General features: G+C 36.4%; 52 protein-coding genes and 1 tRNA gene (1 of these 53 running past the window's edge). 32 read left to right on the plus strand and 21 right to left on the minus strand.

What is annotated here, in order from left to right; all coding sequences use genetic code 11:
- The first annotated feature begins 329 nt into the window (after window positions 1–329).
- The 4 genes from GQ596_RS07730 (at window position 330) to csdE (ending at window position 3932) form a co-directional block, all read left to right on the plus strand.
- Window positions 330–1325, plus strand: coding sequence for a peptidase U32 family protein (locus tag GQ596_RS07730; RefSeq protein ID WP_160401102.1), 996 nt, complete (start codon window positions 330–332; stop codon window positions 1323–1325).
- A gap of 83 nt (window positions 1326–1408) precedes the next feature.
- Entirely contained in the window at window positions 1409–2287 is an 879-nt protein-coding gene (locus tag GQ596_RS07735) for a U32 family peptidase (RefSeq protein ID WP_160401103.1), read from the plus strand.
- Window positions 2244–3467 (plus strand): cysteine desulfurase CsdA, encoded by a 1224-nt coding sequence (csdA, locus tag GQ596_RS07740; protein WP_237398386.1) that lies wholly within the window; start codon window positions 2244–2246, stop codon window positions 3465–3467. Before GQ596_RS07735 ends, csdA begins: the two co-directional genes overlap by 44 nt.
- Window positions 3468–3536: 69 nt before the next feature.
- Window positions 3537–3932 (plus strand): cysteine desulfurase sulfur acceptor subunit CsdE, encoded by a 396-nt coding sequence (csdE, locus tag GQ596_RS07745; protein ID WP_160401104.1) that lies wholly within the window; start codon window positions 3537–3539, stop codon window positions 3930–3932.
- Between the two features lie 48 nt (window positions 3933–3980).
- Here csdE and dolP read toward each other — a convergent pair whose 3' ends face one another.
- A complete protein-coding gene (gene dolP, locus GQ596_RS07750; RefSeq protein WP_160401105.1) occupies window positions 3981–4559 on the minus strand; it encodes a division/outer membrane stress-associated lipid-binding lipoprotein in 579 nt (192 codons plus the stop codon).
- A 242-nt stretch (window positions 4560–4801) separates the two neighbouring features.
- On the opposite strand from dolP, the gene GQ596_RS07755 reads away from it, so the two are divergent.
- Complete coding sequence (locus GQ596_RS07755) at window positions 4802–5500, plus strand: DUF1266 domain-containing protein (protein WP_160401106.1); 699 nt, start codon at window positions 4802–4804, stop codon at window positions 5498–5500.
- The gene (locus GQ596_RS07760; RefSeq protein ID WP_160401107.1) at window positions 5497–8196 is read left to right on the plus strand and encodes a hypothetical protein; all 2700 of its coding nucleotides are present in this window, start codon (window positions 5497–5499) and stop codon (window positions 8194–8196) included. The genes GQ596_RS07755 and GQ596_RS07760 overlap by 4 nt, the downstream gene beginning before the upstream one ends.
- Window positions 8197–8261: 65 nt before the next feature.
- Here the strand turns inward: GQ596_RS07760 and GQ596_RS07765 are convergent, their stop codons facing one another.
- The 3 genes from GQ596_RS07765 to xthA all read right to left on the minus strand — a co-directional run bounded on the left by GQ596_RS07765 (window position 8262) and on the right by xthA (window position 12239).
- Window positions 8262–9932, minus strand: coding sequence for a molecular chaperone HscC (locus tag GQ596_RS07765; RefSeq protein WP_160401108.1), 1671 nt, complete (start codon window positions 9930–9932; stop codon window positions 8262–8264).
- Window positions 9933–10067: 135 nt separating this feature from the next.
- A complete protein-coding gene (gene xseA, locus GQ596_RS07770) occupies window positions 10068–11402 on the minus strand; it encodes an exodeoxyribonuclease VII large subunit (RefSeq protein WP_160401109.1) in 1335 nt (444 codons plus the stop codon).
- 30 nt (window positions 11403–11432) lie between these two features.
- Window positions 11433–12239, minus strand: a complete 807-nt coding sequence (gene xthA / locus GQ596_RS07775) for an exodeoxyribonuclease III (protein WP_160401110.1) — start codon at window positions 12237–12239, stop codon at window positions 11433–11435.
- Window positions 12240–12354: 115 nt separating this feature from the next.
- Between xthA and tyrA the strand changes: the two genes are divergently transcribed.
- The 22 genes from tyrA (at window position 12355) to lysS (ending at window position 34746) form a co-directional block, all read left to right on the plus strand.
- Complete coding sequence (gene tyrA / locus GQ596_RS07780) at window positions 12355–13476, plus strand: bifunctional chorismate mutase/prephenate dehydrogenase (protein ID WP_160401111.1); 1122 nt, start codon at window positions 12355–12357, stop codon at window positions 13474–13476.
- Between the two features lie 162 nt (window positions 13477–13638).
- Window positions 13639–14970 (plus strand): phosphoglucosamine mutase, encoded by a 1332-nt coding sequence (gene glmM / locus GQ596_RS07785; RefSeq protein ID WP_160401112.1) that lies wholly within the window; start codon window positions 13639–13641, stop codon window positions 14968–14970.
- A gap of 252 nt (window positions 14971–15222) precedes the next feature.
- On the plus strand, window positions 15223–16005 hold the full coding sequence (gene atpB, locus GQ596_RS07790) for a F0F1 ATP synthase subunit A (protein WP_160401113.1): 783 nt from the start codon (window positions 15223–15225) through the stop codon (window positions 16003–16005).
- Window positions 16006–16041: 36 nt separating this feature from the next.
- Window positions 16042–16272, plus strand: coding sequence for a F0F1 ATP synthase subunit C (atpE, locus tag GQ596_RS07795; RefSeq protein WP_034901511.1), 231 nt, complete (start codon window positions 16042–16044; stop codon window positions 16270–16272).
- Window positions 16273–16296: 24 nt separating this feature from the next.
- The gene (gene atpF, locus GQ596_RS07800) at window positions 16297–16767 is read left to right on the plus strand and encodes a F0F1 ATP synthase subunit B (protein ID WP_160401114.1); all 471 of its coding nucleotides are present in this window, start codon (window positions 16297–16299) and stop codon (window positions 16765–16767) included.
- Window positions 16768–16780: 13 nt separating this feature from the next.
- Window positions 16781–17314, plus strand: a complete 534-nt coding sequence (atpH, locus tag GQ596_RS07805) for a F0F1 ATP synthase subunit delta (protein ID WP_160401115.1) — start codon at window positions 16781–16783, stop codon at window positions 17312–17314.
- An 11-nt stretch (window positions 17315–17325) separates the two neighbouring features.
- A complete protein-coding gene (atpA, locus tag GQ596_RS07810; RefSeq protein WP_160401116.1) occupies window positions 17326–18867 on the plus strand; it encodes a F0F1 ATP synthase subunit alpha in 1542 nt (513 codons plus the stop codon).
- Window positions 18868–18881: 14 nt separating this feature from the next.
- Window positions 18882–19751, plus strand: coding sequence for a F0F1 ATP synthase subunit gamma (gene atpG / locus GQ596_RS07815; RefSeq protein ID WP_160401117.1), 870 nt, complete (start codon window positions 18882–18884; stop codon window positions 19749–19751).
- A 47-nt stretch (window positions 19752–19798) separates the two neighbouring features.
- Window positions 19799–21181, plus strand: coding sequence for a F0F1 ATP synthase subunit beta (gene atpD / locus GQ596_RS07820; protein ID WP_160401118.1), 1383 nt, complete (start codon window positions 19799–19801; stop codon window positions 21179–21181).
- Between the two features lie 41 nt (window positions 21182–21222).
- A complete protein-coding gene (locus GQ596_RS07825) occupies window positions 21223–21648 on the plus strand; it encodes a F0F1 ATP synthase subunit epsilon (RefSeq protein ID WP_160401119.1) in 426 nt (141 codons plus the stop codon).
- A gap of 162 nt (window positions 21649–21810) precedes the next feature.
- Window positions 21811–25020, plus strand: coding sequence for an exodeoxyribonuclease V subunit gamma (gene recC / locus GQ596_RS07830; protein ID WP_160401120.1), 3210 nt, complete (start codon window positions 21811–21813; stop codon window positions 25018–25020).
- Window positions 25021–25028: 8 nt separating this feature from the next.
- Window positions 25029–25811, plus strand: a complete 783-nt coding sequence (locus tag GQ596_RS07835) for a TatD family hydrolase (RefSeq protein WP_160401121.1) — start codon at window positions 25029–25031, stop codon at window positions 25809–25811.
- 71 nt (window positions 25812–25882) lie between these two features.
- On the plus strand, window positions 25883–27286 hold the full coding sequence (locus GQ596_RS07840) for a DHA2 family efflux MFS transporter permease subunit (RefSeq protein ID WP_160401122.1): 1404 nt from the start codon (window positions 25883–25885) through the stop codon (window positions 27284–27286).
- A 4-nt stretch (window positions 27287–27290) separates the two neighbouring features.
- Window positions 27291–27923, plus strand: a complete 633-nt coding sequence (locus tag GQ596_RS07845) for an MBL fold metallo-hydrolase (RefSeq protein WP_160401123.1) — start codon at window positions 27291–27293, stop codon at window positions 27921–27923.
- Window positions 27924–28075: 152 nt separating this feature from the next.
- Window positions 28076–28663 (plus strand): biotin transporter BioY, encoded by a 588-nt coding sequence (locus tag GQ596_RS07850; protein ID WP_160401124.1) that lies wholly within the window; start codon window positions 28076–28078, stop codon window positions 28661–28663.
- Entirely contained in the window at window positions 28647–29222 is a 576-nt protein-coding gene (locus tag GQ596_RS07855) for a YiiX/YebB-like N1pC/P60 family cysteine hydrolase (RefSeq protein ID WP_160401125.1), read from the plus strand. Before GQ596_RS07850 ends, GQ596_RS07855 begins: the two co-directional genes overlap by 17 nt.
- 97 nt (window positions 29223–29319) lie before the next feature.
- Window positions 29320–29395: transfer RNA gene (locus GQ596_RS07860), tRNA-Asn, on the plus strand.
- A 203-nt stretch (window positions 29396–29598) separates the two neighbouring features.
- On the plus strand, window positions 29599–30327 hold the full coding sequence (locus GQ596_RS07865; RefSeq protein WP_160401126.1) for a type 1 glutamine amidotransferase: 729 nt from the start codon (window positions 29599–29601) through the stop codon (window positions 30325–30327).
- Window positions 30328–30363: 36 nt separating this feature from the next.
- The gene (locus tag GQ596_RS07870; RefSeq protein WP_160401127.1) at window positions 30364–31191 is read left to right on the plus strand and encodes a VanW family protein; all 828 of its coding nucleotides are present in this window, start codon (window positions 30364–30366) and stop codon (window positions 31189–31191) included.
- 106 nt (window positions 31192–31297) lie between these two features.
- Entirely contained in the window at window positions 31298–31921 is a 624-nt protein-coding gene (locus GQ596_RS07875) for a Fe-Mn family superoxide dismutase (protein WP_160401128.1), read from the plus strand.
- A 178-nt stretch (window positions 31922–32099) separates the two neighbouring features.
- Window positions 32100–33198, plus strand: a protein-coding gene (gene prfB / locus GQ596_RS07880) for a peptide chain release factor 2 (protein WP_160401129.1) whose coding sequence is annotated in 2 segments (ribosomal slippage) — window positions 32100–32174 and window positions 32176–33198 — 1098 coding nt in all. Because the reading frame shifts where the segments join, the coding sequence is not laid out codon by codon here.
- 30 nt (window positions 33199–33228) lie between these two features.
- Window positions 33229–34746: a lysine--tRNA ligase gene (gene lysS, locus GQ596_RS07885; protein WP_160401130.1), complete on the plus strand. Its 1518-nt coding sequence runs from the start codon at window positions 33229–33231 to the stop codon at window positions 34744–34746.
- 324 nt (window positions 34747–35070) lie between these two features.
- On the opposite strand, the gene GQ596_RS07890 is transcribed toward lysS, so the two are convergent.
- The 4 genes from GQ596_RS07890 to ung all read right to left on the minus strand — a co-directional run bounded on the left by GQ596_RS07890 (window position 35071) and on the right by ung (window position 38928).
- Complete coding sequence (locus GQ596_RS07890) at window positions 35071–36339, minus strand: uracil-xanthine permease family protein (RefSeq protein WP_202113769.1); 1269 nt, start codon at window positions 36337–36339, stop codon at window positions 35071–35073.
- Window positions 36340–36432: 93 nt separating this feature from the next.
- Window positions 36433–37059 carry a uracil phosphoribosyltransferase gene (gene upp / locus GQ596_RS07895; protein WP_160401131.1) on the minus strand — a complete coding sequence of 209 codons (627 nt, stop codon included), beginning with the start codon at window positions 37057–37059 and terminating at the stop codon, window positions 36433–36435.
- Between the two features lie 178 nt (window positions 37060–37237).
- Window positions 37238–38242 carry a gluconate operon transcriptional repressor GntR gene (gntR, locus tag GQ596_RS07900; RefSeq protein ID WP_160401132.1) on the minus strand — a complete coding sequence of 335 codons (1005 nt, stop codon included), beginning with the start codon at window positions 38240–38242 and terminating at the stop codon, window positions 37238–37240.
- Window positions 38239–38928, minus strand: coding sequence for a uracil-DNA glycosylase (gene ung / locus GQ596_RS07905; protein WP_160401133.1), 690 nt, complete (start codon window positions 38926–38928; stop codon window positions 38239–38241). The genes gntR and ung overlap by 4 nt, the downstream gene beginning before the upstream one ends.
- A 204-nt stretch (window positions 38929–39132) precedes the next feature.
- On the opposite strand from ung, the gene grcA reads away from it, so the two are divergent.
- Complete coding sequence (grcA, locus tag GQ596_RS07910) at window positions 39133–39516, plus strand: autonomous glycyl radical cofactor GrcA (RefSeq protein WP_160401134.1); 384 nt, start codon at window positions 39133–39135, stop codon at window positions 39514–39516.
- 452 nt (window positions 39517–39968) lie between these two features.
- Here the strand turns inward: grcA and GQ596_RS07915 are convergent, their stop codons facing one another.
- The 8 genes from GQ596_RS07915 to nikA (GQ596_RS07950) form a co-directional block, all read right to left on the minus strand.
- Window positions 39969–41615, minus strand: coding sequence for a hypothetical protein (locus GQ596_RS07915; RefSeq protein ID WP_160401135.1), 1647 nt, complete (start codon window positions 41613–41615; stop codon window positions 39969–39971).
- Between the two features lie 402 nt (window positions 41616–42017).
- Window positions 42018–43343, minus strand: a complete 1326-nt coding sequence (locus GQ596_RS07920) for an MATE family efflux transporter (protein WP_160401136.1) — start codon at window positions 43341–43343, stop codon at window positions 42018–42020.
- Between the two features lie 3 nt (window positions 43344–43346).
- Complete coding sequence (locus tag GQ596_RS07925) at window positions 43347–44126, minus strand: ABC transporter ATP-binding protein (protein ID WP_160401137.1); 780 nt, start codon at window positions 44124–44126, stop codon at window positions 43347–43349.
- The gene (locus GQ596_RS07930) at window positions 44127–44993 is read right to left on the minus strand and encodes an ABC transporter ATP-binding protein (RefSeq protein WP_160401138.1); all 867 of its coding nucleotides are present in this window, start codon (window positions 44991–44993) and stop codon (window positions 44127–44129) included.
- Window positions 44990–45820 carry a nickel/cobalt ABC transporter permease gene (gene opp1C / locus GQ596_RS07935; protein WP_160401139.1) on the minus strand — a complete coding sequence of 277 codons (831 nt, stop codon included), beginning with the start codon at window positions 45818–45820 and terminating at the stop codon, window positions 44990–44992. Before opp1C ends, GQ596_RS07930 begins: the two co-directional genes overlap by 4 nt.
- A complete protein-coding gene (gene opp1B / locus GQ596_RS07940; RefSeq protein WP_160401140.1) occupies window positions 45817–46761 on the minus strand; it encodes a nickel/cobalt ABC transporter permease in 945 nt (314 codons plus the stop codon). Before opp1B ends, opp1C begins: the two co-directional genes overlap by 4 nt.
- A gap of 26 nt (window positions 46762–46787) precedes the next feature.
- Window positions 46788–48353: a nickel ABC transporter substrate-binding protein gene (nikA, locus tag GQ596_RS07945; protein WP_202112562.1), complete on the minus strand. Its 1566-nt coding sequence runs from the start codon at window positions 48351–48353 to the stop codon at window positions 46788–46790.
- A gap of 214 nt (window positions 48354–48567) precedes the next feature.
- Window positions 48568–50133 (minus strand): nickel ABC transporter substrate-binding protein, encoded by a 1566-nt coding sequence (gene nikA / locus GQ596_RS07950; protein ID WP_160401141.1) that lies wholly within the window; start codon window positions 50131–50133, stop codon window positions 48568–48570.
- 325 nt (window positions 50134–50458) lie between these two features.
- On the opposite strand from nikA (GQ596_RS07950), the gene GQ596_RS07955 reads away from it, so the two are divergent.
- Both GQ596_RS07955 and GQ596_RS07960 read left to right on the plus strand, forming a co-directional pair.
- The gene (locus GQ596_RS07955) at window positions 50459–51010 is read left to right on the plus strand and encodes a hypothetical protein (RefSeq protein ID WP_160401142.1); all 552 of its coding nucleotides are present in this window, start codon (window positions 50459–50461) and stop codon (window positions 51008–51010) included.
- A 19-nt stretch (window positions 51011–51029) separates the two neighbouring features.
- Window positions 51030–51599, plus strand: coding sequence for a hypothetical protein (locus GQ596_RS07960; protein WP_160401143.1), 570 nt, complete (start codon window positions 51030–51032; stop codon window positions 51597–51599).
- Window positions 51600–51799: 200 nt separating this feature from the next.
- On the opposite strand, the gene dnaJ is transcribed toward GQ596_RS07960, so the two are convergent.
- Together dnaJ and dnaK are read right to left on the minus strand one after the other, a co-directional pair.
- Window positions 51800–52924 carry a molecular chaperone DnaJ gene (gene dnaJ, locus GQ596_RS07965; RefSeq protein WP_160401144.1) on the minus strand — a complete coding sequence of 375 codons (1125 nt, stop codon included), beginning with the start codon at window positions 52922–52924 and terminating at the stop codon, window positions 51800–51802.
- A gap of 128 nt (window positions 52925–53052) precedes the next feature.
- Complete coding sequence (gene dnaK / locus GQ596_RS07970) at window positions 53053–54972, minus strand: molecular chaperone DnaK (protein WP_160401145.1); 1920 nt, start codon at window positions 54970–54972, stop codon at window positions 53053–53055.
- A gap of 230 nt (window positions 54973–55202) precedes the next feature.
- On the opposite strand from dnaK, the gene satP reads away from it, so the two are divergent.
- Window positions 55203–55781 carry an acetate uptake transporter gene (gene satP / locus GQ596_RS07975; RefSeq protein WP_160401146.1) on the plus strand — a complete coding sequence of 193 codons (579 nt, stop codon included), beginning with the start codon at window positions 55203–55205 and terminating at the stop codon, window positions 55779–55781.
- Between the two features lie 52 nt (window positions 55782–55833).
- Here the strand turns inward: satP and GQ596_RS07980 are convergent, their stop codons facing one another.
- From GQ596_RS07980 to GQ596_RS07990, 3 genes are all read right to left on the minus strand, one after another.
- On the minus strand, window positions 55834–56787 hold the full coding sequence (locus GQ596_RS07980) for a hypothetical protein (protein ID WP_160401147.1): 954 nt from the start codon (window positions 56785–56787) through the stop codon (window positions 55834–55836).
- Between the two features lie 152 nt (window positions 56788–56939).
- Window positions 56940–57383, minus strand: coding sequence for a PTS sugar transporter subunit IIA (locus GQ596_RS07985; RefSeq protein ID WP_160401148.1), 444 nt, complete (start codon window positions 57381–57383; stop codon window positions 56940–56942).
- 21 nt (window positions 57384–57404) lie between these two features.
- A protein-coding gene (locus GQ596_RS07990) for a PTS sugar transporter subunit IIB (RefSeq protein ID WP_160401149.1) crosses the window boundary here: on the minus strand, window positions 57405–57671 show its 3' portion. 231 nt of this gene lie beyond the right edge of the window; the window shows 267 of its 498 coding nt (coding positions 232–498); the start codon falls outside the window, past its right edge; it ends in the stop codon at window positions 57405–57407.

A 57671-nucleotide genomic window follows, 5' to 3' on the forward strand; every position in this document is an offset into this window, starting at 1 on the left:
TGGTGCGAAGGTGCTAGTATAAATCACCTTTCACTTTCTTCACTCCACCGTGTTTAAAATTGCACTTCATGTTTGAATCCAGGAGATGCACTAGAAAAATTTCAATAAAATCAATACCTTTTCTGACTGATTTTTGAGCATTTTATATCCTTTATTTTTTGTTTTTGATTATTATTTAAGCGGAAAATTTGTTTGTTGCTATTTTTAACGATGATAGCAATACTCTACTCTACTTTTTAAGCACAATTACCGCTTTCCATTCGCATTAAACTCAGAATTATTGCATAATACACAGCGTATAAAAGACCAAATTTAAGTTAGGAATAATTATGGAACTTCTTTGCCCAGCAGGATCTTTACCATCACTAAAAGTCGCCATTGATAATGGTGCTGATGCTGTTTATATTGGTTTGAAAGACGATACCAATGCCCGTCATTTTGCTGGTTTGAATTTTAATGAGAAGCGTTTGATTGAGGCATCGGATTATGTGCATAAACGTGGCAAAAAGCTACATATTGCCATTAATACCTTTGCCCACCCCGATAATTTTGAACGTTGGCAATATGCAGTTGATACTGCAGCCAATATTGGTGCTGATGCGTTAATTATTGCTGATCTTGCTATGCTTGATTATGCGGCTGAAAAGTACCCCCATCTTGAGCGTCATGTTTCTGTGCAGGCGTCATCGACCAATGAGGAGTCGATTAAGTTTTATCATAATAACTTTCAAGTCCATCGTATTGTTTTGCCGCGTGTGCTTTCAATGCATCAAGTTAAACAGTTGTCACAAGTGTCACCGGTTCCGCTCGAGGTGTTTGCTTTTGGTAGCTTGTGTATTATGGCCGAGGGGCGATGCTATTTGTCATCCTATTTGACTGGCGAATCCCCTAATACCGTTGGCGCATGTTCGCCTGCCAAATTTGTTCGTTGGGAAGAGACCGAAAAAGGACTGGAATCAAGACTGAATAATGTGTTAATTGATTGCCATAAAAAAGGCGAAAATGCAGGTTACCCAACGCTATGTAAAGGACGCTATTTTGTTGGTCAGGAGCTTTATCACCCTATTGAAGAACCAACAAGTTTAAATACCATTGAGCTATTGCCTGAACTGTTTGCCGCAAATATTGCATCGGTCAAAATAGAAGGCCGTCAGCGTAGTCCTGCTTATGTTGAGCAAGTCACTAAAGTGTGGCGACAAGCCATCGATCGCTATAAAGCCAATCCGCAATCGTTCCAAGCTGAACAACGTTGGATGGATACGCTAGGTTCGGTGTCAGAAGGCACACAAACAACATTAGGCGCTTATCACCGTAAATGGCAATAAGGTGAGTTAGCAATAGGTAATGTGCTAACAGCATCAACGTAAATCATTGAAAAAGATCTAACATAAATATAGTGAGCAAAACTATGAAATACGCATTAGGACCAGTGCTTTATTATTGGCCTAAAACTGAAACAGAAGCTTTTTATTATGCCGCTAAAGAGAGTCAAGCGGATATTATTTATATGGGCGAGACGGTTTGTACTAAGCGCCGTGAAATGAAAGTCGCCAATTGGCTTGAGCTGGCAAAAGAGATTGCTAAATCTGGCAAGCAAGTCGTGCTGTCAACACTGGCTTTACTTGAGGCGCCCTCAGAACTTAATGAGTTGCGACAATTAGTAAATAATGGCGATTTTTTAGTCGAGGCCAATGATTTGGCGGCAATTAATATTGCGCAAGAACATAAGTTGCCGTTTGTTGCAGGTCCTGCCATTAACTGTTATAACGCTTTAACATTAAAGTTATTACAAAAACAAGGTATGGTGCGTTGGTGTATGCCGGTTGAGCTGTCGCGCGATTGGTTGAGTAATGTGCTTAAACAGTTTGAGAGTTTGAATATTGCACGAAATTTTGAAGTCGAAGTGTTCAGTTATGGTTATTTACCTTTGGCTTATTCAGCTCGCTGTTTTACGGCAAGATCGGAAGATAAACCTAAAGATAAGTGTGAAACTTGTTGTATTAAGTATCCTGTTGGGCGTGAGGTGTTTTCGCAAGAACAGCAAAAGGTGTTTGTGTTAAACGGTATTCAGACTCAAAGCGGTTATTGTTACAATTTAGGCAATAATCTTAAAGAGATGAAAGGATTAGTCGATATTGTTCGTATTTCGCCTCTTGGTGTTGAAACGCTTGATGTTGTAAAGCAGTTCAAAGCTAACGAAGATGGGTTAAATCCACTGACAATTGAACATAAACGAGACTGTAATGGTTACTGGAATGGGATTGCCGGACTTGAACTTACCCAATAAGCATTTTCTGCCTGAACAGTTTCGAGAAAATTTTCCTGCGCTCAATCATGATAGCGTATATCTTGATTCGGCAGCAACAGCACTTAAACCGCAAGCCTTGGTCGATGCAACACGGGTGTATTATGCTCAAAATACGGCTACAGCAAAACGCAGTTTGCACCAAGATGCGTTGCAAGTCACTTCCACAATTGATAAGGCAAGGCAAAATGTTGCCGATTTTATCAATGCTAAAAGCAGCGCTGAAATTATTTGGACTCGGGGGGCAACCGAGTCAATTAACTTAATTGCCCAGAGCTATGCTCGCCCATTATTGCAACCAGATGATGAAATTATTGTGAGTGAATTAGAGCATCATAGCAATTTGTTACCTTGGTTGATTGTGGCTGAGCAAACCGGCGCTAAAGTCGTTAAATGGTCATCGGATGTTAATGCGTTGTCGTCGTTAATGTCAGCGAAGACTAAAATTGTTGCAATTACCCAAATGTCAAACGTGACGGGTTTTTGTCCTGATTTGGCTGCAATTAGTTATATTGTTCACCAATATAATGCCGTTTTGGTGGTGGATGGTGCGCAAGGTGTTGTTCATCATGCAATTCATGTTAACCAGTTAGATATCGATTTTTATGCCTTTTCTACCCATAAGTTGTACGGTCCAACGGGGCTTGGGGTTTTATATGGTAAAAAGGCATTACTTGATCAGATGTCAGTTTGGCATGGCGGCGGTAAAATGCTAAAAAGCGCTTCGTTTGATGATTTTATTCAAGAAGATCTTCCTTATAAATTTGAAGCCGGCACACCTAATATTGCCGGTATTGTTGGTTTTAAGGCGGTACTTGAGTGGTTAAAAAGTTGGGATAATAAACAAGCAGAAAACTATACAAAACAGCTAGCTTATTATGCAAAATCGCAACTAAGCCAATTTGCCGATATTCAATTTTATAGTGTGGATGATAGCCCGATAATCACTTTTAATATTAATAATATTCATCATAATGATATTGCTATTTTGTTAAGTGAACAAAATATTGCTATTCGTACTGGCGAACTTTGTGCTCAGCCTTTGATGAATAAATTAGGTTGCCACGGTGCAGTGCGTGTTTCATTGATGCCATATAATAATCAGCAAGATGTGGATAAATTTATTTCAGTGCTACAAAGTACGATTGAAATATTGGTGTAATATTATACTAATCGGTATCTGATTTTGAATATTTGTTACACAATAATCAACCATAAATAGGTCAATATTATGCTATCACAGCAAGCTTTAATCGAATTATTTTCACAGCAACATTCTTGGCAAGATCGTTACCGGCAGCTTGTGATGTTGGCAAAGCAATTGCCTGATTTTCCTCAATCCCAAAAAACAATAGAAAACCAAGTGAATGGCTGTGAAAATCGCGTTTGGCTGACTTATCAAAAACAGGCTGATAATACCTATGTTTTTAGCGGCGATAGCGAAGGGCGAATTGTGAAAGGGTTATTGGCTGTGTTAATCAGTATTGCTAATCACAAAACAGCACAGCAAATAGCTGCCATTGATTTTCAATCGGTTTTGCATGAATTAAAAATTACTGACGAACTGAGCCAATCTCGTTTGCAAGGGCTGGAAAAATTGATTGAGCGCATTGAGTCGGTCCTATAAATAGGAGGCTAATTAGCCCCCTATTTTTAGTCTATTTTTTGTTATTGGTTAATTGTTAATATCAGTAAATAGGGTGACAACTTTCTTCACTCCTCGAACTTTACTTGCCAGCTCTGCCGCTGTTTTACCTTCTTGTGATGAGACAATACCAATTAAAAATACTTCGCTATTTTCAGTAACAACTTTAATGTTGCGTGCTTTGGTTTGCGAATTCAAAATCAGTTGAGATTTAACTTGAGTAGTTATCCAAGCATCATTGGTAATAGTTCCTGCTCCAACCGGTTCACCAATACGAATTTGGTTATAGACTTTTTTTACCCCTTCAACTTGATAAGCTAGACTTTCGGCTTTTTCGATTTGTTCATTATTTGCTTGCCCAGTTAAAAGAATATTGCCATTATAAGTGCTCGTGATAATGCGCGATCCAATAAAGAACGGCCCATTGTTTTTAATTTTCATACTCATGCGTGAACTAAGTGTTGTATCATCAACTTGGGTACCCGCAGTACGAGGATCCGTAGCAACTTTTGCCGTAGCCCCTGCACCAATCCCTATAACGGCAGCAACGCAGCCTTGCAACATTAATGTACAAGAGATTAACATTGCCATTATGGCGATCTTTTTCATTATAGCTCCTTATGATTTATTATCCTGTAATAATCAAATCCCAATATATTTGGCTTTATTATGCCTTGTAGAGGTTGATTTGCAAAATAATTTTATAATTTATGCCAGTATGTAGCATGGGGTTAGCATTTCATTAGACTTAACATCATCATAATTTTTACTCGAATTTCGATTTTTATTTTAATAAAAATCTGCTATCTTTTGTCAAGAAGTAAAATAAATCAGATGATTGGAATTGAAATATGAATCAAGATTGTATCGATTGGCTATATGGTTTATCCGCGCCAATGGTCGCTTTTAATAAGAGATATGGTGCAAGTTATACGTCACCATTTTTTTTCCCCGACAGAACATTTGTTGATATGGAGAGTGACTGGGGAATAGATTCTCGACAAAAATTACTAAACTGTGTGTTTGATATGGTTGATGATGGGCATGCACCACCATTATCTCGATATTATGCAATGTATTCTAGAGTGTCTGAATCACAATGGCGTGATTATTACCAAGCACAAGATGATTATCAAAAAATATTAATGACGTTCGTTGAACAAACTTTTTGTGTATGCGGCTACGGTGGCATTCGTAGTTGGGATTATGCCCGTATGGGATATTTGCTACGCAATGGCACAACCAATAAATATATTACTGAAGAAGAAGCTCTGTGGATTTTTTCAAAAATTGCCGAGCGTTCTCAATATTTTTATAGTTCTTGGCATCACTATTTTGCTGGTTGGTCGATTGGGTTTCAATATTGGGAAAATCTCAACAATAAAGAAGATCTTGAAGCATTACGCTGCGAATTAACCCGATCATCACAAACATATACCATGAAAATATTAACTAACGACAAGGATTCACCTTGTAATCGCCTACCTTGGTATACAGAAATCGTCGAACTAGAAAAACCAGAATCACTAGCGGAGTATGATTGGTCATGAGTACAAATTTTTGGCAATTATTAGGCATCGAAAAAACAACAGACACCGCGGTTATTCGTCAAGCATATCGTGTAAAATTACCGTTATATCATCCTGAAACGGATCCCGATGGCTTTAAAGCACTGCGTGAAGCTTATGAATCGGCAATGAATTATGCTAAATCGCCCGAAACAGCTGTTGATGAAATGACACAGAATTCAGAACAAGCAGCGCCACAACTAACAGAAGAACAAATCAAAGCAAATGAAATTTGCGAGGCTTATCAAGCCCTGTTAACCGATCCAATGCGATGCTATAACATTGATGAATGGCAAAAATTTATCGGTTCATTCTATGACTATCCCATGACAGTTATCGATTCGGTAAAATGGCGACTATTAGAACTAAGTTACAAAACAACAGATATATCTGAGTCATGTGTCAAAATTTTAGCTGATAATTTACGCTGGCGTCAGCAACTCATGACACAATTCACTGATGAATATGAAAAATATGATAATTATTTAAATAACATTGATCGCGGTGATTTATTTGATTACACATGCTTGCCAACAACCAATAAAACACTACAAAATGTAACTATCGATTATATATTTTATGCCAAATGGTTATTTTGGGAACGTAGTTCGGAAAATGTTTGTGCATTTTTAGCTCAAGATACAGTTATTTATCTTCCTGATGATAAGAAATTTATGCTCGAGTTTTCTCATTGGTATAGTAGTGCGAACCTAAAAAATCAATCTATTTTGGATTATGCTTTAAAATGTATTGCCGAAGGCGATGAAGACGAAAGTACTATTATTGAATGGAAATATATTGCCGCTATCCAATATACTTTGCTCGAAGACAAACAAAATGCCTTACAAGCTTGGTTAGAGTTGTATTATTCAGGCCATTATCAACAAAAAGCAGAAAGCTGTATAGCGGGGTGGTGTGTTTATTTTGAAAAAAATTACTTCCCATTATTAGTTATGGCGTTGAATAATAGTTATTGTGTCGCTGTCGATAAAACAGAAAATTATTTACATACTATCCCGCAAATAACGGCAACCACAACAGCACGATTAGCCGCATTAGAGAATATTGACGAGTATCCAAAAGAAATTATCGATTTTGTTAACTGGGCTTTGAATACAAGCTGGAATTACAAACAAGTCTTATCAATATTGTTACTTGATGACGGCAATAATCGATTATATCGTTTATACCGACATGCCATTATGTTGCGCCACGGTAATGAAATATTATTACAAGAAATTTTAGACGATCACTGCGATGATCCATTTGAACAATTTATTTTGCAACATTTGCAACGCCAAGCACGACAACATCTTGTATGGCTTACAGAACTTTCACCCGTGCAAGAATTTAAAACATGGTTATTTGATAATAATGAAAATGCTCAACTGCCACCTCAATTCGATTCCGAAGGAAATGGTAACCTCGCTTTATATGCCCGTTTATGGCTAGATAGATTCAGCGATATTCCTGATATTGCTAAATCACATTTATATCAAAGTTTTTCTTATTCAAATATGGAAATGTTTGATTGGGTTACGTTTTTACAATTCAATGATTATTATCAACTACAAAAATCTCCAGATCCTTCGGTTATTGCTAATAATAAAGAAGCCTATTGGCAATGGTATCGTTGTTATTTATTAGTAGTTGCAATTGCTTGTGAACCAATAGAAACCGCAAAATTTCTTCGACAAGAAAATAACACTTTTATTATTGATAAGAATAACTCATTTAAACCATTAATAGAGATATTTAAGCATGGTAATTGGCAAAATGAAACTGAGCTGTATAACCTAATTAATAATGATAGTGGGTTAATTAATAATGTTTTAATTAATTATCCAAATTCGATTGAATGGTTTATTGATACTCCTCACCTTATTGATTTTGACGATATTGAGCAAAAAATAGAGCAAATATGGACACAAAAACTGGCGAATAGAGATCCAATTTATTTAATGCTGTTGTACATAATTGTACTAAATAAACCTGAGCAAAAAAATAAATTAGATACAATGTTACAAAATATTACTGGTGATAATAAAGAGTTAATTAAAATAGCCAAAGCTCTACAAAAGAATTGGATTACACCATCTTTTGATCGCCAAAAAAACAGTTATCCTAAACAATTAAAAAAAATAACAAACCTTGCTGAACGTTGTTTGTCTAGCTATTACGGTATATGTGATGACGATGAACTTGAAACATTAGACAAGTTTAAAAACAGTAGTGACAATGATTTAGTCTTACGGCTTTGTGCGTCATTACTTATAGCAAAAAATAATGAAAATCTACAAGAACTGGAATCACAGTCATTACCTAAAAATAAGTGGTGGCAGTTTTGGCGTTGGAAAGGGCGAACCAATATAAAAGGATTTATTATACAATTATGTTGTAGCTTCATCGTGTTAGGCTTGATGAACGTACTTAACAACAATTTTGAATTGAATAGTCCTACTTTTTCTATGATTTGTTATTCCATTGCTGTAACCAATATGGTTTTTGCTTTAAAACGACGTTTTAATGATATCAATAGAGGAGAACCACCCATCGGGTTTGTGGCCGAAATATTGGCTTATCTCTTATTTTTTGCGCCATTTTGGATTTCTGGCATCAAATACACTAACCGTTTTGGACCGCCAGTAGAAAAAGCAACCAAAGAAAAGGAAAAGTAAACAAAATAAAGTCCTCTTTTTATTTCTAAAAAAGAGGACTTTTTATATTTTTAAAATTTTATTGGTTATCGATTCAGATCTTGTAAATTAGCTTCAATTTCACAACGAATTTCGTTAATTTCTTCAGGATTTTGTCTATTTAATGCTTCCATAAAAACTTCGATATATGACCCAATTAATAGTCGTTCATCACCCAATGATTGTGCCCATGCACGTTCTAACCTTGCCAATAAAGTACGATTTGGCATTTCATCACGAGGATGAATTTTAAGTGCTTTCAAGCGCTCATGACTGTCTTGTTTTTGTTTGTCTGTTAAGCCTATTGGGCTATGATCAATCACTTTGCCATGTTGCTTACCGGTTTCAACCAAAACCACATCGACTTCTAATAAGCCATTTAGATCATAACTAAAGCGAACATCAATTCCTTGCGTTCTTTCCATCGGCGTTAGGGGCACTTCAAACTCATCAATTAAAACATTGTTTTCAACGCGAGGGTTTTCGCCTTGGTAAACCGAAATACATATCACTTTTTGCTGAGGGTGTGTTGTGTAAAATGTTTTTACTTTTGATGTCGGTACAATGGTATTACGTTCAATAATGGGTGAAAATAACCCACTGACATTATTTGAACAACTTTCAATCCCGAGCGTATAAGGGCACACATCAGTTAAAATAACTTCTTCAACATCGGCATTTCGCAATCGACACGCCGCTTGAACTGCAGCACCTTGTGCCACGATCGTTGTCGGATTGATATGGCGATACGGTAATTTGCCAAATAATTTGGTCACCAGCTCACGTACCACACCCAATTGTGATGAGCCACCCACTAAGACAATATGTTCAAGCTGATTAGGTTTTAAGCGTGCATCATTTAATGCTTGTTCAATTGGTGCTCGTAGTCGATTAAGAAGTGGTAACCATAACGTTTTTGCTCGATTTTCGTTTAAAGAAAATTGCCACTGCTTATCCTGCCAAACCCAAGTTAAGGTGTGTGACTGTTCACCGTTTAATTTACATTTTAGTTGTTCGGCTAAATCTAATAAGCGAGCATAATCATCGGTCGGAATATCTTGCTTTTTAAGGTTCCATTCACTCAAACAAGCTTTAACAAGGTCATGCGTAAAATCTTCACCACCTAAATAGTTATCACCAGCAGAAGCGTGCACTTCAATAATCGGCATGGCATATTCAAGTACAGTCACATCAAATGTGCCACCACCTAAATCAAATACTAATGTATTGCCAGATTGTTCTTCGTGTAATCCATATGCCATGGCTGCGGCGGTTGGTTCATTAATTAAACGTACCGCATTTAATCCTGCTAACTCAGCAGCAAACCGTGTTTGTTTGCGTTGTTCATCATTAAAATAAGCAGGAACCGAAATAACCACATCATTAATTTCTTGTTTTAAAAACGCTTCGGCATCAGCTTTAAGTGATTTTAAAACCATGGCTGAAAGTTCAGTTGGTGTAAATTTTTTGTCACCTAATTCAAACACTTTATTTGAACCTAAAAAACGTTTAAAAGCCGCTGCGCTACGATTAGGATGTGTAGTTAAACGAGACAACGCCGCGTGTCCAACTAAAATAGAATCGTCTTCATCAATACTTACTGCAGATGGTGTAATAACTTCACCAATTGAGTTAGGGATAAGGACTGGTTTGCCATCTTGCCAAACACAAATTAAGCTGTTTGTCGTACCTAAATCAATACCGATTGGATAATGCATAAACTCTCTGAATAATATCGCAATTTTTTATTGCTTGGATTATATACTAATGCTCACCTAAATTGCAAAAATCAGACAAACACTTAGTAATAAACGATTTATAAACGACTCATAAATCATTTTTAAATAATATTTTTACTTATCAATTTGGGTAACTTGACTAACAATACTGCCTTTTTTTAGCTTTGTAATAATTAATTCACCAACAGCAACTTGTTCAGGAAGGCGAACCACTGTGTTATTTTGATTTGTCGTAACAGAGTAACCTCTTTCAAGTGTCGCAAGTGGGCTGACGCTATTAAGTTGGGAGGTTTGTAAAACAAATTGGTGTTGAGATTGAGTCAGTTTTTGCTGTACTAAATGAATAATTTGTTGCTGCTTTTGACTAACAAGCTGCTGAAAATGGTAAATTTTATTTTGTGGCGAAACACGTGATAACCGTTTATCTAATTGATTATAGTAGTTTGATTGTCTGAGCAAATATTGCTGAATATTATCGTATAATGTGTGGCGATAAGTGAGCAGCGTGTTTAGCTGTTTTGCTAACTTTGTTTGTGGGTGCTGAGTTTGCAACCGATGATACCATTTATTTAGTTTTTCTCGACTCTGTATTAAGTAGTAATCCATCGCCATAGATAAATGCTGCTGTTGAACTTGTAAGCGCTTGACCTGCTCTAGGCTATCTTGGCTAACTAATTCGGCAGCGGCCGATGGTGTTGCAGCTCTAATATCGGCAACAAAATCAGCAATGGTGAAATCAATTTCATGCCCCACCGCACTGACAATCGGTAGTTGACTTGCAAATATAGCCCTTGCAACGATTTCTTCGTTAAATGACCATAAATCTTCAATCGATCCTCCACCTCGCCCAACAATTAAGACATCACATTCTTGACGAATGTTGGCAATTTGAATCATTTTAGCAATTTGTTCAGCCGCTTCAATGCCTTGTACTTGCGTTGGGTAGATGATCAAATGCAAACTTGGATCACGACGTTTTAATATCTGGCAAATATCATGCAACGCAGCCCCCGTTGATGATGTAATAATACCAACGGTGCGGATATTTTCAGGGAGTGGTTTTTTATAAATGGCATCAAATACTCCTTCATCTGAAAGTCGTTTCTTTAACTGTTCAAATTTTTGTTGTAATAACCCCGCACCTGCGGGCTGAATTTTATCAATAATCAGTTGATATTCACCACGAGCTTCGTATAAGGTTACTGTTGCTCTAACTAAAACTTGTTGCCCATTTTGTGGCGTAAAACTAGCCCGAAAATTACTGTTGCGAAACATCGCACAACGTACTTGTGCACTATCGTCTTTTAACGAAAAATACCAATGACCTGATGATGGGCGTGAAAAGTTAGAAACTTCGCCCACTAACCAGACCTGCCCAATTGCATCAGACAGTAAATCTTTAACAATTTGATTAAGATCTTTGACCGATAAAACCGAGCTGTTTTGCATGTGATGATCCTTTGTTGCGATGATACAGATTTATACTAAATCAAATTTAGCCCAAATAGGTGCATGGTCTGAGGGTTTTTCCATTGCTCGAATAGTATAATCAATCCCTGTTTGTTGGCAATGTGATAGTAATTTTTGGCTAGCTAAAATTAGATCAATCCTAAGTCCTGTATCTGTTTCAAACCCTTTTGAGCGGTAATCGAACCATGAATATTCCTGCTTTGTTGGATGTTCGTTACGATAAGTATCTATAAAGCCAAGTGACATTAAATTGCTCATCCATTCACGCTCTTGCGGTAAAAATGAACATTTACCCATACGAAGCCAGCGTTTACGGTTTTCTTCTGAAATACCAACATCCAAATCCGTTGGGCTAATGTTCATATCGCCCATAATTAAAGTTAATTGATTATTTAATTGGTGCTTTTGTAAATGGCAAACCAGATCTTGATAAAACTTACGTTTAGCTGGATATTTAGTTTCATGATGTAAACTTTCGCCTTGCGGGAAATAACCATTAATTACGGTTAAATTTCCTTTACTAGTAGGTAATTCAACCATAATTAAACGGCACTGAGCTTCATCATCATCGGTTGGAAAACCACATTGCACTGACAATGGTTTTTGCTTTGTTAGTAAAGCAACTCCGTAATGTCCTTTTTGTCCATGATAGTTTAGGTAATAACCAAATGGTTCAAGCTCAGCAATAGGAAACTGATCATTATGAACTTTCGTTTCTTGTAAACCAATTACATCAGGCTGATATTTATCAATTATAGCTGCTAATTGGTGAATTCGAGCACGAAGGCTGTTAATATTAAATGAGATAACATTCATGTTGATTTATTGTCTTGGATTTGATGTTCTAAATACGCATCGTACCAAAAATACGTTATACTGTTAAGCTATTACAGAAAAAGCAACTCTTTGTGATAATAAGGAACTACCCAATATGTCTACGGAACTACTTGCCTTACGCGATAAAATCGATGAAGTTGATCAATCTATTTTATCTTTAATTGCAAAGCGATTAGCGTTAGTTGCCGAAGTTGGCGAAGTAAAAAGCAAGCATGGTATTCCCATTTATGATCCTAAACGTGAAGCCGATATGCTCACTAAAAGACGGCAAGAGGCTGAAAAGCAAGGTGTTTCTCCTGCTTTAATTGAAGATATTTTACGCCGTTTGATGCGTGAATCTTATATTAGCGAAAACGACAAGGGATTTAAAAAAGTCTATACAGGTCAAGGGTCTGTCGTGATTGTTGGCGGTAATGGGCAAATGGGTCGGTTATTTGCTCGGTTATTTACTTTATCGGGCTATCAGGTTAAAACATTGGGTTCAAAAACAATGCATCAAGCAGCCGAAGTTGTTGCCGATGCAATTGCTGTTATTGTGACCGTGCCAATCAATAAAACTTGCGAAATCATTAAACAATTACCACCATTACCCAAAGATTGTATTTTGACCGATTTTACATCCATAAAAACTAAACCACTCAAAGCAATGCTTGATAAGCATCAAGGCCCTGTGGTTGGTTTGCACCCAATGTTTGGTCCTGATGTGCCAAACTTAGCTAAACAAATCATTGTTTATTGTGATGGACGCGAACAGGCGAAGTATCAATGGTTAATTGAGCAAATGCGGATCTGGGGCGCTAATCTATGTGCAATTACGGCCAAAGAGCATGATAAATGTATGTCATTCATTCAGGCATTACGCCATTTTACCTCTTTTTCATATGGTGTAAATTTACAACGTGAACAAGCAGATTTGGAGCAACTTATTGCATTATCATCACCGATCTATCGGCTTGAACTGATGATGGTTGGACGCCTATTTGCGCAAGATCCTGAACTTTATGCTGATATTATCATGGCATCTGATGATAACATTGAATTAATCAAACGTTATTATGAATGTTTTGGGGAAATGGTTAATTTAATTGAACAACGTGACAAAACTAAGTTTATAAAGAACTTTAATGAAGTTACTCAGTGGTTTGGTAGTTATGCCAATCGCTTTATCAAAGAGAGTCAAGGATTATTAAAATTTGCCAATGATAATCGAGAATAATTTCATATTAACCGGGGTATTTTTCTGAAGTTTTTTACAAATTAAAATATACTGTTTATCAAAAAGTCGTTTTTTAAAAAATAGTGCTATATAGCTTTAAAACAAAGCATTATTGTTTAACAACGTGGTTAAAAATAACAAATGTTAGTGTGAGGGAATAGAATGTCTAATCGAAAATATTTTGGTACAGATGGGATTAGGGGTAAAGTTGGACAGTATCCTATCACACCAGATTTTGCACTCAAATTAGGTTGGGCAGCAGGTCGTGTGCTAGCTAAAGATGGTGTTAAAAAAGTATTAATCGGTAAAGATACCCGTATTTCAGGTTATATGCTTGAATCAGCACTAGAAGCTGGTTTTGCCTCGGCAGGAGTTGCAGCAGCCTTTACTGGGCCAATGCCAACACCTGCTATTGCGTATTTAACACGCACCTTTCGTGCTGATGCCGGCGTTGTTATTTCTGCTTCACATAATCCTTTTTATGATAATGGTATTAAGTTTTTTTCAACCGAAGGAAAAAAACTTGATGATGCCATTGAATTAGAAATTGAAGCTGAACTTGAAAAGGAGATCGACTGCGTCGAATCCAAACAACTTGGACGAGCAAGCCGTATCACCGATGCCGCAGGCCGTTATATCGAATTTTGTAAAAGCACGTTTGATCATGATTTAAGTTTAGCTGGACTTAAAATTGTTGTCGATTGTGCTAATGGCGCCACCTATCACATCGCGCCTAAAGTATTACGAGAACTTGGTGCACAAGTAATTAAAATTGGCTGTGAGCCAGACGGTGTTAATATCAACGAAAACTGTGGCGCAACAGATGTTAAAGCACTTGCTAAACGTGTTATTGACGAAAAAGCAAATTTAGGTTTTGCCTTAGACGGTGATGGTGACCGTATTATTATGGTTGATCATAAAGGTCAAAAAATTGATGGTGATTTAATTATTTATATCATTGCCCGTGAGGCATTAAGGCAAGGTCAATTAAAAGGTGGTGTTGTCGGTACATTAATGAGCAATATGGGGCTTGAGATAGCACTTAAAAATCTTGGTATTCCTTTTGTTCGGGCCAAAGTTGGGGATCGTTATGTACTTGAAAAACTAGTTGAAAAAAACTGGCGTCTAGGTGCTGAAAATTCGGGACATGTTTTATTATTAGATAAAACAACAACAGGTGATGGTATTGTTGCCGGTTTACAAGTACTTGCGGCAATGGTCCGTAATGATATGTCATTAGCAGATTTATGCAGTGGCATGACAATGCTACCACAAGTATTAATTAATGTTCGATTTTCAGGTGAACATGATCCACTAAATAGTATTCAGGTAAAATCGGCAATAGCACAAGCAGAAAAACAACTTGGTAACAATGGGCGAGTACTGATCCGTAAATCAGGAACAGAACCGCTTATTCGCGTAATGGTGGAAGGAAATAACGAAACAGAAGTGCAAAAATTGGCCGAGGCTATTGCTATAGCAGTTAAAGCCTAAAAATAGCGTCATTTATACCCATTAATTGAACCATCAATAGCACGATATTAGAAGTAAAATAATAATTGAAGTTGTAAATGTTTACATAATTTTAGTAAAAAGTGTCTAAATTCTTAATTTAGTTAATCAAAGGTTGACTTAATATAGGCAATTAGGTTTAAAATAGTAACTTCTTATTGCAGCGATTGCTTATATCTTTTTAAATAGGCTATAAGCAATGTTTTATTTTTAGGAATAGGTTAAGAGGGTTATATGTCAGTTTCCTCTCCAGCTTCACCACAAGCTTATATCAAGCACCATCTTGAGAACTTGCAAGTAGGTTCTGGTTTTTGGACCTTAAATCTTGACTCGTTGTTCTTTTCGATTCTGCTTGGTGTTATCTTTCTATGGGTATTTCATCGTGTTGCCCAAAAAGCAACTAGCGGAGTGCCAAGTAAATTACAATGTGCAGTCGAAATGATCTTTGAATTTGTCAATAATACAGTCAAAGACATGTTTACTGGTCAAAATAAGCTCATTGCTCCGTTAGCATTAACGGTATTTATTTGGGTTTTTTTGATGAATTTAATGGATCTTATCCCAGTTGATTTTCTACCTTATGCAGGTCAATATTTAGGCTTGTCACACTTAAGAGTAGTACCAACGGCAGATGTTAGCATTACTATGTCAATGTCTTTAGGGGTATTTGCACTTATTATAATTTATTCAATTAAATACAAAGGAATTTCAGGGTTTATTAAAGAATATACCTTACATCCTTTTAATCACTGGGCATTTGCACCAATCAATTTAGTGCTTGAGCTGGTCAGCCTTTTAGCTAAACCAGTTTCTTTAGGGCTTCGACTTTTCGGTAATATGTATGCAGGTGAACTTATCTTCATCCTTATCGCTGCATTATTGCCTTGGTGGTCACAATGGGTACTATCGTTACCATGGGCCATTTTTCATATTTTAATTATTACGTTACAAGCTTTTATTTTTATGGTGTTGACGATCGTCTATTTAGCTATGGCGTCGGCAACGGAAGATCATTAATTTTAATATTTTTTTGTTAATAAACTGGAGTATATAATGGATAGTATGTTATTTGTAGCCGCAGGCATTATGATGGGATTAGCTGCAATTGGTGGTGCAGTTGGTATTGGCTTATTAGGTGGCAAGTTTTTAGAAGGTGCTGCGCGTCAACCTGAATTAATGCCTATGTTACGTACTCAATTCTTTATCGTTATGGGTCTAGTTGATGCAATCCCAATGATCTGTGTAGGTATTGCGCTTTACGTTATCTTTGCTGTTGCAGGTTAATAAAAATTTAAGAGGAATCGTGTCATGAATATGAACGCAACTCTCCTCGGCCAAGCAATTACATTTGTATTGTTTGTTTGGTTCTGTATGAAGTTTGTTTGGCCGCCAGTTATTAGTGCGATTGAAAAACGCCAAAAAGAGATAGCAGATGGCCTTGCTTCAGCAGAAACAGCAAAAAAAGATTTGGAATTAGCCAAAGCAAATACATCTGACATAATGCAACAGGCTAAGGTTGAGGCTAATGCAATTATTGAGCAAGCAAACAAACGTAAAGCAGCTATTCTTGAGGAAGCAAAGCAAGAAGCTGTGCGTGAAAAAGAGCGAATTGTTGCTCAAGGACTTGCCGAAGTAGACGCCGAACGCAAACGAGCAAGAGAAGAACTCAAACAACAAGTTGCAACACTTGCTATTGCTGGGGCAGAAAAAATTATTCAACGCTCTGTTAATGAAGCCGCAAATAGCGACATCATTGATAAACTCGTAGCTGAACTATAAGGAGAATAGAGCAATGGCTGACTTAATTACAATTGCTCGCCCTTATGCTAAAGCTGCTTTCGATTTCGCGGTAGAAAAAAACGGCATCGAATCATGGCATAAAATGTTGGTGTTAACTTCACAAGTGAGCCAAGACCCACAAGTCCGAAGTATTTTAACATCTGACATGAAAACTGATTCGGTGGCTAACCTACTCATCAACATCTGTAAAGACGTGTTGGATGAGTTTAGTACCAATTTTATTAAAATTATGGCTGAGAACAAACGATTATCACTTCTTCCTGAAGTGCTAACTTTGTTTGAACAATACTGTTTGGATAGAGATTCTCAAGCAGATGTAGATGTTATTTCTGCTGATGAGCTCACAAATGAACAACTTAATAAAATTTCTGTCGCTGTCGAAAAACGTTTATCACGAAAAGTAAAACTAAAATGTCATATAGATAAATCGCTCATTTCTGGTTTTATTATTCGTACGGGCGATATGGTTATTGATAGTAGTATCAGAGGGCGTTTAAATCGTTTAAATGACGCTCTACAGTCTTAAGGGGACTGATAATGCAGCTAAATTCAACTGAAATAAGTGAACTAATTAAAGAGCGAATAGCTCAGTTCAATATTGTGAGTGATGCTCACAATGAAGGAACTATCATATCTGTAAGTGATGGTATTCTTCGAATCCACGGATTAACCGACGTAATGCAAGGCGAAATGATTGCATTACCAGGGGGTCGCTATGCAATGGCACTTAACCTTGAAAGAGACTCAGTCGGTGCGGTAGTTATGGGACCATACGAAGACTTGTCTGAAGGTATGAAAGTACAATGTACTGGTCGTATTTTACAAGTACCCGTTGGTGAAGGTTTATTAGGACGTGTAATTAATACACTAGGTGAACCAATTGATGGTAAAGGATCGCTTCAACATGATGGTTTCTCGCCAGTAGAAGTTGTTGCCCCTGGTGTTATCGATCGTAAATCTGTTGACCAAGCTTTACAAACTGGTTATAAAGCGGTTGATTCAATGATTCCAATTGGCCGTGGTCAACGGGAACTTATCATCGGTGACCGTCAAACAGGTAAAACCGCATTAGCAATCGATGCTATCATCAATCAACGTAATTCAGGCGTTAAATGTATTTATGTTGCGATTGGTCAAAAACAATCAACTATTGCGAATGTAGTGCGTAAACTTGAAGAGCATGGCGCACTTAAGAACACGATTGTGGTTGTAGCATCTGCTTCAGAATCGGCTGCGTTACAATATTTAGCACCGTATGCAGGTTGTGCAATGGGTGAATACTTCCGTGACCGCGGTCAAGATGCATTAATTGTTTATGATGATTTATCAAAACAAGCCGTTGCTTATCGTCAAATTTCGTTATTACTCCGCCGTCCACCTGGACGTGAAGCTTATCCTGGTGATGTATTCTATCTTCACTCTCGTTTACTTGAACGTGCTGCGCGCGTTAACGAAGCTTATGTTGAAGAATTCACCAAAGGCGAAATTAAAGGTAAAACAGGTTCATTAACAGCATTACCAATCATAGAAACTCAAGCTGGTGACGTTTCAGCATTCGTACCAACTAACGTAATTTCAATTACCGATGGTCAGATATTCCTTGAAACTAGCTTATTTAACTCAGGTATTCGCCCTGCAGTTAACCCTGGTATTTCGGTTTCTCGTGTAGGTGGTGCGGCACAAACTAAGATAATGAAAAAATTATCAGGTGGTATTCGTACTGCACTTGCACAGTATCGTGAATTAGCTGCGTTCTCTCAATTTGCATCAGACTTAGATGAAGCAACAAGAAACCAATTAAGCCACGGTGAAAAAGTCACTGAACTATTGAAACAAAAGCAATACTCACCAATGACAGTTGCTGAACAATCAATAGTACTTTACGCCGCTGAGCGTGGTTATCTTGAAGATGTTGAACTGGCTAAAGTATTACCATTTGAAACAGCATTACTTGCTTATGCCCATAGTCAATACGCCGATTTTGTCAAATCAATTGACGAAACAGGTAATTACAATGATGAGATTGAAGCTAAGCTAAAAGAGTTACTCGAAAGCTTTAAATCAACTCAAACATGGTAAGGGTGAGGTAAAAAATGGCTAATGCAAAAGAGATTAGAACAAAAATTGCCAGTATCCAAAGTACGCAAAAAATCACTAAAGCGATGGAAATGGTTGCCAATTCTAAAATGCGTAAAACACAAGATAGAATGGCTGCTAGTCGACCATATGCCGAAATGATTCGTGAAGTAATTGGACATTTAGCGTTAGCTCAGATAGGCGCCAAACATCCTTATTTAGAAGAAAGAGATGTAAAGCGAGTTGGCTATCTTATCATTTCAACCGATCGTGGTTTATGTGGTGGTTTAAATATCAATCTTTTTAAAACTGTCATTGCTGATATGTCAGCATGGCAGGAAAAGGGTGTTGAAGCAGATGTTGCTTTAATTGGTTCGCGGGGTGTTTCGTTTTTTACATCAGTAAAAACAAATATTTTGACTCAAGTAACTAACTTGGGTGATGAACCAACTTTATCTGATTTAATTGGCCCGGTAAAAACAATGCTTGAGGCATACGATAACGGTAAAATTGATAAATTATATATTGTTACTAATAAATTTATTAATACCATGTCGCAAAAACCAACAATCCAGCAGTTATTACCATTACCGCCATCAGAGGATAAAGAGCTTAAAGCTTCATCATGGGATTATATTTATGAGCCTGATGCTAAATCATTATTAGATGTAATTTTACGTCGCTATATTGAATCACAAGTCTATCAAGCAGTTGTTGATAATTTAGCGAGTGAACAAGCAGCAAGAATGGTGGCCATGAAAGCAGCAACAGATAATGGTGCAAACTTAATCAATGAATTACAAATTGTGTATAACAAAGCCCGTCAAGGTGCTATCACGAATGAATTAATTGATATTGTATCAGGTGCAGCTGCTGTTTCAGGTTAGTGCTAAATATTGGCTTATAGTTAAGAAAAAGACGTAGAGGATTAAAAATGGCTACTGGAAAGATTGTCCAGATCATCGGTGCGGTGGTTGATGTCGAGTTCCCAGAAGATGCTGTACCAAAGGTATATGACGCATTAGAAGTGGAAACAGGCACTGAGAAATTAGTTCTGGAAGTTCAACAACAATTAGGTGGTGGCGTTGTTTGTTGTATCGCAATGGGTTCATCTGATGGTTTAAGACGTGGACTTAGCGTAGTAAACACAGGTCACGGCATCGAAGTGCCGGTTGGTACAAAAACACTAGGTCGTATTATGAACGTACTTGGTGATCCTGTTGATAAAGCAGGTCCAATTGGCGAAGAAGAACGTTGGGCGATTCACCGTGCAGCTCCAACCTATGAAGAACTTGCAAACTCAACAGAATTACTTGAAACAGGTATTAAAGTTATCGACTTAATTTGTCCATTTGCTAAAGGTGGTAAAGTCGGTCTATTCGGTGGTGCTGGTGTAGGTAAAACCGTTAACATGATGGAGCTAATCCGTAACATTGCGATCGAACACTCTGGTTACTCTGTATTTACTGGTGTAGGTGAGCGTACTCGTGAAGGTAATGACTTCTATCATGAAATGAAAGAATCAAACGTACTTGATAAAGTATCGTTAGTTTATGGTCAAATGAATGAGCCACCAGGAAACCGTTTACGTGTTGCGTTAACAGGGTTAACCATGGCTGAAAAATTCCGTGACGAAGGTAAAGACGTTTTATTATTTATTGATAATATTTACCGTTATACCTTAGCAGGTACCGAAGTATCCGCGCTATTAGGTCGTATGCCATCAGCAGTAGGTTACCAACCGACATTAGCCGAAGAAATGGGGTTATTACAAGAACGTATTACTTCAACAAAAACGGGATCAATCACATCAATCCAAGCGGTATATGTACCAGCGGATGACTTAACTGACCCGTCACCAGCAACAACCTTTGCGCACTTAGATGCAACAATCGTATTGAGTCGTCAAATTGCTTCTTTAGGTATCTATCCTGCGGTAGATCCACTAGATTCAACAAGTCGCCAATTAGATCCTTTAGTTGTTGGGCAAGAGCATTATGATTGTGCTCGTGGCGTTCAATCGATTCTACAACGTTATCAAGAATTAAAAGACATTATTGCAATTCTTGGTATGGATGAGCTATCAGAAGATGATAAATTGATCGTTGCGCGTGCTCGTAAAATTCAACGATTCTTATCTCAACCATTCTTTGTTGCAGAAGTATTTACAGGATCACCAGGGAAATATGTACCATTAAAAGACACTATTAGTGCATTTAAAGGAATCATGAACGGTGATTATGATCATATCCCTGAACAAGCATTTTATATGGTTGGTTCAATTGATGAAGCAATTGAGAAAGCAAAATCTCTCTAAGAGATTCATTGAACTAAGATCATATTAATGGAGATCGTATTATGGCACTAACTTCCTATCAATTAGAAGTTGTTAGTGCTGAATCTCACCTATTTTCAGGTGATGTTCAGCGAATCAGAGTAACAGGTAGAGAAGGTGAATTAGGAATTTACCCTGGGCATACTCCCCTACTCACAACCATAAAACCAGGAATGGTTGGGATTGTGAAGGCAAATGGCGAAGAAGAGTTTATCTATCTATCCGGTGGCATCTTAGAGGTTCAACCTAATATCGTAACCATCTTAGCAGATACAGCGATTCGTGGCGAAGACCTAGATGAAGCAAGAGCACAAGAAGCAGTGAGACAAGCACAAGAACACATCAATCACCTAAGTGATGATATGACATTTGCCCAAGCTTCTGCCGAACTGTCAAAAGCTTTAGCAAAAATTCGTGTTATAGAATTAACACGCCGTATAGGTCAATAATTTACATTTGATGCTCTACTATATATAAAAAGGTTGCTTACATTGCTAAGTAACCTTTTTTAATTTTAGCTTACCAAAGTTAGATTGAAACGTAACACTAACTAGATTTATTGGTTGCTATCAGCGATAATCTAAATAAATCTTATCAACATTAACACAACTATGTTTACCATTTACCATTCAAATCAAGTCGATCTACTTAAATCACTCGTGAGCGAGTTAATGCGTAGGCAACCATTAGAGGACGTATTTACGCCCGATATTGTTATGGTACAAAGCCAAGGTATGTCACAATGGCTACAAATTGCGTTGGCAGATGATTTAGGTATTGTGGCTAATGTTGATTTTCTTTTTCCAACGCAGTTTATTTGGCAACTTTATCAAACATTATTACCCGAGGCACCAATTGAAAATAGTTATAATGTTGAATCAATGAGCTGGCGTTTGTATTATTTGTTGCCTCAAGTTATTAAACAACCTGAATTTACTTCACTTAAACATTATCTTGATATTGATAAACAAGATAGAAAACAGTATCAATTAGCAATACGAATCGCTCGGTTATTTGACCAATATTTAGTTTATCGTCCTGATTGGTTAGCAAAATGGGAAGCAAACCAAACTGTAGCTGAATTAAACAATCATTCTGATGAAGTATGGCAAGCAGAGCTGTGGAGGAAGTTGCTATCAATCAGTCAACCTTATCATCGTGCTAATATTTATCAACAAATGCTTGAAATTTTATCAGATGATAGCTTTGATCGCTCACGTTTAAATTCGTTACCCAATCGTATTTTTATTTTTGGTATTACCTCGCTACCGCCGATTTACCTTTCACTTCTTGCAGCACTAGGAAAACATATTGATGTGCATTTAATGTTTAATAATCCGTGTAAATGGTATTGGGGTGATATTGTTGAAAAGCAGTTGTCGGATATATTAAACACCCCAGACAAAATCCCTAATCCACTTTTAACTTCGTGGGGAAAACTTGGACGTGATAATCTGTTTTTGTTACAGGAATTTAATGATAAACAAGATATTGATGTATTTGTCGATCAAAACCGAGATTGTCTATTACATGCAATTCAGCAAGATATTCTTGAACTTTATCCAATAGCTGATGTTCAAAAACCAATTGAACTCATAGATAAATCTCTATCGTTTCATGCTTGTCATAGTGAACAACGTGAAGTTGAAGTACTGTATGATTATCTTTTATCTGTTTTTGATGAAGATCCTACACTAGAATTACGCGATTGCATTGTGATGGTGTCCGATATTGATAAATATGTTCCTTATATTCGGGCTGTTTTTGGTAATGCTTATGGAAAGCGTTATTTGCCTTTTACTATTTCTGATCAAAAAGCCCGAAATATTGATCCGATTGTTCAAGGTTTTTTTACTATTCTAAATTTCCCACAAAGTCGATTTACGGCTGAAGAACTGTTTAACTTATTAGAAATACCAGCAATTTCAGAAAAATTTGCAATTAGTGAATCTCAATTAACATTGTTGCGCACATGGATTGTTGAATCCGGTATTCGCTTTGGTCTTGAAAACGCACATAGTTGGTTATTTGGACTTGAGCGATTATTACTTGGCTACACCATGAATAGCGAACAAGGTGGTTGGCAACAAATATTGCCGTATGATGGTGCAACAGGTTTAGATGCGGAATTAATTGGTCAATTGGCAGAGTTTATTAAAGTCGTAAGTAAATGGTTCACGATCCTAAGTGAGGATAAACCATTAATTGAATGGCAAAGTTGCTGTCTTGAATTGATCAACGATTTTTTTGTCAGTAATCATCAACGTGAATCTATTTTAATGATGATCGAAGAAGAATGGCAAAAACTAATCAATAGTGGTTTATCGGCTAACTATTTAGATAATATTTCTATCACTATTTTGCATGATGCTATGCAATCTCGCTTAGAACAGAATCATTTAGCACATCGTTTTTTAGTCGGTAAAATAAACTTTTGTACTATGATGCCAATGCGCTCTATTCCATTTAAAGTTGTTTGTTTATTGGGTATGAATGATGGTGATTATCCAAGAACATCACTACCACTTGATTTTGATCTTATTGCTCATCACCCAAAGCGAGGCGATCGCAGTCGTCGTAATGATGATCGCTATCTCTTTTTAGAAGCCATTTTATCGGCGCAAAATCAGCTCTATATCAGTTATATTGGACGAGATATAAAAGATGATAGTGAACGTTATCCCTCAATACTCGTTGATGAATTTTGGGAATATATTGCACAATATTATAATATTCCTGTAAATCAGATTAATAACATTACTAACAACTTGGATTTTTTACGGGTCAACCACACTCGTACACCATTTAATCCCCTAAATTTTCTAGAAAATCCCAAGAGTTATGCCGATGAATGGTTACCAGCCGCATTACAGCAAGGGAAAAATCAGGAGTTTATTAGTGAAATACCCGCTATCAGTGTCGATAATATCAGTCTTGATGAGTTAAAACGATTTTACCAACATCCAATTAGACTATTTTTACAAAAGCGCTTTAATTTTTATCTTAACTATCTTGATGATACGTTACCAGATGCGGAAAACTTTAATCTTGATAGTTTACAGCGTTACCAATTAAATTTGCAGATTTTAAATCAACTTATTGCCAAAGAACCTCAACGTTCAGATAATTTATATCAACATTTAGCACTAACGGGTGATTTACCTGACGGTGCATTTGGTCAGATTATTTACCATGAGCAAAATGAAACAATGCAATCATTAGCTGATAAAATCTGCCAAGAACGCTTGGACATGACAACGCAAGAAGTTAATTTGACTATTTTACTGAATCAACAACATTACCAATTACAAGGTTGGTTAACCCATATTCAACAAGATGGTATTTTAACATGGCAGCCATCTAAGCTTTCCATTCGTGATGGTATTTCATTATGGATTGATCATTTGGTTTATTGCATTTTAAATCCCAATAAAATTGAGAGTCAAAGTCGTATATATGGTAGAGAAGATAATGAATGGCGATTTTCACATTTAAATGCAGATCAAGCTTTAACTATATTAACTAATTTAGTTGAAGGCTATTTACAAGGTATCAATGAACCATTATTAATGCCATTAAAAAGTTCATGGAGTTGGTTAATTACAGCTTATGACAAAAAAACAGGTAAAATTATTGCTAGCGATAGGGCTATCAATCAGCTTTTAAATTCATGGCAAGGAGGATTTAATCAATCCGCTGAGAGTGATAGTTATTATACTCGTCTTTATCCTGAATTAACCGATAAACTCATTGAGCAAATTATATTTGCTGCTGAGCGATTTTTATTGCCAATTTTATTACATCAAAAAGCAGTAGAATAGGAGGCATAATGTTTATCGATACGCATTGCCATTTTAATTTTCCACTGTTTACACAGCATATTGCTGAGTCGATATATCAGATTCAACAAGCGAATATTACAGGATTAATTATTCCCGCTGTTTCAGCTTCGCACTTTAATACAATCTTACAGCTTTCTGAAACTTATGATGAAATTTATACAGCATTAGGCTTACATCCTATTTATCGGCATACTCAGGCTGATCTACAACAATTAATAAGTATACTAAAAACTAATCCCCAAAAACTTGTCGCCATTGGTGAGATTGGCTTAGATAGACACAATTTAACTATCGATTGGCAAGAGCAACTTATAATTTTCAGGGAACAATTATCGCTTGCTAAACAGTTTGATTTACCTGTTTTGATTCACTCTCGTAAAACACATGATATTATCTATCATGAACTACATCGAGCCAATTTACCTTGTCGTGGCGTGATACATGGATTTTCAGGTAGCTATCAGCAAGCAATGCAATTTATTAAACTCGGTTATTATATTGGTGTGGGAGGTGTAATTAGTTATTCTAGAGCCAATAAGACTCGCAATACAATTGCTCAATTACCACTTGAAAGCCTAGTACTTGAAACAGATGCACCCGATATGCCATTAAGTGGACGTCAAGGTCAACCAAATCGCCCTGAATACATTACCGAGGTTTTTAAGATCTTAACACAATTACGCAATGAGCCGTCAGATCACATACTCAACACAATTTTAACAAACACTTTGACGTTATTTAACAGAATCAATAGTATAAAAAAAAGCTAAAATAACTTCATAAACGTTACAGAATTATTTTACCAAACCATAGCATTTAAATTATTTTAGGCTAAATTAAAATGAATAGTGAATCACAGTTTTCCCCTTTTGTGTATCGCATATTACCATGGATTGCGGCATTTGCTTTTTTTATGCAATCGCTCGACACCTCGATATTAAATACCGCACTACCTACCATGGCAAGGGATCTTAATGAGTCGCCCTTAAACATGCAGTCTGCTGTGATAAGTTATGCTTTAACCTTAGCTTTATTTATTCCTGTTAGTGGCTTTTTATCGGATAAATTTGGTACTAGAAATATCTTTGTTATGGCCGTCTCACTATTTACGTTAGGATCACTACTTTGCGCTTTATCCAATTCTTTAATTTTTTTAGATATATCACGAGTAATTCAAGGTATTGGTGGCTCGATGATGGTACCTATATCACGTTTAGTATTGATAAAATCTTTTAAGCGTAGTGATTTTTTAGCAGCTTTAAATACTGCCACAATTCCAGGTTTAATCGGTCCTGTTTTGGGGCCAGTTTTGGGGGGATATTTGGTTGATGTGGTCAGTTGGCATTGGGTATTTTTTATTAATTTACCCATTGGTATTTTAGGTGTGATAATCAGTTGGAAATATATGCCTAATTTAAAAGGTCAACATATGCCTTTTGACTTATTTGGCTTTATCTTTATTGTTATTAGCTTTATAAGTGCCACGTTAAGTGTCGAAATTTTAAGCCAAGATCAGACATACCCTGTTCCATTACTACTTGCAATAATCTGCCTACTATTTTTATTGATTTATCGCAGGTATGCAAGAAAGAAACACAACCCTTTATTTCCATTATCACTCTTTAAGATTCGAACATTCAAAATCGGTATTATTGGCAATCTAGTTTGCCGATTAGGAATATCAGGTGTACCTTTTCTAATTCCGTTATTATTACAAATAGGATTTGGCTACTCTGCTATCTTTGCTGGTATTATGCTAGTGCCAATGGCTATTGCTTCACTTTGTACCCGAATATTTATTCCACGTATTTTAGCGCGTTTAGGTTACCGCTTCGTACTCATTACCAATACAATTTTAGCTGGTATAATGATTGTTTTAATGTCCCAGTTAAATTTATCGACACCTCTTATCCTTATCGGTTTATTGCTATTTTGTATCGGCGGCATCAATTCCATGCAATATACTGCCATGAATAGCATAACTCTTGCTAACTTAGAAAAAGATAATACAAGTAGTGGCAATAGTTTAATGGCAGTAAATCAACAATTAGCAATCAGTTTTGGTACAGGTTTTGGCGCAGTTTTACTGCGATTGATTAGCAACTCAACGAGTACTCTTCACGCATTTCAATTAACATTTGTTATACTTGGAGTAGTTACAGTGCTATCAAGCTTTATTTTCGCACAACTAAAAAAAGAAGACGGACAAAATCTAACTACTCATCACCAAGAAACAAGGAGATAAATCTATGTTCCAATACCAAATCATCCCCGTTACCGCTTTTCAAGAAAATTGTAGCATTATTTGGTGTGATGAAACGATGGAAGGTGCAATTATCGATCCCGGTGGCGAACCCGAACTCTTGAAAAAAGCAGTTGAGAAGCTAGGCGTTAATATTAAGCAAATTTTATTAACCCATGGACATTTAGATCATGTTGGTGCAGCAGCCGAGTTGGCTAAACATTATCATGTAAGAATAATGGGATCTAGTGCCGAAGATGAATTTCTATTCACCAATTTGCCACAACAATGTATACAATTTGGCTTTCCTCATATTGAAAGTTTTTTACCAAATCACTGGTTAAAGGAAGGCGATAAAATTCAAGTTGGTAAAATTGAACTTGACGTACTTTTTTGTCCGGGACATACACCGGGACACATTGTTTTTATTAATCATTCAGACACACTAGCCTTTGTTGGTGATGTATTATTTAAAGGCAGTATAGGGAGAACTGATTTTCCTCGTGGTAACTATACTGATTTAATTTCGTCCATAAAAAATAAGTTATTTCCACTTGGTGATAACTTTCTTTTTGTACCAGGACACGGCCCAATGTCAAGTTTTGGTTATGAACGGAACAGCAATCCTTATTTAGTTTAAATTAAATATTCACGTTGTTATCGTATCCTTTATTTTATAGGGAATAGCAACTATTTTAATTTCAATGTAAACAATTTAAACAAAAAACAGTTTACATTGAAATGTATTGCGCTATTATTGATTTACTATTTATATATCAAAGGTAGAAAGCAATGAAACAACAATCCACTTCATATTATCCAACATTTATCACAACCCTGGTAAATTTATCTTCTTGGCAACGTAAACTATTAACCACCACCAGTGCAGCGCTCCTTTTAGGACTGGCAGCTAATATTAGCATACCAACTTATCCCGTGCCTTTTACATTACAATCATTATCCGTTTTGTTAATTGGCGCTTTTTTAGGTCGTAAGTTAGGTGCATTAACAATAATTCAATACCTTTTTTTAGGGGCGATTGGGTTACCACTATTTGCCAATGGTAGTGGTGGAATTATAGCGTTAGCATCACCTTCTTCAGGTTACTTATATGGCTATGTATTTAGTGCCTATTTAGCAGGTTTTGCAGCTGAAAAGGGTTATGATCGTCACTTTATTTTAGGATTAATTGCATTCGCTTGCGCGCATCAATTGTTATTTGTATTTGGTGTTGTCTATTTAATGGGTTATTTACACATTACGCTTATTGACGCTTTAAAAGTGGGGTATCTGCCATTTGTTGGTGTTGATGCGCTTAAATTTATTATCGCGACTTGTGTAATGTTTTCACTATGGCGTTATCGTGCTAAAAAACAATAATATCCAATGCGGAGATATTATCTTCCAAAGCCTTAAAAAAAATAATGCTTTTAATGGTGCTGTAAGCCGTTCAGGAGCAGTACCAAACATAGATGAAATAACCAAAAGCATTAATCATGTTGGTTTATACGTTGGAAATAATATTGTCATTGAAGCAACACAAAACTATGGCGTGATTGAACAATCATTGACTAATTTTATTTGTGCAGCTAAGCACAATATCATTGGTAGAATCCATGACTTAGTTGTTATTCAAAATGCACTAAGACGAGTAAAACAATGCTTAGGTTCACCTTACAATCACAGCTTTCATCCCAATGCAGATGGCTTTTATTGTAGCGAACTGATTACTTATGCCTTTAAAACTGAACAAGGTAATGACTATTTTGCATTATATCCGATGAATTTTAATGACTTAACAACAAATGAAATTTTGTCTTATTGGGTTGATTATTATCGAGATCTAAATCAGGTTATTCCACAACAAGAACTAGGATCACACCCACAACAATTACTCAGACAACGCCATTTATTCAAGACAATCCTAACACTTGAATAATAATAAAAAGAGGAAATTTTACACAAAAAAGCATTTCAAATAATTTAACTATTGACATAGCGCCATTAAATCTATAATATGCGCGCTACATTTCGGTTCCTCCATAGTTCAGTCGGTAGAACGGCGGACTGTTAATCCGTATGTCACAGGTTCAAGTCCTGTTGGAGGAGCCAACTTTCAAAAAACTAACCTCCTTTATTTTCCCATAAAAACTATCAACATATCGATTTGTTTCTTAAAAATTATTTATTCTATTTATCTAAAAAATACTATTGTATTTGTAAATAACTTGTTCATACTATTTTAGTAACTTTATCAAAATTAACGATATAGATTTTATCCAATCATCATATTGATAGAACGGGAGAATTTACCAATGCATATCCATTTTATTATTCATGAAGATTTTGAAGCACCGGGGGCTTATGAGCAATGGGCAATAAATCATCATCACACAATAACTTACTCTCGTGTTTATCTTGGCGAATCACTGCCGAAAAGCGTTAATGGTATTGATTTACTAATTATCATGGGTGGTCCTCAATCTCCATCAACAACCAAACAAGAGTGTGCTTATTTTGATTCACAGGCAGAACAAACCGTTATTTTATCGGCAATAAATGCCGGTAAAATGGTTATTGGAGTGTGTTTAGGGGCACAATTAATTGGTGAGGCATTAGGTGCAAGTCATACTCAAAGTCCCGAAAAAGAAATTGGTAAATTCCCGATTACATTAACGCAAATCGGCAAAGAACATCCTCTATTTGCTGACTTTGATCATACCTTAGCGGTAGGACATTGGCACAATGATATGCCAGGTTTAACCAATAACGCCCAAATCATCGCTTATAGTGAAGGGTGTCCTCGTCAAATCATTGCTTATGATAAACTTGTCTATGGCTTTCAATGCCATTTGGAATTTACCCCAAATATCGTTGAAGCGCTTATTGCTCATTCACAAAAAGAGCTTAGCCAAGCTGAAAAATATCGCTTTGTTGATACACCAGATAAGCTTCGTTCTCATGATTACACTGAAATGAATCAAACACTTTACAAATTTCTTAATAAGCTAAGCCAACACTATCAAGCATCATTAAATAAATAAAACTTTAGATATTTACAGATAAGGAAATTAAATATTATGCAAAATAGTGCTGTTGAAAAACCAGAAAAACGCAGCAATTTAAGACTAAAATTAGGCAAAGAGTACTTTATATTAAAACGCAAACTTGATTGGTGGCGACAGCGCAAATCCTATAGTGTGGTTGATATTAATGACAATACATGCCGTTATTCACATAAAAAACACCGGTCTGTTTTGTTACGCCAATTAAAAGACGTTGATATGTATTTACAGTACAACAAAATCACAAATCTTCGTTTAGCGATTGAAAAACTCAATGGCTCAATCATAAAACCGAATCAACGGTTTTCGATCTGGCACAAAGTAGGACGCCCATCAAAACGTCGAGGATTTCTAGAAGGATTATCACTGCATAATGGACAAATTGGTAAAGATATTGGCGGCGGTTTGTGCCAATTAGGTAACTTAATTTATTGGATTGTATTACATTCTGATTTGACTATAGTTGAGCGTTGGCGACATAGCTTTGATGTTTTTCCTGATGTTAATCGTACCATTCCGTTCGCCTGTGGTGCAACTTTATCGTATAACTATGTGGATTTACAATTACTAAACAAAACCAATACCACTTATCGACTTAATCTTTGGCTTGATGATGAATATTTACATGGCGAATTACTTGCTGATACGCCTTTATCTTATACTTATCAAGTTTTTGAGACCGATCACCGCATTGAACAACAATGGTGGGGAGGGTACACCAGACATAATAAAATATGGCAACGTAAAACACATTTAATTGACAATCACGTTGAAGAAAAGTTAATTAGTGAAAATCACGCCATTATGATGTATATACCCTATTTAAAAAATAATGAAAGTTAATAAAATAGATAGTCATTAGCTATCTATCTAATAGATTGTTAGTAATTTCAATAGCCCGTATACTGCTGGAATAAAGCAGTTAATAATACCAGAAAGGAACAATACCATGGCTTATACTTTACCGCCCCTACCTTATGCTTATGATGCATTAGAACCTTATATCGATTCAGAAACCATGCATCTTCATCATGACAAGCATCATCAAACTTATGTGAATAATGCGAATGCGGCGATTGAATCATTGTCTGCTGAACTAAAAGAATTATGCCCAAGCGAATTATTAAAAAATTTAGATAAAGTCCCCGCTGACAAATTAACCGCTATCAAAAATAATGTGGGTGGACATGTTAACCACACCTTATTCTGGGAACTGTTAAAAGTTGGTACCGAGCTTAAAGGTGAACTTAAAGCAGCAATCGAAAAGGATTTTGGTTCGGTTGATGCGTTTAAAGAAAAATTTGCAGCAGCGGCAGCCACTCGCTTTGGTTCAGGTTGGGCTTGGTTAGTACTACAAAATGGCAAACTTGCTGTTGTATCTACTGCTAATCAAGATTCTCCAATTATGGGCGAAAAATTTGCGGGTGTTTCTGGTACGCCAATTTTAACGCTTGATGTTTGGGAACACGCTTATTACTTAAAATATCAAAATCGCCGTGTTGATTACATCGGTGCCTTTTGGAATGTAGTCAACTGGGATAAAGTTGCCGAACTTTATGCTCAAGCTAAATAATAATTATTATAAAAATAAATTTTTATTAAAAATGACGTATTATGCGTCATTTTTATTTTTTAATTTATCAATAAGTTAACCTTACAGACCTAAAATTGGTCATTGCTAAATCATGCCTAAATCCGCTACAATGAGCGATTCTTAAAAAAATCAAAGCCAATAAAATCCAAATAAAAATATGTTTGAAGTTAATCCAGTAAAAACCAAAATAGCTGAACTTACCGAGCGCACTGCTGTGATTCGGGGGTATCTTTGACTATGATGTCAAAAAAGAACGGCTAGAAGAAGTTAATGCCGAACTAGAACAAGCCGAAGTTTGGGCCGATCCTGAAAAAGCACAAGCATTAGGTAAAGAACGCGTTGCACTTGACGAAATCATCAACACGATCAACTCGTTAAATCAAGGTCTTGATGATGTAGAAGGCTTGCTTGAACTGGCTATCGAAGCCGAAGATCAAGACACCTTTGACGAAACCCTGTTCGAACTTGAACAATTAGAAAAAAAATTAGCAGGGCTTGAGTTTCGACGAATGTTTTCAGGCAATTACGACAGTGCAGATTGTTATTTGGATATTCAATCAGGTTCTGGGGGCACAGAAGCGCAAGATTGGGCTGAAATGTTACTTAGAATGTATTTACGTTGGGCTGAATCAAAAGGCTTTACAACCGAAGTAATGGAAGTTTCAGATGGCGATGTTGCTGGCATCAAATCAGCAACAATTAAAGTATCGGGTGATTATGCTTATGGTTGGTTACGCACCGAGACAGGGGTTCATCGTTTAGTACGAAAAAGTCCATTTGATTCGGGTAATCGACGTCATACTTCGTTTGCTTCAGTGTTTGTGTATCCTGAAATTGATGACGATATTGATATTGATATTAATCCAGCCGATCTTCGTATTGATGTTTACCGAGCATCGGGAGCTGGTGGTCAACATGTTAATAAAACCGAGTCTGCAGTACGTATTACCCATGTTCCAACAGGCATTGTAACACAGTGCCAAAATAACCGATCACAACACAGCAATAAAGATCAAGCCATGAAACAGTTAAAAGCAAAACTGTATGAGCTTGAAATGCAAAAAAAGAATGCCGAAAAACAGCAAATGGAAGAAAACAAGTCTGACATTGGTTGGGGAAGTCAAATTCGATCTTATGTGCTTGATGATTCACGCATTAAAGATTTACGCACAGGCGTCGAAACCCGTAATACGCAAGCCGTATTAGATGGCGATTTAGATCAATTTATTGAAGAAAGCTTAAAAGCAGGTTTATAAACCGCTTGGTTATAAATAAAAGGTAAAACTATGTCAACACAGCAGCAAGATCAACAAAACCAAATTGAAGAGTTAAATAACGAACTAAAAGTACGTCGTGAAAAGCTCGCACAGCTTCGTGAACAAGGTATTGCATTTCCTAATGATTTTCGCCGTGATGCGATTTCAAACGATCTTCATCAACAATATGGCGATAAAACCAACGAAGAGCTTATTGAACAGAAAATTACCGTAACGGTGGCAGGACGTATGATGATGCGTCGTATTATGGGTAAAGCCTCGTTTGTTTCTTTACAAGATGTTGCTGGGCAAATCCAACTTTACGTTACCCGTGATGATTTACCAGAAGGTTTTTATAATGAACAATTTAAAAAGTGGGATTTAGGGGACATTGTTGGTGCTAAAGGTTACCTATTTAAAACTAAAACAGGTGAGCTTTCTATTCACTGTGAAGAAATTCGTTTACTGACCAAAGCACTTCGCCCATTACCAGATAAGTTTCATGGACTTGCTGATCAAGAGATGCGTTATCGTCAACGTTACTTAGATCTTATCACCAATCAAGAATCAAGAGAAACGTTTAAAGCACGTTCAAAAGTAGTCAGCGAAATTCGTAACTTTATGATTGAAAACCACTTTATGGAAGTTGAAACGCCAATGATGCAGGTAATTCCGGGTGGTGCATCAGCTAAACCATTTATTACACATCACAATGCGCTTGATTTAGACATGTATATGCGTATTGCACCTGAACTTTACTTAAAACGTTTAGTCGTAGGTGGTTTTGAGCGAGTATTTGAGATCAACCGTAACTTCCGTAACGAAGGTGTATCGCCAAGGCATAACCCAGAATTTACCATGATGGAAATGTACATGGCTTATGCTGATTACAAAGATCTGATCGTATTAACAGAAGCATTATTCCGTCGTTTAGCAATTGCAGTAACAGGCGATGCGGTTGTGCAATATGGCGATCATACTTTTGATTTTGGTAAACCTTTTGTCAAAATGACCATGCGTGAGGCTATTTGCCATTACCGTCCAGAAACCAATAATGCAGACTTAGATGATTTTGATAAAGCTTGTGCTATTGCACAGTCAATTGGCATTAAAATTGAAAAAGGTTGGGGACTTGGTCGTGTTGTGACTGAAATTTTTGAAGAAGTGGCTGAATCAAACTTAATTCAACCAACTTTTATTACCGAATACCCAGCAGAAGTATCACCGCTTGCTCGCCGTAACGACGAAAACCCATTTGTAACAGACCGATTCGAGTTCTTTATTGGTGGTCGTGAAATTGGCAATGGATTCTCAGAACTTAACGATGCCGAAGATCAAGCTCAACGCTTTGCCGATCAGGTATCACAAAAAGATGCCGGAGATGATGAAGCGATGTTCTATGATGAAGATTACATCACCGCACTTGAACACGGCTTACCGCCAACGGCAGGGCTTGGGATCGGTATTGACCGTACTGTGATGCTATTTACTAATAGTCACACGATTCGTGACGTTATTTTATTCCCAACCATGCGTCCAATCAAATAAAACCGCTTATCACTAAAAACACACTTATTTTTTGATAAGTGTGTTTTTATACTCAAACACATACTTTCCTGAAATTGTTTTAACAAACAACTGATTGTTTTTTAGATCATGTTCTTGTAAAAAATATTCAGGAGTCTGTACCGTTTCGTGATTTATTATTAATTTACAGCAGTTATTTGTTAAAACAGACATAACTACCATTCAATTAAAAATACATAAAACTGACTTACCCTAAACAAATGGCAAAGCCAAAAAGTGACAGGTTAATACAGTGATATTATCAATATCGTTGGCTATAAAAATAACCAACGATATATAAGGAATTTAATGAGTATTAGTCGACTTTTCTTGATGAGGTAAGATCAGGTTTAATACAATGGCTAAAATTCCACACAAGCTTATACCTTGTAATGCATATGATCCAAAGTCAAAAATCATACCACCAATACCAAACACCAAAACTAGTGAAACAATACACATATTACGTGATACAGACAGATCGACTTTATGTTTGATTAAAATATTAATACCTACTGATGCAATAGAGCCAAATAGCAACACCATAATACCGCCCATAACCACCGTTGGAATTGAACTTAAAAATGCACCAATCTTACCAACAAAAGACATTAAAATAGCCCAAACCGCTGCCCATGTCATTACGCGAGTTTTAAAATTTCGGGTTAAGGTTACAGCGCCAATTACTTCAGCATAAGTAATACAAGGTGGTCCACCAAAAAGGCCGGCAACCGAAGTTGCAAATCCATCACCTAATAATGTGCGTTGCAAACCGGGATCACGAGTATAATCTTTACCCGTTACCGAACCAATCGCCATAATATCACCTACATGCTCAATGGTTGGTGCAATAACAATTGGAATCATATATAAAATTGCTTGCCAATGAAACTCAGGAAACGTGAAATCGGGTACTTTAAACCATGGTGCGTCAATAATTGGCTGGAAATTGACAATACCAAACACACAAGAGAGCGTATATCCAACTACAATACCCGCAATAATAGGTAATAATTTTAAAAACCCTTTTGCCCAAATTGCCACAATTAAAGTCGTTAATAATGAACTCATGGATATTATAATTAATTGATAATTTTCGACTGGCACCTTAATGTCTTTACCCATTGCCATTCCTACCGCAACAGGTGCAAGTGATAAACCAATAACCATAATAATTGGACCAGTTACAACTGGTGGTAATATACGGTCAATAATATGGCTACCATTGATTTTTACTAAAAAAGCAAAAAACATAAAAACAAAACCCGCAGCCACTAAACCGCCTAAAGTGGCAGGAACGCCCCATTGAGCAACACCAAATGAGATAGGGGCAATAAAAGCAAATGATGACGCTAAAAATACAGGAACTTTACCTTTAGTTGTCAGTTGAAATAACAACGTACCAACACCAGCAGTAAAAAGAGCGACATTTGGGTTTAATTTTGTTAAAAGGGGAACTAATACCAAAGCCCCAAAGGCGACAAATAACATCTGTGCGCCGGTAAAAATATCTTGCCATGAATGCTTATGCTGTGATGTTATATTTTTTGTTTTATCTGTTGTGACGTTGTTCACATCTCGCCTCTCTTACTTAACTAAGTTTGTTATCTAACTTACTTGATTTACAAGCATAAAAAAACCGGCTTAACCGGTCTAAAAATTGAGATTTTATTTTGTGCCGAAGATTTTGTCTCCTGCATCGCCAAGTCCTGGCAATATATAACCTTTTTCGTTCAATCTTTCATCAATCGATGCGGTATAAAGTTCAACGTCAGGATGCGCTTTTTCTAATACCTTGATACCTTCTGGCGCAGCCACTAACACTAATACCTTAATATTTTTACAACCTGCTTTTTTAAGCAAATCAATGGTTGCCACCATTGACCCACCAGTTGCTAACATTGGATCAACAACTAAAGCCATTCGCTCTTCAATATCCGAGGTTAGTTTTTGGAAATAAGGAACTGGTTCAAGCGTTTCTTCGTTACGATAAAACCCCACAACACTAATACGCGCACTTGGAATATGCTCAAGCACACCATCCATCATACCTAAGCCCGCACGCAAAATAGGCACAACCGTAATTTTTTTACCTTTAATTTGTTCAACTTCAACAGGTCCACACCAACCATTTATGGTGACTTTTTCGGTAGGAAGATCCGCTGTGGCTTCATACGTTAATAAACTGCCAACTTCACTGGCAAGATCGCGGAAGTCTTTAGTGCTAATATCGTGTTCACGCATTAAACCAATTTTATGACGAACGAGGGGATGTTTAACTTCAACTATTTTCATGGGGGGAACCTCAGTGTTATTTTCTATAATCTGTTAGTTGGTATAAATAACCACTGAGCGGTAATTCTAGCATAGAACTTACTTTATGAAAACCGAGAATCCACAAGCAACACAAAGTAAAATCGATTTTAATATTAACTACTATTTTATCAAAAATATTTGATCAAAAATTGTTTAATCAAATGCTCTCACCATCTAAATACTCAACAGGCAAATCAATCACTTTTTGCTCTACTTTTTCACCATTAATTCGTTTTAATAACAGTTCTGCGGCAATTTTCCCCATTTCAACTCTTGGTGTTTGTATAGAAGCTAATTTCGGATTCATAAATTGACCAATTTGATGTCCATGAAAGCCAACAATCGCTATTTGTTTTGGCACGTCAATTCCCATCCGTTGGCACTCAAGTAATACACCTAAAGCCAAGTCATCATTAGTACTAAAAATACCATCAACACAAGGGAACTCGATTAAAATTTGCTGTAAAAATCTAGCCCCTAACTTATAAGATGACGCTTCCTTAGTCGCTAACGTTCTTGGCGTTAGTCCGGCCTCTTCCATAGCCTTTTCATAACCTTTTTGACGAATAATACTACGCTGATCTTGCCTTGCACTAAAATAAACAATATTACGCCGCCCTTTAGCTATCATGCGATGGATCATATTTCTAGTAGCCGTAAAGTTATCAAACCCAACCGCCATATCAATACAAGGCGAAACACTATCCATAATCTCAACCACTGGCACGCCAGCCATTTCGATCATCTTTAATGTTGCGGGAGTATGTGTTCTTTCGGTTAAAATCAAACCATCAATATTATACGAAAGTAATGAACGCAAACGGGACTCTTCTTTTTCTGCACTGTATCCAGTATGAGTAATCATGGTTTGATACCCTCTAGCATCAGTCACCATTTCAATACCTTTTAGAATATCGGCAAAAACCTGATTGGTTAAAGAAGGAAACACAACCCCGATGGCATTACTTTTTGCATTAGACAGCATATCAGGTGCTTTATTAGGAATATAACCAAGCTCATCAATCGCAGCTGAAATTTGTAATTGAAGAGGTTTAGACACCAAATTGGGATCACGCAAAAAACGACTTACCGTCATTTTACTAATCCCAATTAAATTGGCGATCTCTTGCAAACTTGTTCGACGTTTTTTATTCCCACTCATTTATGATTTTCCGGTAGTTTTGGTTGCCAATCAATGGGGATTTTACCTTGTTGCACAATAATATCATTTGCTTTAGAAAAGTGCTTACAACCAAAAAAGCCCCGATGAGCAGACAACGGTGACGGATGCACAGAGGTCAAAACATGATGTTTTTGCCGATTAATAAATTGCCCTTTTTTTTGTGCAGGTGATCCCCACAACAAAAAAACAACGCCTTCAAGATACTGATCAATTGTCGCAATAACATGATCGGTAAAGGTTTCCCAACCAATTTTAGCGTGAGAATGCGCTTGCCCTGCTTCAACCGTTAGTACATTATTTAACAACAACACACCTTGAGTCGCCCAAGAAGCTAAATAACCATGAGAAGGCATCTCAAAACCATCAATATCTGTTGATAGCTCTTTATAAATATTCAATAACGATGGTGGTGGTTTAACACCCGGTAACACAGAAAAAGATAAACCATGAGCCTGATTAGGACCATGATACGGATCCTGACCAATAATAACCACTTTAATATTATCAAATGGCGTAAAACGAAACGCATTAAAAACATCATGCTGAGGAGGATAAATAACTTTGCCATTGGCTCGCTCTGAAGCCACAAATTGCATTATTTGTTGAAAATAGGGCTTTTCTTTTTCACCCCCGATAACATCATGCCAAGTTAAATTTGTCGTCATATTTTATACCACTTATTGATAATGCCTATATTGCTTAGCAAAAGCTAATTCAGCTTAAGACATAATAACCCAACAAAAGCAAAAATTAAAATTAAAGGTATTACTTATCGAATCAATAGCTTTTTTTGACTTTAATCAAATTTTTAAAGTGCTATATTAACCTTAGTTATTTTAGGGCAATAAAGCCCGTTAGGAGGATTTAAAATGATTACAGGTATCCAAATTACTAAAGCAAACAACGCTGCACTTCTTAACTCTTTTTGGTTATTAGATGACACAACTAAAGAAGCTCGTTGTGTTGCAGCTAAATCAGTTTATAAAGAAGACCAAATTATCCCAACTGCAGAACTTGGTCAATTCGAATATCGTGAAGTACCATTAGACGTTGCACCAACTATTAAAGTTGAAGGTGGTCAACATTTAAACGTTAACGTTCTTCGTCGTGAAACTTTAGAAGACGCTGTTCAACATCCAGAAAAATATCCACAATTAACCATTCGTGTTTCTGGATATGCAGTACGTTTTAACTCACTAACTGCTGAACAACAACGCGACGTTATTGCTCGTACATTCACAACTAAAATCTAATTAGTTGATTTAAATAAAAAAGCCCAGCAAAAGCTGGCTTTTTTATGGCGTTTTCGGAAAAATCGCCAAAAAAAACTTAAATAAAATCAATACCTTTCCTGACAACTTTTTGCTAAGGAATGTTAAATTTGGGTGATGATTTGTTACGTTTTTTAATAACCAAGTCAGTGGGTTGTTTGGGTGGGGATAAACCAAAAATCAATCGCACCGGTCAGGGAGTGGCAATTAAGGTGCGTATTTTGGTGTTAAGCGTGTCCATTAATTAAATTAACACGGCTTTATTAAAGCACACTGCAAACACTTACCACACTATGACAACCAACTGCTTGGTTATTTTATGTTGATTAAAAGCCCCAACCTTACAGGATGGGGCTTTATTCTTTGTTATATTGTCCTCTCAGGCACCGTAACCCCCTTCCGCGCCCTAAGGATTAAGAACTAAACGCTAAAAGCTAAGGTGCGGTGCAAACAGCGTAACTATAGCTGGAAAAGATGATGCGGACTTTGCCCATGGACGAGTAGACAGGGAGCTGGCGGCTACCTGCCGCGTCGCTCGTCCAGTAGCCGGTGTCGTAGCGTTCGACGAAGTCTGCAGCAGCGTAGTGGCGCATGGAGCCCCACTCCGTGAAAAATCCTGCGCCTATGTGGCGCATGTAATGATTATCTGATGAGCGAGGTGAGGCGCCTAAATTTTGATAGTTTGAATTGGTTAAATCCCTTACCTTAGGCATTCGATAACCCAAACTTCTACACCATGCTGTTTGAGTAGAAGCGTTAGCTGTTTGACTACTCCGATTGACGAACCACTGCTTTAACACAAATCCATACTTCACCTCATTACCACTTCTATCCCTACCGACCAACTCAAACGTCTGTGGCAAAGGTGGACGTGTAAGTGAACTTGGACTACTTGAGTTTATTTGACTATAACTTGCCCTAGGACCATGCAACGTTACCCGTGCTACATTTTTTGATTTATTCCTAATCCATTCATCAGCTTGGATAGTAAACCCATTTGAGGCTGTGAATGTCCCTGTTAACGGCCTTGTCCATCTCACCGTTGCGGTTATTCCACTATGAGTGACTGGAGACCAAGTTAACTGACTTCCATCTAATCCACCTATATCCAAATCAAAATACAAACCATCTGCTCCTGTAGTAGGAAAGTTTAACTCGTAAGATGATGAGTTTGTTGACTGAACTAAAAAGCCCTTAGTAGGAGACCATATGTTAGCTGGGCCTGCGTAGCGGGGGTCGTCCCCAGAATCAATGCCAGTTGTTCCACCATACAACAAATTCGGCCTGACCGCACAAATACCCACATTATCATATGGAGCAATATAATAATCCACCGCAGCACCACTAAAACTACTACTCCTTGGCACACCATACTGCGTACTTAATGTGCCACCTGAGCTTGTTAGCGTTACCTTGTAAGGGGCACCGCATATACTTAATGCATCGCTGCGATTAACCGTATTACCGTTTTTATCCTTAAACGTTACCGATATACTCCCTGATGCCGTTACCTGTCCATCTCCATCATCATCTCCCCAATTTCCCTGAGTAACTAAATCATTCATGGTGATTGAACTCCGTGATGGCGGAACTATCATATCTATATGACTTAAGTTACTCCCTACATATGGCAACCTGATTGGATTGCTTGGCGTAGACGGGTTGGTTGACCTTGTGTATACCGTGCCATCCTGCAACTTTATTGACAATAAACTGTCTGTATTAGTTAATTTTGTCCGCCCTCCATCGAACGTTAAATACGGCGCACTACCCTCTATTACCCTTGATGTATAAGCCGTTAACGCCTCTGTATCCTGCGTATATGACAATAACAACAATGGCGCAAAGAATAATGCGGATTTAGATAACAATGAAGGTTTAAATAGTAATGGCGGTTTGGATAACCACTTGGATATCGGCGATAATTTTGCCGAAAATATGGCCGATGACGGCGTCGATTTCGCTACGCGAAATGACCTCAATGATGAAAATAACTGTGGCGCCTGTTTTTGACCACTGTGTGAATCAATAAGATTTAGGGCATAGGTTTGGCAGGCCAGATGCCAGATGCCAGATGCCAACCATGGTAATGCATTTTTATTTCCTTGTCAAGTAATTTCTTGTTTTATTTGAATTTTTATAATTGCTCGCCTAATTAATAAGCGATTCATTGCCTGAAAAAGCTTAAAAATTATAACTTGATGGTGAATAGTTCGCCACTTTTTTTGTTAATTTATTGTAAAGAATTGTTGGGGTTAAGAGGGCGTTGCTTTGGTTTTTTTGGGGGAACATTTTTGTTTGATAAAAACGATCTATAAAAACTTCAATAAAATCAATACCTTTCCTGACCAATTTTTGACGAAAAATATTATTAATAAAAAACAAAAATAGATGGCATTTGTGTCTTTAAGTTTTGTTACTTACACTTAATTTGATATTAACATACGCAATAGCTAAACCTATTGCGTATTTGTTAGATGACTTTAAAACATAATATTATTTTTGGATTTTTTAATCCAGATGACTAAAAAGAGTGTTCTCCCTGCGCTAAATAAACTATAAGAGAGCCATAACCCATGATTGCCCCAAATGGGTACAAATAGATATTGTGCAATGAACCATAGCAATAGCGCTAAAATCATTGAGTCACGAATAGACGATGTATAGCTAATTCCCGAAAATACGCCATAATAAATAAGCCCGCCAGCAACCACAATAGGGAATACAATAAGCCAGTATTGATATTCAGTACATAGGTTAATAATGTCGGTTTGATTAGTGAGCAACCGAATAATCATTGAATCAAATCCCAACCAAATCGCTATCAAAACAACAGGACAAATAAGGCATGATAGCAATGACCAACGTAGTGTTTGATTGTATAACGTGATGTCTTTTGTTCCTTTAGCTTTACCACTAAAAACACTCGATGCATTGGCAAAACCATCAAATAAGTAAGCCATTAAATAGTGGATTTGAAATAAAACCGCATTAGCGGCTAATACTTCAGTATTAAAACGAGAGCCAATCGAGATAAAATGGTTGGTAACAATAAGCAAACAGATAGTTCGAATCATTAAATTGGTATTAACTAAAATTACCCCTTTTAAAGATTGCCAAGATAATATGGCTTTGAAATCTGTTTTTTGCTCGGTTTTGGGTAGATAGGCATAAATAAACCAAATGCCCAATAGTGTACAGATGATTTGTGCACTAAGCGTAGCAAAAGCGACACCTTGAATATCAAAATGAAAACCCCAAACAAACGTGGCAGCCATAACAATGTTAAGTAAATTGATTAATACTTGCAAAAACAAAACCGCTTTTATTTTTGCCATGCCCATTAACCAACCCACTAAAACATAATTGATTAAAACAAAAGGTGCCCCCCAAATTAGAATAGTAAAATAGGTGTGGGCGTGGTGTTTTACTTCTTCATTTGGTTTTATAAGTTGCATGGCGGTATTAAATATTAGGCTTTGAAAAATAATAAAAACAATACCTAATAAAATGGCAATAAAAAGCGGACGAATAAGCGAGGATCTTAATAAAATAGGATCATCTAATGCTTGCGCTGAAAACCCTGTGGTGCTGACTCGTAAAAAGCCAAATAGCCAATAAATAGTATTAAAAATCACGGTGCCCACAGCAATACCCGCAATAAAGGCAGGATTAGGTAAGTGACCAACTAAAGCAGTATCAACCACGCCAAGCAATGGCGTTGTGATTGTTGAAATAATAAAGGGGATAACTAGCGCAAGGTAGTCTTTAAAATGGTATTGTTTGTTTGAATTTGAAGATGGGGTCATAATCTAAAATCCTAAAATAGATTCAAGAAGTTGTTTAGAATAAGGGTGATTGATTTGGCTTAATTGAGAAATATTATCCACCTGCTCAACAATTTGTCCTTGATAAAAAAAGATTACCTTATCGCACAAATAAGTGATGGTCGTTAAATCATGAGTGATAAAAATCGTGGTCAGGTTTAGCTGTTTTTGTAAATCGGCAAGTAAAGATAAAATTTGAGTTTGTACTGATATATCTAACGAACTGACTGCTTCGTCAAATAGAATAAATTTAGGTGAGCAAGCAATCGCCCGTGCAATACAAATCCGTTGCAATTGACCGCCACTCATTTCATGAGGAAAGCGGTGATAAAAAGAGTGATCTAACCCGACTTGTTCTAACAGTGCATCAATTCGTTTTTGACGTTCTTTGGTTGATATTTTTTCATAAATATCAATAGGTTCAGCAATAATTTCAGCGGTAGTAAAATAAGGGTTAACTGATGCATTATAGTCTTGAAATACGGCACTAATATCACGCCGCATTGAGGATTTTCGCCAAATGCGTTGAGATGTATCAAATCCATTAAAGTAAATGTTTCCACTATCTGGCTTTTCAAGCCCTAAAATCAGTTTACCTAGGGTACTTTTACCACTGCCACTTTCCCCAATAATCCCCAAACACTGACCTTGATATAATGAAAACGAGACATCATTAATTACCGATATTTTTTTGCGACCAAGTAAGCCTTGATTGGGTTGTAAAAACGATTTTTTTACATGCTCAAGTTGTAATAACGGTGGCATTTAGATTGTCTCCGAATTAGGTGTCATATAATTGGGTTGAACAACACAATTAAATTTGGCTAATAATTGCTTACGAGCATTAATTAAATATTGAGTATAATCATTTTTAGAATGATAAAAAATATGATCTCGACTTCCTTGTTCCACAATGGTCCCTTTGTTCATTACCAAAATGTGATCGGCTATATGGTGAATAACGCCTAAATCATGTGAGATAAATATCATGGATGTTTTGGATTGTTGTTTAATTTGTTCAAATATTTTTAGAATATGAAATTGGCTAATTGAATCTAATGCAGTTGTTGGTTCATCGGCAATAATTAGCTCGGGTTCAAGCATCAGAGCAATACCAATCATTATTCGTTGTAGCATACCACCACTTAACTGGTGAGGGTATCGATTATAAATTTGTTTAGGATTATCAAGACCGATATCTGTTAGCATATTAAGCGTTTTAGTTACGGCTTGATTTTTAGTGGTTGGTTGATGAGCCAATAGCGTTTCAACAACTTGTTTACCAACACAGTAAAGCGGATCAAAAGCACTCATTGGGTGCTGTAAAATGACCGAAATCACATTACCACGAATGAAACGTAATGTTTCGTTGTTTTGTTTTAACAAATCGCCATTTTGTTGTAACTTAAGTCGTGTTTTTTGGGGTGAAAACAGGATTTGCCCTTGAACTGAAAAATAAGGTTCTAACAACCCCATAATCGCTTTGCATGTTAAGCTTTTGCCACTACCACTTTCACCAACAATACCTAAACATTGATGATGCTTTAGATGAAATGAAATATTATTTAATAGTGGCTTGCAGTTATCTAGTGTTACGGTGAGATTGTTAACTGTAAGCAATGTGTCACTCATGCTGTTTTTTCCTTTGGATCTAAAATATCTCGCAAACAATCCCCTAGCATATTAAATGCAGCAACCACAATCAAAATAGCCATCCCCGGAAAGACCATTTGCATCGGGTGCTGAATCATTACGTTTTTGGCTTCGCTTAACATCAATCCCCATTCTGCGGTGGGTGCTTGTACACCTAATCCAATAAAAGAAAGTGCCGAAATGTTTAAAATGACCCACCCTGTATCGAGTGTAGCAAGCACAACAAGTTCAGACATTATATTAGGTAGCAAGTGGCGCCGAATAATAAAAAAATGAGGAGCACCAATTGTGCGTGAGAAAAGAATATAGTTTTTACGGCTATACTTGATTACAGAACTACGAATCATTCGGCTATACCAAGCCCATTTGACAACAATATTAGCAATAATTACGTTTTCAATACCCACCCCAAGCACGCCGACAATGGCTAGTATCATTACCTGACTTGGAAAAGAAAGCATGATATCGCAAAGGCGCATAATACATTCATCAAGTTTACCTCTTTTATAGCCTGAAATAAGCCCAATGATCGTTCCAATAACAATTGTTATTGCCATGGTCAATATCGACAAAAATAGCGTTGAGCGAATGCCATAAAGTAACCGAGAAAAGATATCCCGACCTAAATGATCACAACCAAACCAATGCTGAGCAGAAACCGATGCATATTTGCGCACAATGCGAACTTTATTTGGATCAAATGGAGCAATATAAGGGGCTAAAATACCTAAAACAATAATCACACCAATAATCGTTAAACAGCATAATGCTATTTTATTTTTGAACAGTTGCTTAAGTTGGTTCATGAAAGGCTACCACTCTCTTTTAATCGTGGATCAAGTAATAGGTGTAAAACATCCACAATAAAATTACAAACAACAAATAAAATAGCCATCAATAAGATATAAGCTTGAATAACAGGGTAATCTCGATTCATTATTGCAGAAATACACAACCGCCCAAGCCCTGGCCAAGAAAATATATACTCAACAACAAACGAACCCGCAATTAATTGCGGAATGGTCATACCTAATGCGGTGATGGTGGTTTGTAATGAATTGACTAATACATGTTTTAAAATAATTGTGCGTTCTTTTAACCCACGACTACGAGCATAAAAAATAAAATAATTATGCATGTTTTCAATCATGTTATTACGAATAAAGCGAATGTAAGTAGAAATATATACAAACGATAATGTCATTGTAGGTAAAACTAAGTTTTGCCAAGAACCATAACCATTAGTTGGCAATAGATCAAGATAATTGGCAAATAACCAAATAAATAATAACCCAAGCCAATAGCTTGGCATCGCTGTACCTAAGAAGATAATGATACGCAAAATCCGATCAAACGCAGAATTAGCAAAAATGGCGCAGAGTATGCCAAAAACTAAACTAATAATAAGGGTAAAAACAAAGGACGATGTAGCTAAAATAAGTGTTGGTTTTAAACTGCGGATCATCTCATCCCAAACAAATCTGTCTCGATGAGTAAATGAGCGACCAAAATCGAGATGAAAGACGTTATACAGCCAGTTAAAATAACGATACCAAAAAGGTTCATTTAAACCAAGCTCTTGGCGCATACTTTCAATGGCTTCAGGCGTTGGCATAATTTCGTTTAGGCGTAATGCAACTTCGGCAGGATCTGAAGGTGCTAAATTAATCAGTAAAAATGCGATAAATGAGATACCGATAAGAATCGGTATCATCATAATTAGACGTTTGAAAATATAATTTAACATTATTATTAAATAATAAAATCAACAAATTAATAGTGCATTTTATCGAATGGAATATCAAATTGCGACGGCGCAAATTCAATGCCTTTTAGTGACTTAATAGCAATCGCGCGGTTACGTTCATAAGTTAAAGGAATGTATACCGCTTCGTTATGAAGCGTTTCCAGTACATAACGATAAAGCGCTTGTCGCTCTTGTTCATCGGTGGAAATAAGCGCTTTGCTAATACTTGCATCAATTTTAGCCTTTTCTGCTAAGCCTTGCTGAGCAATATAATCACCATAAACAGGCAACTTCATGCCAGATAAGAAAGACTGCGGATCATAAGGCATCCCCCACGAAATATCAAAAACCATATCAAAATCACCGGCTTTTTGGCGATCGCGATACCCTTGCTCTTCTTCACCGTGAATATTCAATTTTAAACCAACTTGTTCAAATTCATCTTGCATATATTGAGCAATGGTTTTTTGCGAAGCTGTGTTGCTATCATAGTAAAGGGTGATTTCGAACGGTTTACCTTCTTTTTGACGATATTGCTCACCATCCACTTTAACCCAACCCGCTTTATCAAGTAGTTGTGCTGCTAATTTTGTGTCGTACTGATAGGGTTTTAGTCCAATATTGGCATAAGGAATATTGGTTGCCATTAAGGTATCGGCTGGGGCTTCACTACCATTAAAAATACCTTCAGAAACATCTTTTTTACTGATGATATGCTCAATAGCTCGGCGCACATTGGCATCGTTAAGTTGTGGTCTTGTTGTATTCATCAAAACCATTCGACTTGAAACAGGTTTTGACATTAATGTTTGAAACTTATCCATTTTAGCAAATCGTTCATACGAATCAGCATCGACCATATTTTTACCGTAAATAAGATCAATTTCACCTTTTTCAAGCGCCATCAAACGGCTTTGGTTATCAGCGATCACTTTCATTGTGACTTTTTTAATTTGCGGTTTTGTGCCCCAGTAGTTAGGGTTTTCATTAAAAATAGCATACTGATCTTTTTTATGATCGCCTAAAATATAAGGACCTGTACCAATATAAGATTTAACGCCATTTTTAGTTTCGCCATCAATCATAGAATTTGGTGAAATAAAGCGCATTGGTCTTGTAACGGCAATTTCAATCAAGAATGGGTAATAAGGTTCTGATAGGTTAACTTGTAAAGTATAATCATCTACAGCTTTGATTTCGGTAATTAGGCGTACCATTTCAAGCCAAGTATGGCGTACTTTATTTGACAGCACGGCATCCCAGTTTAGCTTTGCGCTATGGGCATCAAATTTAGCACCATCACTAAAAGTGACATCTTTTCTTAACTTAAACGTATACGTTTTGCCGTTGTTAGTAATAGTCCAGCTTTCAGCAAGCCAAGGCGAAAAGGTACCATCCTCGTTGTAATGAACCAGCGACTCATAAAGCATATTTTGCGCCCACATTTCGCCACCATAAAGGTGTGGATTCAAATCACGAATATCACGAAAGTTTGCAAAAGTAATATCATCTTTAGCAAAACAGTTAAGACTCATGGTTGTTAAAAGCAAAGCAATGAATAAACGTTTTATACAGCTAAAATTAAAATGCATACAAAATCCATTAATTATCATTATCAAAGCTAAAATAGTAGCATAAACACAAATGATAATAAATATCATTTGGTTACTTTAATAAAAAACATCTTAAAAATCATCATGATTAAAATGATAAATTGGAGCTAGTGAAAATTGAATAAATGATGATACCAATAAGAGTTAGTATCATCATTAGATTTTTTATTGCTTGATAAACCAAATTAGCCAATTAAAAATGCATTTTATCAAATGGAATATCATATTGTGACGGCGCAAATTCAATGCCTTTTAATGATTTTATTGCAATTGCACGATTACGTTCGTAAGTTAAAGGAATGTATACCGCTTCGTTATGGAGCGTTTCAAATACATAACGATAAAGCGCTTGTCGCTCTTGTTCATCGGTGGAAATAAGCGCTTTGCTAATACTTGCATCAATTTTAGCCTTTTCTGCTAAGCCTTGTTGCGCCATATAGTCACCCCAGACAGGCAATTTCATTGCAGATAAAAAAGACTGCGGATCATAAGGTGTCCCCCAAGAAAGATCAAAAACCATGTCGAAATCAGCAGCTTTTTGACGATCGCGATACCCTTGCTCTTCTTCACCGTGAATATTCATTTTTAACCCCATCTCTTCAAATTCATTTTGCATGTATTGAGCAATGGTTTTTTGCGAGGCTGTGTTGCTATCATAGTAAAGAGTAATTTCGAACGGTTTCCCTTCTTTTTGACGATAATGCTCACCATCCACTTTAACCCAACCCGCTTTATCAAGTAATTGTGCTGCTAAGTTGGTATCATACTCATAAGGTTTTAACCCGATATTAGCATAAGGAATATTGGTTGCCATTAAGGTATCGGCTGGCGCTTCACTGCCATTAAAAATACCTTCTGAAATATCTTTTTTACTGATGATATGCTCAATGGCTCGGCGCACATTGGCATCGTTAAGTTGTGGTCTTGTTGTATTCATTAATATGATTCGGCTCGAAATTGGTTTCGACATTAATGTTTGAAACTTATCCATTTTAGTAAATCGTTCAAATGAATCGGCATCAACTACGTTTTTTCCGTAAATGAGATCAATTTCACCTTTTTCAAGCGCCATCAAACGACTTTGACCATCAGTAATCACTTTCATTGTGACCTTTTTAATTTGTGGTTTTGTGCCCCAGTAGTTAGGGTTTTCATTAAAAATAGCATACTGATCTTTTTTATGATCGCCTAAAATATAAGGACCTGTACCAATATAAGATTTAACACCATTTTTAGTTTCACCATCAATCATAGAATTTGGTGAAATAAAGCGCATTGGTCTTGTAACGGCAATTTCAATCAAGAATGGGTAGTAAGGTTCTGATAGGTTAACTTGTAAAGTATAATCATCTACGGCTTTGATTTCGGTAATTAGGCGTACCATTTCAAGCCAAGTATGGCGCACTTTATTTGACAGCACGGCATCCCAGTTTAGCTTTGCGCTATGGGCATCAAATTTAGCACCATCACTAAAAGTGACATCTTTTCTTAACTTAAACGTATACGTTTTACCGTTGTTAGTAATGGTCCAGCTTTCAGCCAGCCAAGGTGAAAAGGTACCATCTTCATTATAATGAATAAGTGACTCAAAAATCATATTTTGTGCCCACATTTCGCCAGAATAAAGGTGAGGATTTAAATCACGAATATCGCGTGAATTGGCAAAAGTAATATCATTTTTAGCAAAACAGTTAAGACTCATGGTTGTTAAAAGCAAAGCAATGAATAAACGTTTTATACAGCTAAAATTAAAATGCATACAAAATCCATTAATTATCATTATCAAAGCTAAAATAGTAGCATAAACACAAATGATAATAAATATCATTTGATTACTCTAACAAAAAAACATCTTAAAAATCATCATGATTAAAATAGTTAATTGAATGTGGGTTATCAAAGATAAGTATTCATGGCTTTTATGATTTGTAAAATATTAGTATCTTGCTATATTTTACATAACTATTTGATTTTTCCTAGATTGCACCATGACTGTTTTTTTATTGTTTACTGGTGCTTAAGTTATTATTTTATTATAATAAAATAATAACTTAAGGAATTAATACACAAATAGGAAAGAAACAATGCTAAAAAGTTACTTTTTATTATTCACTTTGTTATTTTGTATCCCAACCTGTTGGGCTGATGGTTTAACAAAAGAGCAGGCGGAAAATCTTGAACTTGCAGGGGTTAAGCTTGGAATAACCGAACCAGAACTGGTTGAATTACTCAAAAACAAATATCACCTTTCTGAAAATGACTTTACTGTTAATGAGCAGCAAATGGCATTACCGCCAACCAAAATAGATGGAAAAAGCATAACTACTTGCACAATCAAGATCTATGAAGTCGTTTTAAATACCAACCATCCTGAAGAAACGTTAACAATTCAACTTAAAGACGATATCACACATAATCCTCCACAAAAAATGGTGGTTTATAGTATTTATCATACCATGCCATATACAGTAGAAAGTGCGCAGAAGGTTTATAAGGAGTTAACCAAAAAATATGGTAAGGAAGAAACAACAAACTTTTTCGGAATAAAAGTCTGGCGTTACAACTCATACCATTTAGGCTTATCCCCAGAAACTGAGGGTAAATTCTATGTATCTATTCGAAGCAATGGACTATAACACAACTAGGAACTAAACAATGTTAAAAAAGTGCTTTTTATTATTCACTTTGTTATTTTGTATCCCAACTTGTTGGGCTGATGGTTTAACCAAAAAGCAGGCAGAAAATCTTGAGCTTGCAGGGGTTAAACTTGGAATAACCGAACCAGAACTAATTGAATTACTCAAAAATAAACATCATCTTTCTGAAAATGACTTTACTGTTAGTGAGTATCAAATGGCATTACCGCCAACCAAAATAGGCGAAAAATCAATAATCAAAGGCACAATCAAAAGCTATGAAATAACTTTAAATGCCAACAATCAAGACGAAAAATTAACAATTACACTTGAAGATGACTTAGAGCGTAACCCTATCCAAATGGTTGTGTTCAATGTTTATCAAAAAATGACATACACAGCAGAAACAGAACAGAAGGTTTATAAAGAATTAACCCAAAAATATGGTAAAGAAGAATATAAAAACATAGTAGGAAATAAAATATGGAGCTATAAACCATACTTTTTACATCTATCCCCAGAAACTGACGGTAAGTTTTATGTCACAATTTTGACCGATAAATATCGTAAGCAAAAAATAAAGTCGTAGTAAAAAATAGTTGTATAACCAGTTAATTTGGCTAAAAGACACCAAAAACTTTAATAGAGTTAATACCTATACTGACTAACTGTTACCTAAAATTTTTTTGTTTTTGTGAAGAATATGGCTAGATGTAGAGGTTTAAGTGTTGGCTACCACACGATTGAACAAGTTATTTTACTGTTCAATCGTGCTTTTGCTATATCAAGTTAACCAAAAAATTTTTTCACTTTGTCAAAAAAGCTTTTTTCCTTGGGACTGTGTTTAGCATTTTTATCGGCTTTGAAACTTTCGCCTAGCTCTTTGAGTAACTCTTTTTGTTTACTGGTTAAGTTCACTGGCGTTTCAACCACAACATGGCAATAAAGATCCCCAACGGCACTATTTCGTACGGATTTAACACCTTTTCCTCTTAGGCGGAACATTTTACCTGTTTGGGTTTCTGCTGGAATAGTCAAGCTAACTTTACCATTTAAGGTTGGCACTTCCACTTCACCACCAAGCGATGCCAATACGATGTTAATTGGAATTTCGCAATGTAAATTCGTGCCATCACGTTCAAAAATAGCATGCGGTTTCACTTGTACTTGTACACATAAATCACCTGCTGGCGCACCATTTAAACCGGCTCCCCCTTCACCAGAAAGTCGAATACGGTTACCTGTATCAACACCGGCTGGAATCGTGATAGAAAGTGTTTTAGTTTTTTCAACTCTTCCTTCACCATGACATTTTTTACATGGATTTTTTACAACTTTACCACGTCCATGACAAGTTGGACACTCTTGCTGTACTGCAAAAAAACCTTGTCGCATTTGAACAGCACCAGAGCCATGGCAAGTGTTACACGTTACAACATCAGAAGCCTTTTCTGTGCCTTGACCATGGCAAGTATTACACGTTACCCAAGTTGGGACCTTGAGTTCTTTTTCAACACCTGATGCGGCTTCTTCTAGTGTTAGTGTGATATTGTATTGTAAATCTGCACCTCGAGATGATGTTTGTCGCCCCCCCCCAAAGAAGTCACTGAATATGTCATCAAAGGCAGAACCACCACCAAATCCGCCAAATCCTCCAAATCCGCCTGCACCCGCACCATGACCTTGTTCAAAAGCGGCGTGGCCATATTGATCATAAGCCGCTTTCTTTTGTGGATCTGTTAAAATTTCATAAGCTTCTTTGACTTCTTTAAATTTTGCTTCGGCTTCGGCTTTATTATCCTGATTTTTGTCAGGGTGATATTTCATTGCTAGGCGCTTATAGGCTTTTTTTATCTCACTTTCACTGGCATTTTTGCTTACGCCTAATGTTTCATAATAATCTTTCTTCGCCATAATTAACCTTTATTTTTATCTCTTTTCATAAACAACTAAACGGGCTTGAGGTGACCTCGTGCCCGTTTAATGTGTTATATGTTTAACATTTGTTGAAATAACGCATTAAAAAACATACTAATTAATGATTATTTTTTATCTTCATCAACTTCTTTGAAGTCAGCATCAACAATGTCATCTTCTGCTGCTGTGCTTCCACCTGCAGATTGACCCGCACCTTGGCTTGCTTGAGCTTGTTGTTGTGCTAATTCAAGCAATTTTTTAGACGCTTCCATTAACGCATTAATTTTTGCTTCAATTTCGGCTTTGTCTTCACCACGAGCGGCAACCTCTAAAGCACTTACTGCATCTTCAATGGCTTTTTTGTCGTCAGCTGATAACTGATCACCTGCTTCAGTCACTTGTTTACGAGTTGAGTGAACAAGGTGGTCTGCTTGGTTACGAATTTGAGCTAGTTCTTCAAACTTACGGTCTGCATCAGCGTTAGCTTCCGCATCATTAACCATTTTTTGAATTTCTTCTTCACTTAAACCTGATGAAGCCTTAATAGTAATATTTTGTTCACGACCCGTGTTTTTGTCTTTCGCTGATACATGTAAGATACCATCAGCGTCAATATCGAAAGTCACTTCAATTTGTGGCATACCACGAGGTGCAGCTTGAATGCCATCTAGGTTGAATTGACCTAGCGATTTGTTATCACTGGCACGTTTACGTTCACCTTGTAATACGTGGATCGTTACCGCTGATTGGTTGTCTTCAGCTGTTGAGAACACTTGACTATGTTTTGTCGGGATAGTTGTGTTTTTCTCAATCAAGGCTGTCATAACACCACCCATGGTTTCAATACCTAATGATAATGGGGTTACATCAAGTAATAAAACATCTTTTACATCACCACCGAGTACACCACCTTGTACTGCTGCACCAACGGCAACGGCTTCGTCTGGGTTTACATCTTTACGTGGTTCTTTACCAAAGAAGTCAGCAACGGCTTTTTGTACCATTGGCATACGAGTTTGACCACCAACTAAGATAACATCTTTGATATCAGATACAGAAAGTCCAGCATCTTGTAATGCAGTTTTAACTGGGTCCATTGAGCGTTTTACTAAATCTTCAACTAAAGATTCTAGTTTAGCGCGAGTCACTTTAATATTAAGATGTTTTGGACCACTAGCATCAGCAGTGATATAAGGTAAATTAATATCAGTTTGTTGTGCTGATGATAATTCGATTTTCGCCTTTTCAGCTGCTTCTTTTAAGCGTTGCATTGCAAGTGGATCATTTTTCAAATCAAAGTTTTGTTCACGTTTAAATTCGTCAACTAAATAATTGATTAAGCGTGAGTCAAAATCTTCACCACCTAAGTGAGTATCACCATTTGTTGCGAGTACTTCAAATGTTTTTTCGCCATCAACATCATCTATTTCGATAATAGAAATATCAAATGTACCACCACCAAGGTCATACACAGCAATAGTGCGGTTACCCACATCTTTATCTAAACCATAAGCAAGTGCTGCAGCTGTTGGTTCGTTGATAATACGTTTAACTTCTAAACCCGCAATACGACCAGCATCTTTTGTTGCTTGACGTTGTGCATCGTTAAAGTAAGCAGGAACAGTAATAACCGCTTCAGTTACTGCTTCGCCAAGGTAATCCTCTGCTGTTTTTTTCATTTTCTTTAAAACTTCAGCTGAGATTTGTGGTGGAGCAATTTTTTGTCCTTTAACATCAACCCATGCATCGCCGTTGTCTGCTTTTACAATTTTATACGGCATAATACCAACATCACGTTGTACTTCAGCGTCTTCATAACGACGTCCAATTAAACGTTTAATTGCAAATAATGTGTTTTGTGGATTGGTTACTGCTTGACGTTTTGCTGGTTGACCAACTAAGATTTCACCGTCTTGTGTGTAAGCAATAATGGAAGGAGTTGTACGATCACCCTCTGCGTTTTCTAATACTTTTGCTTGACCGTTGTCCATTACAGCAACACATGAATTTGTTGTACCTAAATCAATACCAATAATTTTACCCATAATCTATTCTCCTCAAAACCTGTATTTTATTTCTTGTATATAGGTCTTAAATATTAATTTTCAAGCCCTTAAATTCCACAAGAAATGTTTTTGTTTTCACATAAATGGGAACGTTATTGTTAATATCAAGGGGAACAAAAAAATAATTTTTCTTAAATCTTGATTATAGCCCTTTCAACACTTATTATTGCCGCACTTTTTCATTATCAAAATTAATTTATAGGATCTTTATGGAACAAGCAAAACTTGCAAATCCAGGCCCTCTTGGTTTGATGGGATTTGGTATGACAACAATTTTATTAAATATTCATAATGCAGGATTTTTCCCGGTTATGACGGCGATTGCATCAATGGGTATTTTTTATGGTGGTCTTGCTCAAGTGATTGCAGGTATTCTAGAGTTTAGAAAAGGCAATACCTTTGGTACAACAGCATTTACCTCTTATGGTTTCTTTTGGATTGCGTTAGTGGGTATTTGGTATTTACCAACTTCACCGGCAACAGCACCAACTGATGCGACTTTTGTTGGTATTTTCCTTGCCTTATGGGGTATTTTTACTGGCTTTATGTTTATTGGTACGCTAAAAGGAAATCGTGCTTTACAATTTGTTTTTGCTAGTTTGACAGTGTTATTTGCTTTATTAGCTATTGGTAATATTTCTGGTAACCATGGTATTATCCATATCGCTGGTTTTGAAGGTATTATTTGTGGCGCAAGTGCTATTTATCTTGCCATGGCAGAAGTACTTAATGAACAATACGGACGTACTATTTTACCAATTGGTGCACCTAAAGGCGCTTCGCATTAATTTGTCTATCACATCTACCCCGCAAGCGGTAGATGTGATTATCCCCCTAAAACTACTTTTGATTTTTATCGGTATAATGCATCATTAGTGATCGACATACATCACGAAGTGATTGAGTATGCTTTTCGATTATTTCATCGGATAAATAGCTGTCCTTTGATGAATGGGCATTGTTAATAATAATTTTACCATCTTTATTAACATCACCTGATGTGATCATCATGTAATTTGGTAATTGAGTTTCTATTTTTCCTGTATAAAAAGTCTCACCTTCTATTTTTAGATTTGACTCTTGTGGTTTTAGAAAAATTAAATTATCGCCATTGCCAATGCTATCTATAAAAATAAATTTTTTGTCTTTCATTTTGTCGGAGTAGTTTTCCAACATTTTTAAACCATATTGACTACTGTTCCCACCATCATATAAAACAAAAGCTATTTTTTTCTTGTCTTTTTTATCGAGTTTATTGATTAAGTTAATAATAGTGATAATACTTGATGAATTACAAACAAAATTCTTTTGATTAGGAATGCCACTTTTAAACTTAAATACAAGAAAAAACAGCAAAACAGTTGAAATAACAGAGCAAATCCCAGAAATGCTGAAAAATCCTTGAGTACGAATATTTGGAAGAAAAACAAAATAATTTAATAAAATCGATGCAATAAATAAAAATATAATAGGTGCAATACTGATAAAGTAACTTAATTTATTAAATTGCCGCGTGAATGCGTATTTTTTTTGAAGATTAAAATGATTAATACCTGTATCGTAGTAAGTGCAGATAATTAATTCGGCTTTATTTAAATCACCAATATAAGCATTGTAGTAGTTTTCATACCGCCTTGTAGCTAATTTCAATTTGGCAAGTTTTGCATCAACCATATAGCCTAATTGACCAAGTTCTTTAGATATCACTCTTAAAAAAGCGATCTTTTCTTTAGAAGAAAACCGTTTGCCAAATATGACACAATATCGCAGTACAAGATCTTTAAGTATTTCCATTTTTAATAAACTATTTAAATATAAATTTTAACATAATATGGTTAATAGGTATTTATACAATCCAATTAACTATGAAGATAAAAAATAAGTTGATAGATTTAGACTAAAAACTATCAACTTAATAAATAATATTATTAGCCAAATTAGACTAATTAATAATCGTCTTCACTTTCAGATTTATTGGAATGTGTAATATTAGCAATAGCATCTTGAATATTTTCATGCCCTGCTTCAATACACTCTTTTGTTAACTCTTGTAATGATAGTGAGTCTCTGTTGCATACTGCATTAATTACCATTGGTAAGCTCATGCCAGTAATAACATGGACATTCATGCCTAGCTCATTCCATTGAGGCACACATCTCATTGATGCGTTATAAGGCGAAGCACCATAGAGATCGACAAAAATTAAAACACCATCACCAGAGTCTAACGATTTAGTACAATTAAATAAATCCGTTTTTAATTGGTTGATATCTTGCCCCGGGTTAAGTGCTAATGATTCAAATTTGTCTTGTTCTCCAACAATCATTGTTACACTATCTTTTATTCCTTCAGCCATCTTTCCATGGCTAATTAATAAAACACCTATCATATGTATCACCCTATACTATTACTATCCAAACATTTTGATTGCTTCATTTAATGTTACTTTTTTCAAAGAAGGCGTTGCCTGGAAGTAGATATCCATATTAGGGAAACTTTTTTGTAAATCGATTAATAAATCTAGTTGTTCTTTATTAATTGACACTTCTTTAATGATTGATGTTGCACCAGGAACTAGTGGTAACCCACCAATATTCAGGTTTGTTATTGGAACTCCCGCTTTAATAATTTTATACATTACTTCAATGTTCTTTGTAATTAAAATAACATTAAAATC

The organism is Gilliamella sp. Pra-s60 (assembly GCF_009795755.1).
Lineage (GTDB): Bacteria > Pseudomonadota > Gammaproteobacteria > Enterobacterales > Orbaceae > Gilliamella.

What these genes read in the sequence shown, in the direction of transcription:
- opp1B (WP_160401140.1), bottom strand. Translation starts at nt 46,761, where the DNA reads ATGTTAAATTATATTTTCAAACGTCTAATTATGATGATACCGATTCTT.
- GQ596_RS07845 (WP_160401123.1), top strand. Translation starts at nt 27,291, where the DNA reads ATGTTCCAATACCAAATCATCCCCGTTACCGCTTTTCAAGAAAATTGT.
- xthA (WP_160401110.1), bottom strand. Translation starts at nt 12,239, where the DNA reads ATGAATGTTATCTCATTTAATATTAACAGCCTTCGTGCTCGAATTCAC.
- GQ596_RS07925 (WP_160401137.1), bottom strand. Translation starts at nt 44,126, where the DNA reads ATGCCACCGTTATTACAACTTGAGCATGTAAAAAAATCGTTTTTACAA.
- GQ596_RS07865 (WP_160401126.1), top strand. Translation starts at nt 29,599, where the DNA reads ATGCATATCCATTTTATTATTCATGAAGATTTTGAAGCACCGGGGGCT.
- gntR (WP_160401132.1), bottom strand. Translation starts at nt 38,242, where the DNA reads ATGAGTGGGAATAAAAAACGTCGAACAAGTTTGCAAGAGATCGCCAAT.
- lysS (WP_160401130.1), top strand. Translation starts at nt 33,229, where the DNA reads ATGTCAACACAGCAGCAAGATCAACAAAACCAAATTGAAGAGTTAAAT.
- upp (WP_160401131.1), bottom strand. Translation starts at nt 37,059, where the DNA reads ATGAAAATAGTTGAAGTTAAACATCCCCTCGTTCGTCATAAAATTGGT.
- dnaJ (WP_160401144.1), bottom strand. Translation starts at nt 52,924, where the DNA reads ATGGCGAAGAAAGATTATTATGAAACATTAGGCGTAAGCAAAAATGCC.
- dnaK (WP_160401145.1), bottom strand. Translation starts at nt 54,972, where the DNA reads ATGGGTAAAATTATTGGTATTGATTTAGGTACAACAAATTCATGTGTT.
- csdE (WP_160401104.1), top strand. Translation starts at nt 3,537, where the DNA reads ATGCTATCACAGCAAGCTTTAATCGAATTATTTTCACAGCAACATTCT.
- GQ596_RS07875 (WP_160401128.1), top strand. Translation starts at nt 31,298, where the DNA reads ATGGCTTATACTTTACCGCCCCTACCTTATGCTTATGATGCATTAGAA.
- atpD (WP_160401118.1), top strand. Translation starts at nt 19,799, where the DNA reads ATGGCTACTGGAAAGATTGTCCAGATCATCGGTGCGGTGGTTGATGTC.
- atpH (WP_160401115.1), top strand. Translation starts at nt 16,781, where the DNA reads ATGGCTGACTTAATTACAATTGCTCGCCCTTATGCTAAAGCTGCTTTC.
- GQ596_RS07850 (WP_160401124.1), top strand. Translation starts at nt 28,076, where the DNA reads ATGAAACAACAATCCACTTCATATTATCCAACATTTATCACAACCCTG.
- satP (WP_160401146.1), top strand. Translation starts at nt 55,203, where the DNA reads ATGGAACAAGCAAAACTTGCAAATCCAGGCCCTCTTGGTTTGATGGGA.
- atpE (WP_034901511.1), top strand. Translation starts at nt 16,042, where the DNA reads ATGGATAGTATGTTATTTGTAGCCGCAGGCATTATGATGGGATTAGCT.
- GQ596_RS07985 (WP_160401148.1), bottom strand. Translation starts at nt 57,383, where the DNA reads ATGATAGGTGTTTTATTAATTAGCCATGGAAAGATGGCTGAAGGAATA.
- GQ596_RS07840 (WP_160401122.1), top strand. Translation starts at nt 25,883, where the DNA reads ATGAATAGTGAATCACAGTTTTCCCCTTTTGTGTATCGCATATTACCA.
- GQ596_RS07920 (WP_160401136.1), bottom strand. Translation starts at nt 43,343, where the DNA reads ATGACCCCATCTTCAAATTCAAACAAACAATACCATTTTAAAGACTAC.
- GQ596_RS07730 (WP_160401102.1), top strand. Translation starts at nt 330, where the DNA reads ATGGAACTTCTTTGCCCAGCAGGATCTTTACCATCACTAAAAGTCGCC.
- opp1C (WP_160401139.1), bottom strand. Translation starts at nt 45,820, where the DNA reads ATGAACCAACTTAAGCAACTGTTCAAAAATAAAATAGCATTATGCTGT.
- xseA (WP_160401109.1), bottom strand. Translation starts at nt 11,402, where the DNA reads ATGCAAAACAGCTCGGTTTTATCGGTCAAAGATCTTAATCAAATTGTT.
- ung (WP_160401133.1), bottom strand. Translation starts at nt 38,928, where the DNA reads ATGACGACAAATTTAACTTGGCATGATGTTATCGGGGGTGAAAAAGAA.
- GQ596_RS07870 (WP_160401127.1), top strand. Translation starts at nt 30,364, where the DNA reads ATGCAAAATAGTGCTGTTGAAAAACCAGAAAAACGCAGCAATTTAAGA.
- GQ596_RS07955 (WP_160401142.1), top strand. Translation starts at nt 50,459, where the DNA reads ATGCTAAAAAGTTACTTTTTATTATTCACTTTGTTATTTTGTATCCCA.
- GQ596_RS07765 (WP_160401108.1), bottom strand. Translation starts at nt 9,932, where the DNA reads ATGCATTATCCAATCGGTATTGATTTAGGTACGACAAACAGCTTAATT.
- atpB (WP_160401113.1), top strand. Translation starts at nt 15,223, where the DNA reads ATGTCAGTTTCCTCTCCAGCTTCACCACAAGCTTATATCAAGCACCAT.
- atpF (WP_160401114.1), top strand. Translation starts at nt 16,297, where the DNA reads ATGAATATGAACGCAACTCTCCTCGGCCAAGCAATTACATTTGTATTG.
- GQ596_RS07835 (WP_160401121.1), top strand. Translation starts at nt 25,029, where the DNA reads ATGTTTATCGATACGCATTGCCATTTTAATTTTCCACTGTTTACACAG.
- glmM (WP_160401112.1), top strand. Translation starts at nt 13,639, where the DNA reads ATGTCTAATCGAAAATATTTTGGTACAGATGGGATTAGGGGTAAAGTT.
- GQ596_RS07960 (WP_160401143.1), top strand. Translation starts at nt 51,030, where the DNA reads ATGTTAAAAAAGTGCTTTTTATTATTCACTTTGTTATTTTGTATCCCA.
- GQ596_RS07930 (WP_160401138.1), bottom strand. Translation starts at nt 44,993, where the DNA reads ATGAGTGACACATTGCTTACAGTTAACAATCTCACCGTAACACTAGAT.
- dolP (WP_160401105.1), bottom strand. Translation starts at nt 4,559, where the DNA reads ATGAAAAAGATCGCCATAATGGCAATGTTAATCTCTTGTACATTAATG.
- GQ596_RS07980 (WP_160401147.1), bottom strand. Translation starts at nt 56,787, where the DNA reads ATGGAAATACTTAAAGATCTTGTACTGCGATATTGTGTCATATTTGGC.
- grcA (WP_160401134.1), top strand. Translation starts at nt 39,133, where the DNA reads ATGATTACAGGTATCCAAATTACTAAAGCAAACAACGCTGCACTTCTT.
- GQ596_RS07755 (WP_160401106.1), top strand. Translation starts at nt 4,802, where the DNA reads ATGAATCAAGATTGTATCGATTGGCTATATGGTTTATCCGCGCCAATG.
- tyrA (WP_160401111.1), top strand. Translation starts at nt 12,355, where the DNA reads ATGTCTACGGAACTACTTGCCTTACGCGATAAAATCGATGAAGTTGAT.
- csdA (WP_237398386.1), top strand. Translation starts at nt 2,244, where the DNA reads ATGGTTACTGGAATGGGATTGCCGGACTTGAACTTACCCAATAAGCAT.
- recC (WP_160401120.1), top strand. Translation starts at nt 21,811, where the DNA reads ATGTTTACCATTTACCATTCAAATCAAGTCGATCTACTTAAATCACTC.
- atpG (WP_160401117.1), top strand. Translation starts at nt 18,882, where the DNA reads ATGGCTAATGCAAAAGAGATTAGAACAAAAATTGCCAGTATCCAAAGT.
- atpA (WP_160401116.1), top strand. Translation starts at nt 17,326, where the DNA reads ATGCAGCTAAATTCAACTGAAATAAGTGAACTAATTAAAGAGCGAATA.
- GQ596_RS07825 (WP_160401119.1), top strand. Translation starts at nt 21,223, where the DNA reads ATGGCACTAACTTCCTATCAATTAGAAGTTGTTAGTGCTGAATCTCAC.
- nikA (WP_202112562.1), bottom strand. Translation starts at nt 48,353, where the DNA reads ATGCATTTTAATTTTAGCTGTATAAAACGTTTATTCATTGCTTTGCTT.
- nikA (WP_160401141.1), bottom strand. Translation starts at nt 50,133, where the DNA reads ATGCATTTTAATTTTAGCTGTATAAAACGTTTATTCATTGCTTTGCTT.
- GQ596_RS07735 (WP_160401103.1), top strand. Translation starts at nt 1,409, where the DNA reads ATGAAATACGCATTAGGACCAGTGCTTTATTATTGGCCTAAAACTGAA.
- GQ596_RS07760 (WP_160401107.1), top strand. Translation starts at nt 5,497, where the DNA reads ATGAGTACAAATTTTTGGCAATTATTAGGCATCGAAAAAACAACAGAC.